Origin of the sequence: Microbacterium sp. JAI119 (assembly GCF_013410135.1) — a bacterium.
GTDB classification, from domain to species: Bacteria; Actinomycetota; Actinomycetes; order Actinomycetales; family Microbacteriaceae; genus Microbacterium; species Microbacterium oxydans.
Map to the genome: position 1 here is coordinate 1178551 of NZ_JACCCK010000001.1, position 55642 is coordinate 1234192.

Below are 55642 nucleotides of genomic sequence, written 5' to 3' on the forward strand. Positions count from 1 at the left end.
TCCCGGCTCACCGCTGCTTCCCAGCGCGGATTCATTGCGCTACGGTACCCTGCCGCTCATTGCGCTCACAGTCCCTGGTATCCTGATAGCGCTTGGCGTCACCGCTGCTGCCCGGCGCATCCGATCGGCGCGCATTTCCGTACGCCACACCCCCGACTCCGAGGAGTAGTTCTTCTGTGCCTCAGAACAGCACTGTGCCCAAGATCCTGATCGTCGGCGGAGGGTACGCGGGTTTCTACACCGCGTGGAAGCTCGAGAAGCACCTGCGCAAGGGCGAAGCCGACGTGACCATGGTCGACCCGCTGCCGTACATGACGTACCAGCCGTTCCTCCCCGAGGTCGCCGCGGGCTCCATCGAGGCCCGTCACTCGGTGGTCGCGCACCGCCGTCACCTCAAGCGCACCAACGTGCTCACCGCCAAGGCGACCAACATCAACCACGCCCAGAAGGTCGCGACCATCACGCCGCCGCTGGGAGAGCCGTACGAGTTCGCATACGACCAGATCGTCGTCACGGCGGGCGCCGTCTCGCGCACCTTCCCGATCCCCGGCATCGCCGACAACGCGATCGGACTGAAGACGATCGAAGAGGCCGTCGCGATCCGCGACAAGGTCATGTCGAACTTCGACAAGGCCGCCTCGCTCCCCGCCGGTCCCGAGCGCGACCGTCTGTTGACCGTCGTGGTCGTCGGTGGTGGCTTCGCCGGCATCGAGGTGTTCGCCGAACTCCGCTCGCTGGCGTCCGCGCTGGTCGGCAAGTACCCGCAGATCAGCTTCGAGGACACGCACTTCCACCTCATCGAGGCGATGGGCCGCATCATGCCCGAGGTCTCGCTGCAGACGAGCGAGTGGGTGCTCAAGGACCTCGCCAAGCGCGGCGCGAACGTGCACCTCGACACGCAGCTCACCAGTGCGGTCGACGGCAACGTCGAGCTCTCCACCGGCGAGGTCATCCCGACCGACGTCATCGTGTGGACAGCCGGCGTCATGGCCAACCCGACCGTCGTGCGCGGCGGAGATCTGCCGGTCGAGGAGCGCGGTCGCATCCAGACCCGCGCCGATCTGCGCGTCGGCACACCCGAGGCCTTCGTCGAGGGTGCATGGGCAGCCGGAGACGTCTCCGCTGTCCCCGATCTCTCGGGTGGTGGCGTCGGAGGCTTCTGCGTGCCGAACGCCCAGCACGCGGTCCGCCAGGCGAAGCTCCTCGCGAAGAACCTCGTGGCCGTGCTCCGGGGCGAGAAGCCCAAGGACTACTTCCACAAGAACCTCGGCGCTGTCGCAGGTCTCGGCCTGTACAACGGCGTCTTCCAGTCCGGCAAGATCGCGCTCAAGGGCTTCATCGCCTGGCTCGCGCACCGCGGTTACCACGGTCTCGCGATGCCGACGTGGGAGCGCAAGTGGCGCGTGCTGTGGGGCTGGTGGAACAACCTGTGGCTCGGCCGCGATCTCGTGAACCTCGAGACGGTGCAGAACCCGCGCTACGTCTTCGAGGAGTTCGCCGCGCGTCCGCGCCCGGCCGCTCCCGCTGCGCCCGTGGCTGATGCTCCGGCGAAGGCCGCCCCGGCGGAGAAGGCCGCTCCGGCGGAGAAGGCCGCTCCGGCGGAAAAGAAGCCCGCCGCGAAGAAGCCTGCTGCCAAGAAGCCGGCTGCGAAGAAGCCCGTCGCGGAGAAGACTCCCGAGACGGCGGAAGCAGCGGCGAAGTAACACCTTCTGCACGACGACGATCGGCCCCGAGCGCACTGCGCCGGGGCCGATCGTCGTCGTGGCGGGTCGTTCCGAGGCGACGCATAGGTGCGGTCGGTATCGTCTCGCGGGCAAGGGGAGTACTCCCAAATGCGGCGAAGTCGTCATTACGAGCTCGAGATCGTGCTCCGGCCCGCCGGCCCGTGAGGGTGGAGGAGACCTTGGCACCCGCATCGCGGGCTGCTGAGTGAACCCTGCCGTCGTCCCGACGTCGTGGATCCCCGGTGGTCCGCACCACGAAAGGGACCACTCATGGGAAAGCTCTCCCGATTGATCGGAATGGCCTCCGAAGCGCTGGAGAAGAATGCCTCCTCAGGGCGCAACGGCCACTCGGCCGGCGGATCGCGCTCGCGCGACGAATCCCGGTCGACGGATTGGAGCGGGATGCTGCGCGGCGCCGTCGACGCCGTGCGCGGGCAGGGGGATGCCGGACGGACTTCGCTGCCCGGTCCCGCAGCCGGTGCCCCGTACACGCCGCCGGCTGCCGGTGACCCGTACACGCCGCCCGCGGCTGGTGCCTCGCGCGCGTCGCAGTCCGTGACCGATGCCGATCGGGCGGCCATCGCCCGCTACGACTACCTTCTGCAGACGGCCGATCCGCAGCGTGTCGAGCAGATCCACCGCGAGGCGTTCGCGCGACTTTCGCCCGAGCAGCGTGCGCTCGTCGAGGCTCGAATGCGACAGGAACTTGCGCCAGGAGAGCGGCCGCGCTCCTCATCAGCCGACGACCTCGCCAGAGCGGCGGGTCGTGCAGAGGCGATGAACCCCGGACGGATGCGCGGACTGCTCTCGCGCGTGCGGGGCGCAGGCGTCGGTGGCGCTGCCGTCGCCGCAGGGGGCGCGACCGTCGGTCTTCTCGGCGTCGTGGCCGGAGGTGCGGTGGTCAGCACCGTGGCCGGGCCTCTGCTGGAGCAGGCGGCGAACATCGGCGTCGACTTCGGAGCGCTCGCAGAGGGCGTCGACATCGAGTCGCTCGCCGGCGGCGCAGGCGAGCTGATGGGGGCCGCCGGCGAGACGGTATCCGGGGTCGGAGAGGCAGCGAGTGGATGGGGCGAGCAGCTCGGCGATCTCGGCCTCCCCGGCATCGGCGACATCTTCGGGCGCTGACCCCGCATGGTTCCCACTGCTGCCGCCGAACACGGCTTCACCGGCCTCACCGGATTCGCCGCCGACGTCCTCACAGCCCTCGGAGACGTCGGCGTCGGCGTGCTCGTCTTTCTCGAGGTGCTCGTGCCGCCGATCCCGAGCGAGGTCATCCTGCCCTTTGCGGGATACCTGAGCCAGAGCGGCTCCCTGAATCTCGGGTGGCTGATCTTCTGGAGCACCTTGGCGTCGTGGCTGGGGGCGCTGCTGCTGTACTGGCTCGGTGCGGCGATCGGCATGGACCGGGCGGTGCGGATGCTCGCTGCCACGAAACTGGTGAGTCGCTCCGACCTCGAACGCGGATCCGAGTGGTTCGTGCGCAGTGGCGGCTGGACCGTCCTGGTCGGACGGATGGTTCCCGGTGTCCGCAGCCTCATCTCGATCCCCGCCGGCGCGTCGCGGATGAACCTCGTGACCTTCAGCGTCTACACGATCATCGGGAGCGGACTGTGGAACGCTCTTCTCCTCGGGGTCGGAGCGGCGTTGGGCACCCAGCACGAGCAGCTGGAGCAGTACCTCGGCTATCTCGACTACGCCGTCTACTCCGCCATCGCGATAGCTCTCGTCGTCCTGATCGTGCGCCGGATACGGGAGGCAGCGGGTGAGCGGAAGGCGGTCGCGCAGGGGGAGGACTGAGCGTCGGCGGTGCCCCCGCTGGGACTCGAACCCAGACTGAAGCGATTTTAAGTCGCCTGCCTCTGCCATTGGGCTACGGGGGCCTCCCGGTCAGCCTATCGCCGCGCTCGACTGCGACGCCGTGCCGTCAGGGGTGAACCGGAGTCCGCGAGGCCTTAGGGTGGGGGAGTGCTCGACCTCATCGATGAACTGAGCCCCGTCCACGGTGCCTCCGCGGTCGCCCCTGAGTGGGAGGACCCGGCCCGTTACTGGCCGCGCCTGTCCGCGGCGACAGGACACCTCCCGGCACCGGTGGCGGTGATCGACCGCGAGGCGCTCCGCTACAACGCGATGGACCTTCTGGTGCGGGCCGGTGGACTCCCGATCCGCGTCGCCTCGAAGTCCGTGCGGGTGCGCTCCGTGCTCGACGCCGTGCTGAAGCTGCCGGGGTTCCGCGGCATCCTCGCCTTCACGCTCGAAGAGGCGCTCTGGCTCGCCGAGACCCACGACGACATCATGCTGGGCTACCCGACCGTGGATCGCGCGGGACTGGCGCGGCTCTTCGCCGACGAGCAGGCCGCGCGGCGTATCACGCTGATGGTCGACGACCTCGTGCACCTCGATCTGATCGACAGCGTCGCGGGTCCCCGGTCGCGCCCCGAGCTCCGCGTCGCCATCGACGTGGATGCCTCCTGGCGGTCCTCGATCCTCGGCCACATCGGAGTGCGCCGCTCTGCTCTGTTCAGCGCGGGCGAGGTCGCCGCCTTCGCCCGAAAGGTGGTCGCCCGCCCCGGGTTCCGCCTCGTCGGATTGCAGATGTACGACGCGCAGATCGCCGGTCAGGGCGACGACGCCGGTCCCGATGCGCCGCTCATCCGCATGGTGCAGGCGCGCTCGCGCAACGAGCTGCGTGAGCGTCGAGCCGAGATCGTCGCCGCAGTCGGGTCCGTGGCAGCCCTGGAGATCCTCAACGGCGGGGGAACGGGATCGCTCGAGTTCACGGGCAGCGACGAGTCCCTCACCGAGGCGAGCGCGGGCAGCGGGCTGCTCGGCGGACACCTCTTCGACGGCTACCGGTCGTTCCGTCCCGCGCCCGCCTCCGCATTCGCGTTCGATGTGGTGCGCCGCCCCGCCGCCGACATCGCCACGGTGCTCGGAGGCGGGTGGATCGCCTCCGGCCCCGCTGTGGCTTCCCGGCAGCCGCGTGCTGTGTGGCCCGAGGGTCTCCACACCCTCTCCCGCGAAGCCGCCGGCGAGGTGCAGACGCCGCTGCAGGGGCCGGCGGCCGCGTCGCTCGGCGTGGGAGACCGTGTCTGGTTCCGCCATGCCAAGAGCGGTGAGCCGGCAGAGCGCATCGAGAGCTATCACCTGATCTCGGGCGACGAGATCGTCGACGAGCTGCCGACATACCGCGGCGAGGGAAAGGCCTTCCTGTGACGAGAATCGGCGGCACCTGGCAGAACTGGGGTCGCTCGGCGTCCGTGCGTCCGGTGCGCGTGGAGCGGCCGCGCAGCCCGGAGGGCGTGCAGCGCGCGGTGATCGCCGCGGTCAAGCACGGACTGCCCGTGAAGGCGGTGGGGGCCGGTCACAGCTTCACCGGCATCGCCATCGCTCCTGGTGTGCTGCTCGAGCTCGACGACCTGCAGGGCCTCGTCTCCGCCGACGCCGAGACCGGCCGGGTGACTCTGCTCGCCGGAACGCGGCTGCACCGCATCCCCGGGCTCCTGGCGCCGTACGGGCTCGCGATGGAGAACCTCGGCGACATCGATCGCCAGTCCATCGCCGGAGCGATCTCCACAGGCACCCACGGTACGGGAGCCGGATACGGCGGCCTCGCCACCCAGGTCGTCGGCGTCACGATGGTCACCGCCGCTGGCGAGTTCCTGCGGATCGACGAGGAGCACGAGAGCGAGCTCCTGCCTGCGGTGGCACTGGGACTCGGCGCCCTCGGCATCATCGTCGAGGTGACGCTGCAATGCGTGCCCGCGTTCGTGATGCACGCCATCGACGAGCCGGTCGCCCTGGACGAAGTGCTCGCCACCCTCGACGAGCGCGTCGCCTCATCCGACCACTTCGAGTTCTACTGGTTCCCGCACACCGACGTCGCCCTGACGAAGCGCCAGGCGCGTCTCCCGGAAGCGACGGTCCGCAAGCCGCTCCCTGTGGTCGGGCGATGGATCGACGAGACGGTGCTCTCGAACGGCGTCTACCGCGTCGTGTGCGCAGCCGGCCAGGTCGTCCCGGCGATCACGCCATCGTTCAGCCGGCTCGCGGTCAAGCTCACCGGCGATCGCGAGTACACCGAGCTGTCGCACCGCGTGCTCATCCAGAGCCGGACCGTGCGCTTCCGGGAGATGGAGTATGCGATCCCGGCCGAGAACGTCGTGGCGGCGTTCCAGGCAGTCAGGGCTCTCATCGACCGGCGCGGGTGGCGGATCGAGTTCCCGATCGAAGTGCGTTTCGCCGCAGCCGACGATCGCTGGCTCTCCACCGCTCACGGGCGCGACAGTGCGTACATCGCCGTGCATCGATACTGGCGAGCCGACCCCACGGAGTACTTCGGAGCGGTGGAGGAGATCATGCACGGGTTCGGCGGACGTCCGCACTGGGGCAAGCTCCACACGCTGACCGCGGAGACGCTCCGGGAGCGGTATCCGCGCTTCGACGACTTCATCGCACTGCGCGACCGGCTCGACCCGGAACGTCGGTTCGGCAACCGCTATCTCGAACGGGTGCTCGGCAGCTGAATCGACGGCGGCGGACGCCGCGTACGCCCAGTCCACGTGCAGGCTGCGCGTCTAGGATGAGAGAAACACGAGGAAGGGTGGGCCTCTGATGGAATGGCTCGTGCCGGTACTGATCGTTGTCGGAGTGATCCTGCTCGTCGGCATCTATCTGTGGGCCACGTACAACTCGCTGGTGCAGCTGAATGTGCGCGTCGACGAGGCGTGGAGCGGCATCACCGTGCAGCTCAAGCGACGAGCCGACCTCATCCCCAACCTCATCGAGACGGTGAAGGGCTACGCCTCGCACGAGAAGGCGGTCTTCGAGAACGTCACCCGTGCGCGTGCCGAGACGCTGTCGGCGGGAGGGCCCGGAGAAGCCGGTATCGCCGAGGGGCACCTGCAGCAGGCTCTGCGCAGCCTGTTCGCGGTCGCTGAGGCGTATCCGCAGCTGCAGGCGAGCACCAACTTCCTCCAGGTGCAGCAGGCCCTGGTCGACACCGAGGACAAGATCCAGGCGGCGCGCCGGTTCTACAACGGCGGCGTGCGCGAGCTCAACACCAAGATCAAGGTCTTCCCCAACAACCTGTTCGCCAAGGGGCTGGGGTTCACCGAGCGCGAGTTCTTCGAGGTCGCCGACAGCAGCGCCATCTCGGAGCCTCCGCGCGTGCAGTTCTGACGCGTGCACTTCTGACGCACGGTTCGGCGACGGCGTTCGTCACCACGGTGAGAGCACGAGGTCGTCGGCGGTGAAGGACACGTCGCCGCGAAGCGTCCAGGAGTCCGTGCGGTACGTCGTCGTCCGTCCGGCGCCGTCTGCGCCGGTCCCCGTCACGGTGACGACCAGCACCCCGCCGTCCGCGGTGAAGCCTGCCGGGGTGAGAGTGACGGCGGGAGCCTCCTCGACCCGGTAGCGGAACCCGTCGACATCACGGAACTCCGTTCCCCAGGGGATGCGCAGTCCGCAACCGTCCGGCGTGTCGGTCCCGGGGACGGTGCACGCTTCGACGATGTCGTCCACGTGGTCTTGGGCGACCGCCGTCGCCTCCGGGCGCAGCGTGGCATCGACCACGGTCGTGACCTCGACGGCAGGCATGACCGTCACAGCGCTCTCGCCTTCGAGCAGCGTCGCCGGCATCGCAGAGACCGTGTACAGCGCGGGGAGGAGAGCGACCGCTTCGCCCGTGGGGACAGCGGTGGTGCCGATCGCGACGGAAGCACCGATGGTCGAGTCGAGGGTCACCCTGCCGAGCCCCGAGGAGTCGACACGCCAGCGGCCGTCGACCATGTCGAGCGCGAGCACTGCGTCGTGGGCATCTCCATCGAGCTCGAACGACACCTCCGCCGCCGCCGCCGACGTGCTGCCGTTGCTGTGTCGCACGCGCGTGACCTCGGCGTCTCGCACCAGCGCGCTCGCGGCGTCGAAGGCGTCGAGTGCGGCCTCCGTGACCACGATCCCGGTGGCCCGCACGGTGTCGGCATCGCCGGACTCCAGGGCTTGCAGGTACTCGAGTGCCGCTTCCTCCGGGGTGGTCGACCGCGCGGAGGATTGCCAGATCCACACCCCCGCGGCGAGGAGGACGACGACGACCGCGGCGCCGCTGATCACCCAGCGCCGCCGCACTCTGCTCCTGCGGGACTCCTTGTTCATGCGGGACTCTCTCGGGGATGCAGATGGCGGCGCACGGCCGGACCTGTTCCCGTGCCCGCGGCCAGGGCGGTGTGAAGCGCCGCCGTGGCGTCACCCCAACCGGACACCGAGATGTGCTCCAGACCCTGCCAGGCGGCGGCGAGTGCGAGTTCCCGAGCGATCGGCTCCGCGTCGCCGGGACGCGCCTGCGGCTCCCACCACGCGGATTGCACCTGCAGAGTCGATGTGGTCCGATCGGCCTTGAGGTCCACCCGTGCGACGATGCGGTCGCCGACGAGCACAGGCAGGGAGTAGTAGCCGAATCGCCGCTTCTCGGCCGGCACGTAGATCTCGATGCGATAGTCGAGGTCGAATGCACGGAGGGCCCGGTCCCGGAACCACACCACAGGGTCGAACGGCGTCAGGATCGCCGCCGTATCCACTCTGCGCGGCAGCACCGCATCCTGATGCCGCCAGGCGGGGAGCGGGCGCCCGCCATGTTCCCAACCCCGCACCTTCACCGGGATCAGCTCACCCGAATCCACGAGCTGGGCGATCGAGCGGGCGACTGCGGCGCGGTCGCGAATGCGGTAGTAGTCGGCGAGATCCGACTGTGTGGCGACGCCACTCGATCGCGCCGCGCGCCGGCTCAGCTCGAGGATGGACTCGGCGCGGGACACCTCCCGTGAGCGGATGGTGTCGGGAATGACATGCTCCGCCAGCGCGTACGTGCGCTCGAATCCGCGACGCCCGCTGATCGCGACGTCACCGGTGCGCCACAGGTGCTCGAGCGCGAGTTTCACATCGTCCCAGTCCCACCAGGTGCCGCGCTCCCGCGGTGCGTCTTCGCGGAGGTCGGCCGGTCGCAGCGGACCGCGCGCACGCAGCTCGTCCGTCACCCACTGCACGGTGCGGGCGTTGCTGCTCATCCACGAGTCCTCGCCCGCCCAGCGTCGGCGGAAGTCGTCCATGCGGAAGCGCCACAACGGCCAGTCCTCGACAGGGATGAAAGTGGCCTCGTGGGCGAGGTACTCGACGTAGTGCGTCGTGCGGGAGAGGAAGATGCGGTCGAGCAGCGCGGGGTCGTACGCGCCGAGCCGTGAGAACAGCGGGAGGTAGTGCGATCGCGCGAACACGTTCACGGAGTCGATCTGCAGGACTCCGAGCCGGTCCATGACCCGGTGCACGTGCCGCCCCGCGACCGTCGCCGGTCGTGCTCGGGTGAATCCCTGAGCGGCCAGCGCGATGCGACGTGCCTGGGTCGAGCTGAGGGTGTCTGTCACCTCGCCAGGGTAGCGCCGCGCGCCGACATCGCTCCGCGCTCGGAAAGATGCGTTCGAGGGCATACGGCATGACCTTAGACTTGGGCGATGAGCGACGACCAGCGACCCCGGCTGCGTGATCTCTTCCGTCCGCGCCCGGTCTCCACCGACCGCACCGTGACGACCGAGGCCGACGAGACCGTGCCCCTGCCGTTGCGGATCACCGCGAGCTACGCCTGGCGGCTGCTGATCATCGCCGCTGCGATCGGCGTCTTCATCTGGCTCGTGATGCTGCTCAAGCTCCTGGTCATCCCCCTCATGGTCGGCATCCTCATCACGGCGCTGCTGTGGCCCGCGTTCTCGTGGATGCTGCGACGCGGCCTCCCGCGATGGCTGGCGATCGCCATCTCGCTCATCGGGACGGCCGCCATCGTCACCGGGCTGATGTGGCTCGTCGTCTGGCAGGTGCGCGCACAGCTTCCCGACGTGCAGGAGCGGTCGACCGAGGCGTTCGATCAGTTCCAGGTGTGGCTGCACGACGGGCCGCTGAATCTCTCGGACACCCAGATCGCCGACTACCTCCAGCAGGGTCTCGACCTCATCAGCGAGCAGGCACAGGTGCTCTGGACGGGCGCACTCGCGATCGGCACGACCGTCGGCCACGTCGCCACGGGCGCCCTGCTCGCACTCTTCATCCTCATCTGCCTGCTGGCCGATGGAGCCGGGATCTGGCGCTGGACCCTCAAGATCTTCCCGCGTCGCGCCCGTCCGGCCGTCGACGGCGCCGCCCGCAACGGTTGGACGACGATCGTCAACTACGCGCGCACGCAGCTTTTCGTGGCCACCATCGATGCGATCGGCATCGGCCTCGGCGCCTTCCTGCTGCAGGTTCCGCTCGCGCTCCCTGTGGCGGTTCTCGTGTTCCTGGGCTCCTTCATCCCGATCGTCGGTGCCGTGGTGACCGGCGCGGTCGCCGTCTTCCTCGCCCTCGTCTACAACGGGCCGTGGATCGCTCTGTGGATGCTCGTCGTGGTGCTGGCGGTCCAGCAGATCGAGGGACACATCCTGCAGCCGATCATGATGGGTTCCGCGGTCAAGGTGCACCCGCTCGCCGTCGTGCTCGTCGTGGCCGGAGGAGCGATGATCGCCGGAATCCCCGGCGCCCTGTTCGCGGTCCCGTTGGCGGCGTTCGTCAACGTCGCCGCCGTGACCATCAGCTCGGGTTCCTGGCGCACCGGCGTCGGACCGAGCGGAGATCTGATCTGGAGCACAGTTCCGCGCGAGCGGAGACGGAGGAATCGATGAGCGCAGTCCCCAGCCTGACCGAGTTCGAGCATGCCGCTCAGAGTCTGGCTGAGGTGATCTCGCACACTCCATCGCTGCCGTCGCGGGCCCTCTCCGACATCCTCGGGGCACCCGTCCTGCTCAAGATGGAGAATCTCCAGCGCACGGGCTCCTTCAAGATCCGCGGGGCGGCCTACCGGCTGTCCAAGCTGAGCGCCGAGGAGCGCGCCAGGGGAGTGGTCGCGGCCTCCGCCGGCAACCATGCCCAGGGGGTTGCCCTCGCCGCCCAAGCGCTCGGGATCCCCGCGACGATCTTCATGCCCCTGGGTGTGCCGGTGCCGAAGCTGCTCGCCACTCGCGGCTACGGAGCGGAAGTGGTGCTGGAGGGGGAGACGGTGGCGACATCGCTGCGTCTCGCCGCCGAGTTCTCCGAGCGCACCGGCGCGGTGCTGATCCACCCGTTCGATCACCGCGACGTCGTGATCGGGCAGGGCACGCTCGGGCTCGAGCTCCTGGAGGATGCGCCCGAGGTCGACACCGTCGTGCTCGGCATCGGCGGTGGAGGTCTCATCGCCGGGGTCGCCGCAGCTGTCAAGGCCCGTGCCGCCGAGCTCGGACGCTCGGTCAGGATCATCGGCGTGCAGGCGGAGAACGCCGCCGCCGTGCCGCCATCGCTCGAGGCGGGAGAGCCCGTCGACATCGTAACGAGGCCGACCATCGCCGACGGCATCCTGGTCGCGCGCCCCGGTGCGATCCCGTTCGACATCATCAAGGACCTCGTCGACGAGGTGGTCACGGTCTCCGACGATGATCTGGCGCGAGCCATCCTCATCCTCCTCGAGCAGGCGAAGGTCGTGGTCGAGCCCGCGGGCGCCGCGGGCGTCGCAGCCATCCTCGCCGGCAAGGTCACCGCGACGGGGACCACCATGGCCGTGCTGTCAGGTGGGAACATCGACCCGCTCCTGCTGCAGCGGGTCGTCTCGCACGGACTCGCCGCGTCCGGTCGATACCTCACGATCCGCATCCCGCTGCCCGACCGGCCCGGCCAGCTCGCCCGCGTGTCCGAGCTGATCGCGGAGGCCGGAGCGAACGTGATCGAGGCCATGCACACACGTCACGGACACGGGCTGCAGATCAGCGAGGTGATCCTCGAACTCAGCGTCGAGACCCGCGGTCCCGAGCACTCCGAGCACACGCTCGACACTCTGCGTCTGGCCGGCTTCGAGCCGATCCTCGTCCCGGATTGAGCACGACCGATCGCGCATACGGAAGCGCCCCCTCGTCCGAGCGGAGGAGGGGGCGCTTCCGTATGGCGTCTCAGCCGGTGTAGGTCTCGACGTTCACGATCTCGACGCTGATGTCGCGACCGTTGGGAGCCTCGTAGGACGACTTCTCGCCGACCTTGAGGCCGAGGATGGCCTGGCCGAGGGGGCTGGCCTCGCTGTACACGTCGAGGTCGCTGCCTGCGGCGATCTCGCGGCTGCCGAGGAGGAAGACCTCTTCGCCGCCGGCGACGAGGGCCGTGACGACGGTTCCGGGCTCGACGATCCCGCGGCTGGCGGGAGCCTCGCCCACCTTGGCGGTCTTGAGCAGACCCTCCAGAGTGCGGATGCGGGCCTCCTGCTTGCCCTGCTCGTCCTTCGCGGCGTGGTACCCGCCGTTCTCCTTGAGGTCGCCCTCTTCGCGGGCCGCCTCGATGCGCTTGGCGATCTCGTCGCGGCCGACAGTGGACAGGTGCTCCAGCTCGGCGACGAGCCGGTCGTACGCTTCCTGCGTGAGGAAGGGAACCTGAGCATCGGTGGACATGACGAAGCTCCTTCTTTCGGGATCCCTCCGGCATGCTGCGGGGGATATGCCAAGACGCCCCGGCACGGTGCCGGGGCGTCGTCTGTCTGGCACGAGTCTAGGCGACCCAGCAGGCGTTCACCAAACCTGTCGTGGCTTCCGCGACGGTCGGGATGGTGACCGAACGCGCCTGCGAGTGGCTATCTCCTGCTTCGATCTCGACGATCTTCCAGCCGACGACGCCGAACTCCTCGTCCAGCGCTTCGACGGCGCACACGACGTTCTTGCCCTGCACTCCGGTGACCTGGAAGGTGATGTTCACCGAGTGCTCGTCGACGAGTTCGAAGCCCAGATCGTCGGCGTCGACGGACGCCATCGACTGAGCGACGGTCATCCAGCCGAACGCGCCGAGCAGGATCACGGCGACCGCGCCGCCGACGATCCAGGGCGTGCGCCGCCGTCGGGTTCGGCCATAGCGTTCGTCGAGGTCTCGTGCGGTCGTCACAGGGGAGTCTTCCGGTCGTTAGGCTGGTGTTACCAGGTTATGCGACCTGCGTACGAAAGGCCGATTCATGTTCTCTCTGTCCGAGACCCCGATGCCGACGCCGAGCATGACCGTCGATCCGGTGTCGGTCACCCCGGGGTTCGTGGGCTTCGCCGCGATCGTCGTGGTCGTGATCGCGGTCATCCTCTTGATCTGGGACATGAACCGTCGTATCCGCCGTGTCCGCTACCGCGAAGAGGTGCGCGACGAGCTGGATGCCGAAGAGGCGGCGCGTCACACCGACGGCACGGCCGCCCCCGGAGCGGAGCCGTCGACCTCGGACCGGCCCGACGCTCCCGGAGACGACTCGCCCACGCGCTGACCGTGCGTCACGGCGCACCCAGCGAGGGAGAAAGCGGCGCCAGCGCGATCAGCAGGCACGCCGTCCAGTGGCACAGGAACGCGAGAACCGTGCACACGTGGAAGATCTCGTGGAACCCGAAATGGCCCGGCCAGGGGTTCGGCTTCTTGAGCGCGTAGACGATCGCGCCGCCCGTGTAGAGCAGACCGCCGACGATCACCAGCACCATCATCGCGGCGTTCGCGTTCATCAGATCGACGATGTACATCACGGCGGCCCAGCCCAGCAGCAGGTAGAGGGCCACGTAGAGCCAACGCGGCGCATTGATCCAGAAGACGCGGAAGAGGATGCCGACGAGGGTGCCGCCCCACACCAGGCAGAGCAGCAGGATGCCCTTCTGCGGTGGCAGCGCCAGCACGGCCAGAGGCGTATAGGTACCGGCGATGAGCAGCAGGATGTTGGCGTGGTCGATGCGCTTGAGCATCACCTTCACCTTCGGACTCCAGTCGATGCGGTGGTAGAGCGCGGAGTTGCCGAAGAGGAGCAGCGACGTGAGCATGAACACAGCGGAGGCCCACTTCGCCGCGGCTCCCTCGGCCACGACGATCAGGACGATTCCGGCGACCACGGCGACCGGGAAGGTGCCGGCGTGGATCCACCCTCGCCAGGTCGGTTTCACGTCGGTGGCCGCATCCGCGGCGGCTGCGTCCAGAAGGGGCAGCTGAGGGACGTCGGGACCGGAGTGCTCGGGAGTGCTCACGTGCTCACTCTAGGCGGCCCCGCATACCGCTCACGGCACATATATCCAGCGTTCCCACACGGTGCGGACGGCCGCGGCACGGTAGCGTAGGTGGGTGATTCCACGCGAGAGCCCGGTACGCGGGCCGCTGTACCGGCTCTACACGAGTCGGCTGCGTCGTCACCTCGATCCGGCTCGTGTGCCGCACCACGTCGCGATGATGATCGACGGCAATCGCCGTTGGGCCCGTCAGCTCGGGCTGGACACGCCCGCGGAGGGACACCGGGCGGGTGCGGCGAAGATGCGCGAGTTCCTGGAGTGGTGCGACGAGCTCGGTGTGCGGGTCGTCTCGCTCTACCTCCTCTCGAGCGACAATCTGAGGAAGCGGGATTCCGCGGAGCTCGCCGACCTCATCGAGATCATCGCGGAGCTGGCGGAGGCGCTGTCCCTGGAGGGGAACTGGCGGGTGAAGCACGTCGGCCGCTCCGACATCCTCCCCGCCGAGCTCGCGCGAGTGCTCTCCGACGCGGAGCAGCGCACGAAGGATCACACCGGGCTGCACGTGAACCTCGCGGTCGGGTACGGCGGGCGCAACGAGATCGTCGATGCGGTACGGAGCATCATCGCGAAGCACGAGGCGTCAGGCGGCACGCTCGAAGACCTCGCAGCCCACCTCACGCCCGAGATGATCGGCGAGCACCTGTACACCGGGGGACAGCCCGACCCCGATCTCGTGATCCGCACCAGTGGAGAGCAGCGGCTGAGCGATTTCCTCCTCTGGCAGAGTGCGCACAGCGAGTTCTACTTCGTCGAGGCGCTGGGGCCGGACCTCCGCCAGGTCGACTTCCTGCGTGCGATCCGGGACTATGCCGATCGGGACAGGCGCTTCGGGCGCTGACACGGCGGCGGGTCCGAGCGGAGCCGTGCCACAATGACGCAGTGAGCACTTTCCAGGACTATGTCGATTCCTTCGACAACGAGTCCGGCTACTTGAACTGGGCCGCCTTCGGGCCGCTGTCGCCGTCCGTCCGGGAAGAGGTCTTCGCCGATGCCGACCTGCTGGCAAGCGGACGGCCCTCCTCACTCGCTCTCGTCGGAGAGCGCATCGGCCAGGCACAGGAACTCGTCGCCGAGCTGCTGGACGCCGATGCGGCCGACGTCACGTTGCAGCCTTCTTCGACGCACGGGCTCATGCACGCGCTGTTCGGTCTCACCGGGGGAGTGATCGCGAGCACCGCCGAGTTCCCGAGCGTGAGCCTGACGGTGGAGCGCGCGTCGACGGCATCGCAGTGCGCCGTCACGCCGCGCTGGATCACGCCCGGTGACGGCCGCGTGACCCCTGATGCGGTGACCGATGTCCTCGACGACGATGTCGTCGCACTCGCTGTGAGCCACGTCGACTTCCGCACCGGCTTCCGCACCGATCTCGCCGCTCTCCGCGAGGCGATCGGTCCCGATCGGCTGCTCATCGTCGATGCCGTCCAGTCGTTCGGGGTGATCGACGTCGACTACTCTGCGGCGGATGTGGTGGTAGGGCACGGCTACAAGTGGTTGCGCGCCGGCCGCGGCAGTGCGTTCGGGTGGTTCTCCCCGCGCGCACGGGAGCGCATCGCCCCGGTGCTGTCCGGGATCACCGGTACGACGTCTCCCGGTCTGTTCGTCGACGAGCTGCCGGCACCCGCTCCGTCCGCGCGCGCCTTCACCGTCAGTCAGCCGGACACGCTCGCGGCAGGGCGACTCGCCATCGGGGTGCGGGACGTACGCGACGCCGGCGTCGCCGCCATCGAGGCACGGTTGGTCGAGAACGTCGACACCGTGATCGAGATCGCCGACCGTCACGGCATCGAGGTGAGCTCCCCGCGTGAGCGCCATCAGCGTGCCGGCATCGTGTCTCTCGCTCCGGCGGAACCCGGGCGCCTGGCCGCCGCGCTCGCGAACGCCGGGATCGTCGTGACGGCGCGGGGTGCGGCGGTGCGCATCGCTCCCCACGCAGGTACGGATGCCGCGAGCTTCGAGCTCCTCGACGACACCCTGCGTGCGTTCGGCAACGAGACGTTCATCAGCGCGTAACGAATCGCTGGCGTGTCGAGTTCGGGTTAATCGTCCGCACAGTCGTACGTTCTAGGCATCGGGCAAGGCGCCCGGTCGGGTCGGCCTCAGGTTGACGACTCGTGACCCCCTGGTCGACTCGTTCGAACTACCGGGATTCCCCGGGTCGGGAGTGGGTCGTGACCACACGTACAGCGCAGCAGGCCACCAGCACCGCGCAGCAGTCCACCCGTAAGACGACGAGACGAGCATCCTCCGCCGATCCGGATCAGGATCTGCGCACGTATGTCCTCGACACGTCCGTGCTGCTGAGCGATCCGCAGGCGTTCTTCCGGTTCGCCGAGCACTCGGTCGTCCTCCCCGTCGTCGTGATCACGGAGCTCGAGGGCAAACGCCACGATCCGGAGATCGGCTACTTCGCGCGACAGGCCCTTCGCCACCTCGACGATCTGCGCATCGAGCACGGGCGTCTCGACTTCCCCGTCGAGGTCGGCGAGGGCGGGACCCTCCGGGTCGAACTCGCGAACACCGACTCCTCGGTGCTTCCCGCGGGCATCCGCCTCAGCGACAACGACACCCGGATCCTCTCCGTCGCCATGCATCTCGCACAGGACGGCCAGGACGTCACGATCGTGTCGAAGGACCTGCCGATGCGCGTCAAGGCCGCCTCTCTCGGTCTGCGCGCCGAGGAGTACCTCGCCGAGCAGGCGGTGGACTCGGGGTGGACCGGGATCTCGACTCTCGACCTGTCCGGTGATGACATCAGCGACCTGTACGAGAGCGAGGTCGGCATCAGCGAGCAGGCTCGGGGGCTCCCGGTGAACACCGGCCTGATCATCCACTCCGAGCGCGGGTCGGCGCTCGGTCGCGTCACGGGAGACGGCGAGTACCGGCTCGTGCGCGGCGACCGCGACATCTTCGGCATGCACGGCCGCTCCGCGGAGCAGCGCATAGCGATCGATCTGCTCCTCGACCAGGAGGTGGGCATCGTCTCGCTCGGCGGGCGTGCGGGCACCGGCAAGTCGGCGCTCGCGCTGTGCGCAGGACTCGAAGCGGTGCTCGAGCGGCAGCAGCAGAAGAAGATCATCGTGTTCCGGCCCCTGTTCGCGGTCGGTGGGCAGGAGCTCGGCTACCTCCCGGGCGACCAGGGCGAGAAGATGGGGCCCTGGGGTCAGGCGGTGTTCGACACGCTGGGTTCGGTGGTGTCGGGCAACGTCATCGAGGAGGTCGTCGAGCGCGGACTGCTCGAGGTGCTCCCGCTCACCCACATTCGCGGAAGGTCCCTGCACGACGCGTTCGTGATCGTCGACGAGGCCCAGTCGCTCGAGAGGAACGTGCTCCTGACGGTGCTGAGCCGCATGGGACAGAACTCGCGCGTCATCCTCACCCATGACGTCGGTCAGCGTGACAACCTCCGCGTGGGTCGTCATGACGGCATCGCCAGCGTGATCGAGACCCTGAAGGGACATGATCTCTTCGGACACGTGACCCTGACGCGGTCGGAGCGTTCGGCCATCGCAGCCCTCGTCACCGAGCTCCTGGAGGGTGGAGAGCTCAGCTGACGACGGAAACAGCGGATGCCGCGAGGGCTCGGTCCTCGCGGCATCCGCTTCTTGGTCTCGGTGCAGCCCCCGATCGCATGGATACCGTCCGCTTGCATGATGATTCGCCGTTCCTAGTCATGCGATCGTCGGATGGTCATGCGCGTGAGAGGGGGGAGCAGGTCAGTCGGACTGCACAGCGGCCTGTTCTGCGCTCGTGTTCACCGATGGCGTGAAGGTGGGCCGGCCGAGCGGGCGTGGGCCCCCAGAATCGAACGATGATCGACGTCAATATGCTCCTCGGACGCTTGGGAGGGGTCGCACGCGGCACCCGGCTTCAGGGCTTCGGATGCTCACGCTCACGGCTGGGAGCGGAGTGCAGGGCCGGTCGTATCGTCCGAGTGCGTTCTGGTGTGTTCGCATCTCGAGGAGCCGCGACCGAAGTGGTCACAGCAGCGGCCCACGGGGGAGCCCTCACTTGCGGGAGCGCCTTGAGGATTCGAGAGGTGTGGACGCTGGAGGTTCCCGCTGAGGTGCATGTCTGGATGGGGCTCGGCGGGCGACGGCATCATCCGAAGCAGTGCGGCTGCGTCGCTCACTTCACCCGCGGACGCATGGATGTCGGCATCGCGCCGATAGAGGTCGCGCTGACACACGCATACGCCTGTTACGGGGAGGAGTTCTTCTTCGCCGCGTACGAGTCGGCCTGGAACAAGCGGATGCTGACTGCTGCGGCGCGTGCGCACGTCCGCTCCGCCCTTCCTGCGACGGCGCGCTGGCTCGTCGACCTCGCACGTCCGGACGCGGAGAGCGGCTTGGAATCCCTGGTGCGGCTGCGGCTCCATCTGATCGGAGTGGCTGTGCGCACCCAGGTGACCGTCGGCGGGGTCGGGCGGGTCGACTTCGTGATCGAGGGCCGCGTCATCCTCGAGGCCGACGGTCGCGACAACCACGAGGATGCTGCGAAACGGCATCGCGATCTCATGCGAGACGCAGTCGCATCCGACCTCGGCTTCGAGACGCTCCGTTTCGACTACTCGATGATCGTGTACTCGTGGGACGTGGTCGCAGCAGCGATTCTGGCTGCGCTCGCTCGGGCTCGTGCGTGAACTGGTGCACCTGCATGAGGCGATGCCGGATGCAGGTGCCGTCCCGCCGAACGCTCATGCAATCGTCGGCTGGTCATGCGTCTGTGCTGGGAACCCGAGACGCGGCGCCCGGAGACAGAGGATGCCGCGAGGATCGAGTCCTCGCGGCATCCGCTTCGACGTGGGCGGGTCAGCCCGCGTGCGTCATCGACAGCAGGTCGAGCTTCTCGTCCAGCTGCTCGAGGGTGAGCTCGCCGCGCTCGACGTAGCCGAGGTCGATCACGGCGTCGCGCACCGTGATGCCCTTGGCGACCGAGTGCTTGGCGATCTTCGCCGCCGCCTCGTAGCCGATCAGCTTGTTCAGCGGCGTCACGATCGACGGGCTCATGCCCGCGAAGGCCGCCGCCCGCTCGACGTTCGCCTGCAGACCGTCGATCGTCTTGTCGGCGAGCACGCGCGAGGCGTTCGACAGCAGACGGATCGACTCGAGCACCGCGGTGCCCATGACCGGGATGGCGACGTTCAGCTCGAAGGAACCGGATGCGCCGGCCCACGCGACGGTGGCGTCGTTGCCGATCACGCGCGCGCACACCATGAGCACGGCCTCGGGCACGACGGGGTTGACCTTGCCCGGCATGATCGAGGATCCGGGCTGCAGGTCGGGGATGTGCAACTCGCCGAGGCCCGTGTTGGGGCCCGACCCCATCCAGCGCAGGTCGTTGTTGATCTTGGTCAGCGACACCGCGATGGTGCGGAGAGCACCGGAGGCCTCGACCAGACCGTCGCGGTTCGCCTGCGCCTCGAAGTGGTCCTTGGCTTCGGTGATGGGCAGCTCGGTCTCGGCCGCGAGCAGCGCGATGACCTTCTGCGGGAAGCCCAGCGGCGTGTTGATGCCCGTGCCGACGGCGGTGCCGCCCAGGGGGACCTCGGCCACGCGGGGGAGAGCCGACTGCACGCGCTCGATGCCCAGACGGATCTGACGCGCGTAGCCGCCGAACTCCTGTCCAAGGGTGACGGGCGTCGCGTCCATGAGGTGCGTGCGGCCGGACTTGACCGCGTCCTTCCACAGCTCCGCCTTCGCCTCGAGAGCGACGGCGAGGTGGTCGAGTGCGGGGATGAGCGTGTCGATGAGTGCCTGGGTGACCGCGATGTGCACCGAGGTCGGGAACACGTCGTTCGACGACTGCGAGGCGTTGACGTGGTCGTTGGGGTGCACCGTCGAACCGAGGATGCGCGTGGCGAGCGTTGCCAGCACCTCGTTCATGTTCATGTTCGACGAGGTGCCGGAGCCGGTCTGGTAGGTGTCGACCGGGAACTCACCGTCGTGCGCGCCGGAAGCGACCTGGTCGGCGGCCTGGGCGATGGCGTCGGCGATGGCGCCGTCGAGGGTGCCGAGCTCCTTGTTGGCGAGTGCGGCGGCCTTCTTGATGCGAGCGAGGGCGGCGATCTGCGTCGACTCCAGCCCCTTGCCCGAGATCGGGAAGTTCTCCACGGCGCGCTGCGTCTGAGCGCCGTAGAGCGCATTCACGGGCACCCGCACCTCGCCCATGGTGTCGTGCTCGATGCGGTAGTCCTGCTCGGTCATTCCGAACCCTCCTCGGTTGCGGGGTCGATCCCCTGGATGTCGTCGTCGGTGTCGATGCCGACCGTGATCACGGGCACGGCGGTGCCCTCGGCCAGACGGTAGTTGGCGCCGACGATGCCGAGGCGACCAGCCGCGACGGCATCGCTGATGATCTCGGACGACTGCAGCAGATCGTTCACCGTGTTGCGCAGGTGCTCGATGCCGACCAGTTCCGAGTCGATCTCGGCGACGGTGGTGCCCCCGCTCTCCGCCAGCACCTTGCGCGCGGCCGGCACGATCGGGGCGATCAGCTTCCAGATGTGCGGCGGCAGGGGAGCGGCATCGATCGCCGTGCCGTCGATGGCGGCGCGCACCGCACCGCACGAGTCGTGCGCCAGCACCACGATCAGAGGAACCTCGAGAACGGCGACGGCGTATTCCAGGCTCGCGACGATCGATTCTCCGATGACCTGCCCGGCGTTGCGCACCACGAACAGGTCGCCGAGTCCGAGGTCGAAGATGATCTCGGCGGCCAGGCGGGAGTCGGAGCATCCGAAGAGCGTGGCGACCGGGTGCTGCGCCGCGGTCAGGTCCTTGCGGCGAGCGACGTCCTGATTCGGGTGGCGAGGCTCGTCCTGCACGAAACGGCGGTTGCCGTCCTGCATCTGCGTCCAGGCGGCGGCGGGGGTGAGGGGGTGGGTCATGGGGTCTCCGAGATGGTGCGGATCTGCGGGATGAGGCTCTCGGCGAGTTCGGCCGTGGAATCGGCCGACCGTGAGCCGTAGAGCAGGATGTAGTCGGCGCCGGCCTGCGTGCCGATGGCGTAGGTGACGTTGGCGTTCGACTCCGCGCTACCCGGCTTGTAGACGTCCCAGTCGAGCCCGCCGATGCGCACCGTGTCGGTCGGCGCGACGCCGTTCAAGCGCTGCGGAGCCCAGGACGAATCCGCGTCGAAGGCCTGGTCCACCTTGATGAACCCGCGCTCCTTGTCCGACTTGGGGGCGAGCGTGACCTCCCAGACGACGGTCGCGCCACCCTGCATCTCGGCCCCGTTCGCGCGCCAGAAGTCGCCGAGTTCCGGGATGAGGACGGGGCGGTCCATCGAGGACTCCACCCCCTCGGCCACCGCGGCGACGTCGAGGGGCTTCTGCTCGACGGGTGCGCCGCGGGGAACCGCGAAGATGATGACGGCGACCACGGCGAGTGTCACGAGAAGCGCTGCGACCAGGTTCCGCACCGTCTGGCTCGATCGGTACGCCTTGCTCGACGCCGCCTTCCTGGCGGCGGTCTCGTCGGGTGTCTCCGGACGGCCGAGCTCGGCGATGATGGGGGGCTGCTTGCTCATGACTCTCCGGCGTCGTCGGCATCGGAAGCCGCGGCACGAGCAGCGTCAAGACGCCGCTTCGCTCCCAGCAGCCACTCCTCGCAGCGTGCGGCCAGCGCCTCTCCGCGCTCCCACAGCGCGAGCGAATGCTCGAGTGTGGGGGAGCCCTGCTCGAGCTCTGCGACCACCTTGACGAGTTCGTCACGGGCCGCCTCGAACGACAGCGTGTCCACGGGGGTGTCGTTCAGGGCGCTCACTCCTCCATCTTACGTCGATCGACGCCGACGCTCTGCTCAGTCCCCTTCGGGGATCTCGCCCTCGGAGCGGGCTGCCAGCGATCCACGATCCAGCGTGATCGTGAGGCTGCTCCCGGCGGGAGCGTCGGTGGCATCGCGGAGGATCACACCACCGTCGAGGTGGGCGATCGCGTAGCCGCGAGCCAGGGTCGCCGCGGGGGAGAGGGCTCGCAGGGATGCGCGGAGTTCTCCCGTGCGGCGCCCGGCGTCGTCGAGCTGTCGGTTCACGGCGTCCCGTCCACGCCCGAGCAGCAGCCACGTCTCCTGGGCGCGGGCATCGATGATCGGTGCGGGCGAGCGCAGCACCGGTCGCGAGCGCAGCTGCTCCAGCTGGGCGATGTCGTGCGTGAGGCGCTGGGTGAGCCGTGAGGTCGCTCGCGACCGCAGCTGCGCGATGAGGGCTCGCTGCTCTCCCACGTCGGGCACGACGCGCTTCGCGGCATCGGTCGGCGTCGAGGCGCGGAGATCGGCGACGTCATCGAGAAGCGGGTGGTCGTTCTCGTGCCCGATCGCGCTCACCACAGGCGTCGATGCCGCGGCGACCGCTCGCACGAGTCTCTCGTCGCTGAAGCCCAACAGCGTCTGCGGGTCGCCGCCGCCGCGGGCGATGATGATCACGTCGACCTCGGGATCAGCGTCGAGCCGAGCGAGCGCGGCGAGGGTGTCCGGGACACAGCGGTCCCCCTGCACGGCGGCGTACTCGGTGCGGAAGCGCACCTGCGGCCAGCGCAGCTCGGCGTTGCGATGCACATCCTTCTCGGCGTCCGAGCGCTCGCCCGTGATGAGGCCGATCACGTGCGGGAGGAAGGGGAGGCGCTTCTTGCGCGAAGGATCGAAGAGCCCCTCCTGCCGCAGCTGCACGCGGAGCTTCTCGAGGCGTTCCAGCTGATCGCCGAGCCCGACGTGCTTCATCGCGGAGACGGCGAAGCTGAAGTCGCCCGCCTTGACGAAGTAGTCGGCCTTGACCGCGGCGACCACATGGTCGCCGACGCCGATGTCGGACGGGATGCGCGCACGCACGCTCGACCACACGCGGATGGAGATCTGCGCGTCGGACCTGGTGTCCTTCAGGCGCGCGAACACGTTGCCGGCTCGCACGTTCCACGAGGTGATCTCGCCTTCGACCCAGACCGTGTTCCACCGCGCGATGAAGTCGCGGATCGTCGCGTTGAGGCGGGTGACGGAGGTGGGGGCGTCTGCGGTGGAATCGCGGGGTGCGACCGAGTCGGCCGGCGGCGTCTCGCCCTGGCCCGTCGTCGCTTCGAAGACTGTCATCCGCTCCCGTTCCCTGCCCTCGAACCTCCCCGGCCGTGCACAGCTGCGCGACGGTAGAATTCAAGGGTGACTTCGACTGCCGTTCATCTCCCCGTGCCCCGCCTCCCACGAGTGCGTGCGGCGGCCGGGCGGCTTCAGGATAACCCGGTGGCCGGACACAAGCGTGTTCTGCTCGCCGCCCCGCGCGGTTACTGTGCGGGTGTCGACCGCGCGGTCGTCGCGGTGGAGAAGGCTCTCGAACGCTACGGCGCCCCCGTCTACGTGCGCAAGCAGATCGTGCACAACATCCACGTCGTCACCGAGCTCGAGGAGAAGGGTGCGATCTTCGTCGAAGAGGTCGACGAGGTCCCCGAGGGTGCGCACATCGTCTTCAGCGCCCATGGCGTCTCACCCGCGGTCGTGAACGCGGCCTCCGATCGGGGACTCCACGCGATCGATGCCACCTGTCCTCTGGTCACCAAGGTGCACCGCGAGGCCGTGCGCTTCGCGCGCGACGACTTCGAGATCCTGCTCATCGGTCACGACGGGCACGAAGAGGTGGAGGGCACGGCTGGAGAGGCGCCGGACCACGTGACCGTCGTGAACTCTCCCGAAGAAGCCGACACCGTCGTGGTGAAGGATCCGAACAAGGTCGTCTGGCTGTCGCAGACCACGCTGTCGGTGGACGAGACGATGGAGACGGTCAACCGGTTGCGCACGCGATTCCCCGAACTGCAGAATCCGCCGTCGGACGACATCTGCTACGCAACGCAGAACCGTCAGGTCGCGATCAAGAAGGTCGCCGCCGGGGCAGACCTCGTGATCGTGGTCGGCTCGTCGAACTCGTCCAACAGCGTGCGTCTGGTCGAGGTCGCCCTCGAGTACGGAGCGAAGGCCGCTTACCGCGTCGACTATGCCGAGGAAATCCAGCAGGAGTGGCTCGACGGCGTCGAGACGGTCGGTGTGACCAGCGGCGCATCCGTGCCCGAGGTTCTGGTCCGCGAGGTGCTCGATGCGATCGGCGACGCCGGCTACCGCGATGTCGAAGAGGTGAAGACCGCTGAGGAGGATCTGATGTTCTCCCTGCCCAAGGAACTGCGTCAGGACGCTGCCGGTCAGCGGGACGCCCGGGCTCTCGGCGGTCGTGCATCCGGAGGAGGCGCGTAGCGTTGAGCGCCGCGGAGGCGGAGCCCACCCTCATCGGGTCGGTGCAACGCGCTCTGCGACTGGTCGACATCGTCGCGAACTCCCCGCGCCCGCTTCCGCCGAAGATGCTCGCGGCGATCACCGGACTGACGCCGGGGACGACCTACAACCTGGTGCGCACGCTCGTGCATGAGGGGTATCTGTCGTCGGAGCCGGACGGCGTGGTGCTCGGCAGTCGGTTTCCGTCGTTCCAGCAGCAGATCGGCTCCAGGGGCGTGTTCCTCGCTCGAGTGCGCGCGGCGCTGCGCGAGGTGACCGAGGAGGTGGGAGCCACGGCCTACCTGTCGCGCTTCGACGACGGGGAGATGCATCTGGTCGACATCGTCGACGCGGTCCGGAACCCTCGGATCGAGCTCTGGGTGGGGCTGCAGTCCAGCGCCCACGCGACTGCGCTGGGCAAGCAGATCCTCGCCGACCTCTCGGAGGAGGATCGCCTCGACTACCTGTCCCGCCATCGGCTGCCCGAGCTCACCCCGCGCACGATCAACGATCGCAGGACATTGCTCACACAGCTGGAGCGCTCGCCGGGGTGGGCTGTCGACCACGAGGAGTACGCCATCGGTGCGACCTGCCTCGCTGTGCCCGTCATCGCCCCTGGCGTCACCGCGTCGCTCGCGATCTCGCTGAACGCCGAGCGCGATGTGGTCGACAGGGAGCTGGTGTCGAAGCTGCAGGTCGCCGCGAGGCGCCTCTCGCTGCAACTCGGCGCGGATGCTCTGGACAGCGGGTCATCCGACGAGGATTTCACTATCTGAAGTCAGACCCCTGGCGCGGCGGCATGCGTTTTCCTACTATGAAGGGAGTAGCGGCATACAAGAGCGCTACCGACCGCCTCGAGCGTCCCCAGCGCTGGCGGTCGACCTGGATGAGAAGCGTCCCCAGCGCTTCACGTCCGCGGCCCCGAGAAGTCCCCACTTCTCCGGGGCCGCTATCGTTTTCGGCACGCAGTTGCTGGGAGGCGGCATGAGGCTATGCCGTTAGCATGGCGAGATGAGCGATCAGCGGCCCCAGTACGGAGAACTCGCGACCCCGGAGGAGCAGCGACGGGCCGCGGGTCTGCCTCCGATCGATGAGCCTGTGATCGCTCCAGCCGCTGCAGCGTCACCACCGCCGGCCGTGCCGGGAGCGGTCGCGGCGTCGAGCCCCTCGGGCGGTTCCCCCGCGAAGCGGGCGCACCCGCTCGATCGTTTCGCCACGATCGCCATGCTGGCGTACGGACTGATCAATGTCGTCGTCACCGGGCTGTCGTACCTGGACCTGCCGAGCGTCATGAACCAGACGATGAAGATCATCGGCATCGAAGGCGAGTTCACGAACTTCGCGTCCGCGAGGACCTGGGGCACGATCGCCGCGATCCTGCTCGCCGTCGGGTGGTCGGTCACCGCCGCGCTCTCGATCCGTCGCCTCCGCCGTGGACGTGTGACGTGGTGGGTTCCGATCGTCGGGGCCATCGTGACCATGGGTGTGGTGTCGGTTTGCATCGCCGTGCCGATGATGGGCGATCCGGCGTTCATCGCGCACCTCGAGCAGATGACGCGTCCCTGAGGACGTTCCGTGAGGTCTGCGCGGGCGCAGCTCCCACGGAGAACGAGAAGGGGCCCGGCAGGATGCCGGGCCCCTTCTGTGTCTCGCGACCGATCAGCTCTTGGACTGGCCGTACGAGCCGAGCTGGCGGGTCGACTCGACCACCCGGGCGGCCATGGCCGACTCGGCGATCTTGCCCCAGGCACGCGGGTCGTACTGCTTCTTGTTGCCGACCTCGCCGTCGACCTTCAGCACGCCGTCGTAGTTCTTGAACATGTAGTCGGCGATGGCACGCGTGTAGGCGTACTGGGTGTCGGTGTCGATGTTCATCTTGATGACGCCGTTGGCGACCGCGAGGGCGATCTCCTCATCGGTCGAGCCCGAGCCACCGTGGAACACGAGGTCGAGCGGCTTGGGGCCGGTGTTGTACTTCGCGGCGACCTCCGCCTGGATCTCGCCGAGCAGCTCGGGACGCAGCTTCACTCCACCGGGCTTGTAGACACCGTGGACGTTGCCGAAGGTGAGGGCCGCGATGTAACGCCCCTGCTCACCGAGACCCAGCGCCTGCACGGCCTGGTCGACGTCGGCGAAGGTCGTGTAGAGAGCTTCGTTCGACCCCTCATGCTGTACGCCGTCCTCCTCGCCGCCGACGACGCCGATCTCGACCTCGAGGATGGCGTTGATGGCCTTCATGCGGGGGAGCAGATCCTTCGCGATCTCGATGTTCTCCGCGAGGGGAACAGCGGAGCCGTCCCACATGTGGGACTGGAAGATCGGGTTGCGACCGGCCTTGACCTCTTCCTCCGAAGCGGCGATCAGCGGCTCGACGAAGCCCGCGAGTGCGTCCTTGGGGCAGTGGTCGGTGTGCAGGGCGACGGTGATCGGGTAGTTCTTGGCGACCTCGGTGGCGAAGCGCGCGAATGCGAGAGCGCCCGTGGCGCGAGCCTTCACCGTGTGGCCGGCGAAGTAGTCGGCGCCACCGGTGGTGACCTGGATGATGCCGTCGGAGCCGGCCTCGGTCAGGCCCTGAAGGACGGAGTTGATCGTCTGCGAGCTGGAGACGTTGAATGCGGGGTACGCGAAGCCGCCGGCCTTCGCGCGGTCGAGCATTTCGGCGTACTGATCCGGGGTGGCGACGGGCATGAGAACTCCTGCGATAGGGGAAGCCGGGACAGCTGCCACTCTATCGGGGCGCACGCGCCGATACCGCAGTCGCGGCCGGGGGCGAGCACGTCCGCTTCTGCGTAGCTGTTAAGAACAGCGATTCCTTCGGGGGATCGTGCCCGAAAAGCGGCGGATTCGGAGCGCACGATGGCTAGGCTGACCGCATGGTGAGTCTTACTGCTGATCTGAGCCCGCTTCGTCCCGACCGCAACCTGGCGATGGAGTTGGTGCGATCGACGGAGGCTGCGGCCATCCGCGCTGTGCCGTTCATCGGTCGCGGCGCGAAGGAAGCTGCGGACGGCGCGGCTGTCGACGCCATGCGGGCCTTCCTCGGCACGGTCGACTTCCAGGGACGGGTCGTCATCGGTGAGGGCGAGAAGGACAACGCCCCGATGCTCTTCAACGGCGAGATCGTCGGAACCGGCCGAGGGCCGCTGTGCGACATCGCCGTCGACCCCATCGACGGGACCTCACTGACCGCTGCCGGTCGACAGAACGCCCTGTCGGTGATCGCCGTCTCGGACCGCGGCACCATGCTCGACGCCTCGAGCGTCTTCTATATGGACAAGCTCGTGACGGGGCCCGCCGGCGTCGGTGTCGTCGACATCCGTCTGCCCATCGGGGAGAACATCCGCAAGCTCGCCGGCGCTCTCGACAAGCCCGTCGACGAGATCGTCGTCTCGGTGCTGAACCGTCCGCGTCATGAGCAGCTCATCCAGGAGATCCGCGATGCCGGCGCCGGCACCCGTCTGATGAGTGACGGAGACGTCGCCGGCGGCATCAATGCGGCACGCCACGACGCCCGCACCGACATGTGCGTCGGCATCGGAGGCAGCCCCGAGGGCATAGTCACGGCTTGTGCGATCAAGGCGCTCGGCGGCCACATCCAGGGTCGGCTCTGGCCGCGTGACGACGACGAGCGCCAGCGCGGCATCGACGCGGGGCTCGACATGGACAAGGTGTACGAGGCCGACGATCTGGTGCAGGGCAACAACACGATCTTCGTCGCGACCGGTGTCACCGATGGCCAGCTCGTCGCGGGTGTCCGGCGCGAGCGCGGTTATGTGTACACCGAGAGCGTCGTGCTCAGAGGCGCCTCGGGGACGCTCCGTCGCATCGCGTCCGAGCACCTCGTCTCGAAGTGGCTCTGACGCTTCTCGTGTTCGCCGTCGTGTGATCGTCGGCGCTGAGGCCGTCGGCATCGTTATCGAGCCGGTATCGCCTCACACCCCGACGATCCACGGTTCGCCGGGCCCCCGTGTCACAATTGTCACTGGGTTTGTCGCCGTCGACGGAGCCGCCAGGCACCGCAGGCACAGGAGGGCGAACAGATGACAACGCAGCACACGAGCGGCTCGAAAGCCGCCGCGACCAGGATCGTCACGACGAACACAGGGCGCATCCTCCGGGTGAGCGCGGACGCGGAATCCGCTCCGAAGCCCCCGACCGTGGCCCCCGTCGCACCGGCAGTAGACCCGGCCCGACGTGCGGATGTTCTCTTCCGCGTCCGGCGCGATGAGGGGCACGAGCTCAGCGCATGGTGGATGATCGGCGCGTTCCTGGCAACCAGCGGTCTGGTGATCCTGCTGCTCAGCGGCGTTCCCGGTATCGCCTGATCACGGCGCCCTCTTGCTCGGTGAGCGCTGGATCAGCGTTCTTCGTCGAGTCTGATCCGCACGTCGCCCACGTCTGCGCGGAGTGCCGACTCGTCGCGCGCCGCGTCAGCCACCGCGTCGCCTGACTCCGGTTCGTGGGTGCTCTCCTCAGAGGCGATCAGCTCCGGTGCCGTGAATCGTCTGGCCGCCCCTGTCGTCACCGCGGGGGCTGTCGAGAGCGCCGACGCGTCGACCCCGGGGAATTGGCGAGCGGTCACGAGCACGCGTGTCTCGAGCGAACCGGCGAACCGGTTGTAGCTGTCGACGGTGCGCTCCAGGGCGCGGCGCAGATCGTCGGCGTGTCCGGCCAGGGTTCCCAGCCGGTCGTACAACTGTGTGCCGAGCGCGAGCAATGTGCGAGCCTCGGTCGAGACCTCCTGCTGTGTCCAGGTGAACGCCACGGTCTTGAGCACGGCCCAGAGGTTGACGGGGGAGGCGAGCGCGACTCGTCGGCCGAATGCGTAGTCGAGCAGCGTCGGGTCTTCGTCGATCGCGGCGGCCAGCAGCGATTCGCTCGGCAGGAAGCAGATCACGAACTCGGGGCTCGCATCGAGCCCCGCCCAATAGGCTTTCTTCGCCAGGGCGTCGATGTGCGCTCGGACTGCTTTCACGTGCTTCTGCATCAATGCTCGACGCTGAGGCTCCTGGGCGTCGCCGCCCGGAAGCGCAGATGCCTCGAGGTACGCGTCGAGCGGCACTTTGGCGTCGACCGCGATCGAGCTGCCACCCGCGAGCCGGATCACCATGTCGGGACGGCCCTGGCCCCGGTCGCTGGAGATCGTCGCCTGCAGGTCGAAGTCGATGTGTCGGGTGAGGCCCGCGGCTTCGACGACACGGCGGAGCTGCGTCTCGCCCCACACGCCTCTCGTGGCGCTGGAGCGCAGAGCTCCCGCGAGGGACTCGGTGGTCGCCCGGAGCGCTTCATCGGACTCCTGCGCTCGGCGCAGCTGCTCCTCGAGCGTGCCGAATTGAGCGTGCCTCTCCCGCTCGATCGCGGTGACCTTGGTCTGCATCTGCTGCAGACTCTCACGCACGGGGGCGAGCGCGGTGAGCACCGCATTCTGCTGCTGCACCCGCTGCGCCTCGGCGCGCTGCTCGTTTCGCGCGTGCTCGACGGCATCGCGGTACAGGTCGTATTGACGGTCTCGGTCGTCGCGCGCAGCGGCCAGCTCGGCCTGAGCGCGCGCGAGATCGGCGGCGCCTCGGCCGGCGCGCAGGAACCAGCCGACGGCGATGCCCGCAGCGAGTGCGACGAGCAGGAGAACGACAGCCAGAGCATCCATGTGTTCATGATGGGGCCGGCCTCCGACATTCGGAGGTCGCCGCGCACGGAGCGGTCGAGGTGCGGGTCAGGCGACCGCGCGCTCCAGTGCGGGTGCGACAGGAGCAACCGGAGCGGTGACCCGCAGACTCAGCGCGTCGGCGAGAGCGAAGACGTCGCCCGCACCGGCTCTGTAGGCGGCGTCGATCACGATCTGGGCACACGCACGGGCATCGGCCAGGGCATCGTGGTGCGAGAACTCCTCGAACCCCGCGGCAGCAGCGGCGACCGGCAGCCGGTACGAGTCGAGCGTGTAGGTCTTGCGGGCGACCTGCAGGCTGCACAGCGACCGGTAGGGCGGGCACAGCTGGCCCGTGGCCTCAGACGCGCGGCGCAGCACATTGAGGTCGAAGCCGGCGTTGTGCGCGACCAGCACATCGGCACCCGCGAAGGCGCACAGGCGGTCGAACTGGTCGACCCAGGTCGCGGCCGACAGCACGTCCTCCGGCTGGATGCCATGGATGCGCACGTTCCACTCCTGGAACTCGTCATGGCCAGGCGGCGGCTGGATCAGCCAACCGGTGGTGGCGACGACCTGGCCGTCGCGGACGCGGACCAGTCCGACCGAGCACGCAGAGGCCGGGCTGGAGTTCGCGGTCTCGAAGTCGATCGCAGTGAAGTCCAGTGGCACATCCCCACCTTCCCCCGGTCCCTCGAAGACGTCTCGGAGACTCGCCGTATGCTGGCGACATGGCTGAGGACATGGCGACGTCGTTCGGAGCGCAGGCGGGAGACTACGAGGTCGGTCGACCTGATTATCCTTTCGAGGCCGTGGCATGGATGCTGGAGCGCATGCCGCACGGCTCACGTCGGATCGCCGATGTCGGTGCCGGCACAGGAAAGCTCACCAGGGTTCTCACGGAGGCGCCGGACGCCGAGGTCGTCGCCGTCGATCCCGACCCCGTGATGCTCGCGACGCTCCGCGGTGCGGTGCCCGGCGTGCCGACGTTCCAGGGATCGGCCGAGCAGCTGCCGCTTCCGGACGCGAGTGTCGATGCCGTCGTGCTGGGGCAGGCATGGCACTGGGTCGATCCGGTGGCCGGCTCAGCCGAGATCGGGCGCGCCGTGCGCGGCGGGGGAGTGCTCGGCCTCATCTGGAACATCCGCGACGACCGTGTCGACTGGGTGCGCAGGCTCACCGAGATCATGCACGGCAGCCACGCCGAGAACATGCTCGCCGAGGGGGACCCGAGTGTCTCCGCGCCGTTCAGCGGACTCGAGCAGGAGCGCTGGGAATGGGCCCGCCCCGTGACGCGCGACGTGCTGCACCGGATGGCGGCGTCACGCAGCTACATCATCACCGCTTCGGACGAGGAGAAGGCCCGCATCGCGCGCGAGCTCGACGCGCTCTTCGACGAGCTCGACCTGCACGGGGACGCCACGATCGACCTTCCGTACGTCACGCGGGCGTATCGAGCCGTTCGCGACTGAGGTCCGTTGCGCGGCTCTGCGGCTCGGGCCGCTGCGCCGCGTCAGGCGTTCGCGCCGGATCAGGCCGAACGGCCCGGCGTCTGCCTGATCTCGCGCGTTCGCCTGATCTCGCGCATCGCTCGCACAGCATCCCGCAGGATCGTGCGTCTTCAGCGAGGTAGACTCGTGCCCCGTGGCTCTCACTATCGGTATCGTCGGCCTGCCCAACGTCGGCAAGTCCACCCTCTTCAACGCACTCACCAAGAACGACGTGCTCGCGGCGAACTACCCGTTCGCGACGATCGAGCCGAACGTCGGCGTGGTGAACCTGCCCGATCCTCGCCTCGACAAGCTCGCGGAGATCTTCGGCAGCGAGCGCATCCTGCCCGCAGCAGTGTCGTTCGTCGACATCGCCGGCATCGTGCGTGGGGCGAGCGAGGGTGAGGGTCTGGGCAACAAGTTCCTCGCGAACATCCGTGAGGCCGACGCCATCGCTCAGGTCGTGCGCGGTTTCGCCGACGACGATGTCGTCCACGTCGACGGCACGGTTAACCCTGCATCCGACATGGAGACCATCAACGCGGAACTCATGCTCGCCGACCTCGAGACCGTCGACAAGGCGATCGCGCGGTACGAGAAGGAAGTGCGCGGCAAGAAGATCGAGCCCATCGTGCTCGAGACCGCGAAGGCGGCGAAGGATGCTCTCGAGCGCGGTGTGCTGCTGTCGGTCGCCGGCATCGACCTGACGCCGATCCGCGAGCTGGGTCTGCTCACCGCGAAGCCCGTCATCTTCGTCTTCAACGTCGACGAGTCCGTGCTGACCGACGACGCGCGCAAGGCGGAGCTCGCCGCCCTCGTCGCCCCGGCGAAGGCCATCTTCCTCGACGCGAAGATCGAGTCCGAGCTCATCGACCTCGACCCGGAAGACGCAGCCGAGCTCCTCGCCTCGACCGGCCAGGACGAGTCCGGTCTCGACCAGCTCGCCCGCATCGGCTTCGACACGCTCGGCCTGCAGACGTACCTGACCGCCGGTCCGAAGGAAGCCCGCGCCTGGACCATCCCCAAGGGATCGAAGGCGCCACAGGCTGCGGGCGTCATCCACACCGACTTCGAGAAGGGCTTCATCAAGGCCGAGATCGTCTCGTTCGACGATCTGGTCGAGACGGGCTCCGTCGTCGAGGCCCGCGCCAAGGGCAAGGCCCGCCTCGAGGGCAAGGACTACGTCATGCAGGACGGCGACGTCGTGGAGTTCCGCTTCAACAACTGAGTTCGGCGGGGAAGCTCCGGACACCTGTCACTGCGCACGCGAATCCGTGCTCGTCCGCACCGTCACGATAGCGTCGTGGACGAGGACGAGAGGACGACAGATGCCCACGTACCAGTACTTTCCCGCCCGATACGAGGGCCCCATCAGGACTCTCCTCCTGGATGCGAACGTGACGGCGCACCTGGATACCATCGCGCGTAAGGGCACGGAGTACGCCGACGGAGTGGTGAATCGACGCATGGCGGATCTTGTCCGCCGTCTCGATGCTGACGCACGGGTCCTGCCCGGCCTCGGTGCAGGCGAGGGGGTCGTGCGGCGGGCGGGACTGCAAGACGTGTCGAACTACCGGCGCCGGAGCGAGAACGCGCAGGAGCTGCTCGCCGGTGACCGCTCGCGGATCACAGCGTGGCTCGAAGGTGAGGCTCTACCCGACCCTCGTGTTCCCGGGGACGCTGAGCATCCGAGCGAGATAGGCACAGTGGAGTTCGAGATCGTTCGAGAGAACCTCCTCATTCCGTCCTACGCCGTGATGCTGAAGGCATATCAGTTGTACTTGCAGGGGAGGAGTCCCGAGTCCGGGTTCCGTGTCCTCGCCGGGTTCGCCGAGGAGCTGTTCGCTCGTGGCTCACGCGAGGTGTTGCTGGGTGCGCTGCTGCTGGCAGGCAATCACACGGGGCGTGAGATGGCGTTGAACATCATGAAGCTGCGCGAGCAGAAGGACCTCGCCTCAACGCTCGACGCACTGTGGAACACGAGCTTTGACCTGACGCATTCGCGAGTCGCGACGATGCCCTCTCTCCCCGAGTTCCGCGGCGCGTTCGAGGTTCCATGCGTCTTCGTCACTGATGACCGGCACCTGGGAAGGTTCCTGCAGATCCTCCAGCCGGCGGGGGCGGTGTCCATGAAACGTGGCGGTGGCATCACCGGCGATCACGCCTATCTCAAGCGTGTCCTGCAGGACGGCATGCTTGCGAAGGTCGTCGAGATCGTCGAAGCAGGCAACGATCGGGCGTTGAACGAGACGACCGACGTCGAGGACATGGCGCGCATTCGCCGCTACCGAGCGCGCGCGTATGCCGATCAGTTGGAGGGATGGCTCGCCGAGCGTCTCGACGGCTGAGGCGTCCGTGCACCACCCGCACGGGTGACAGGATTGACGGATGACCGCAACTCTCGTGGCACAAGGGCTGGCCGGCGGCTACGGCCACCGCACCCTCTTCGACTCGCTCGATCTGACCGTCGCGGCAGGCGACGTGGTCGGCCTCGTCGGGGTCAACGGGGCAGGGAAATCGACCCTCCTGAAGCTGCTGGCCGGTGTCGATGAACCGCAGGCCGGTGCGATCCGTCTCTCACCTTCAGATGCCTTCGTCGGCTGGCTTCCGCAGGAGCACGAGCGCGTCCCCGGCGAGAGTGTCGCCGAGTACATCGGCCGCCGCACGGGATGCGCAGCAGCGACCAGGGACATGGATGCCGCCGCCGCTGCTCTGGGCGACCCGAGCCTCGCACCTCCGGGCACGGATCCCGCGGACACCTACTCGGTCGCGCTGGATCGCTGGCTGGCGAGCGGTGCCGCCGACCTCGACGAGCGGCTTCCGGCGGTGCTCGCCGAGCTCGGACTCGACCTCGGCGATGATCCCGCCGACACGATGATGACGTCGCTGTCGGGTGGGCAGGCTGCGCGGGTCGGACTCGCCGCCCTGCTGCTCTCGCGCTTCGACATCGCGCTGTTGGACGAGCCGACGAACGACCTCGACCTCGACGGCATCGAGCGACTCGAAGCGTTCGTGCAGGGGCTCCGTGGCGGTGCCGTGGTGGTCAGCCATGACCGCGAGTTCCTGGCGCGGTGTGTGACCCGTGTGCTGGAACTCGACCTGGCGCAGGGCAGCAACAGGGTGTTCGGGGGCGGGTACGACTCGTACCTGGAGGAGCGGGCCACGCTCCGTCGACACGCGCGCGAGAAGTACGACGAGTTCGCCGACAAGAAGGCCGACCTCGTCTCCCGTGCGCGAACTCAGCGCGAGTGGTCGAGCCAAGGTGTGCGCAATGCGATGAAGAAGGCGCCAGACAACGACAAGATCAAGCGCAAGGCCTCGGCCGAGTCGAGCGAGAAGCAGGCGCAGAAGGTGCGCCAGATGGAGAGCCGGATCGCCAGGCTCGAAGAAGTCGACGAGCCGCGCAAGGAGTGGCAGCTCGAGTTCACGATCGGCTCGGCGCCGCGCTCCAGCTCCGTCGTCTCGACGCTGAGTTCCGCAGTGTTCCGACAGGGGACGTTCCAACTCGGCCCGGTGTCGCTGCAGGTCAACGCGGGGGAGCGGATCGGCATCACCGGCCCCAACGGTGCGGGCAAGTCGACGCTCCTTCGCGGGCTGCTCGGACGTCAGCTTCCCGACGAGGGGACGGCGAGCCTCGGCGCGAGCGTGCAGATCGGTGAGATCGACCAAGCCCGCGCGCAACTGACCGGCTCGCAACCGCTCGCGACGGCCTTCGAGGCTCTGGTCCCCGAGATGGCTTCGGGCGAGATCCGCACCCTCCTTGCGAAGTTCGGGCTCAAGGCCGACCACGTCACCCGTGCGGTCGACGAACTCTCGCCCGGAGAGCGCACCCGCGCAGGACTCGCGCTGCTCCAGGCCCGTGGCATCAACCTCCTCGTCCTGGATGAGCCGACGAACCACCTCGACCTGCCCGCGATCGAGCAGCTCGAACAGGCCCTCGAGTCGTATGAAGGAACCCTGCTGCTCGTGACCCACGACCGGCGGATGCTCGCGACCGTGAAGACCGACCGCCACTGGAGAGTGGAGGCGGGGCAGGTGGTCGAGGCGTGACGACCTTCGTCATCGAGACCGTCCCCCATGAGCGTCTGACCGAGGATGACGTGGCGCGGCTGCGGGAACTGTTCGACGTGGAGTATCTCGCGCAGTTCGGCGAGTGGGACCCCGATCAGCCCTACGGCTACGCGCCCCATGACCTGCATGTCATCGCTCGACTCGGGCACGACGTGGTGGGCCACGTCGGCTGGGCGCGGCGGACGATCGGCGTCGGCACCGCAGAGGTCGTGATCGCGGGTGTCGGCGGAGTCCTCATCTCTCCGCGTGCGCGGGGCGAAGGAGCGGGTGCGAGACTCATGGCGGCCGCGACCGCGTCGATGATCGAGGCCGGTGGTATCGAGTTCGGCTACCTGGGGTGCCGTGAGGAGGTCGTCCCCTTCTACGCGTCGTGCGGGTGGCAGCGGGTCACGGCAGCCGAGAAATCGGTCGATCGCGCCGGGTGCCCGGTCACGCAGCCGCCGGGTCCGCCGATTCTGCTGCTCCCGGTCGAGGCTCCGCTGGATTCGTGGCCGGCAGGTGCCATCGATCTCCGCGGGCGCGCCTGGTGATCATCTGACCGAGTGCGCTCGAAGGTGTCGTCGTCTCGCTGACCGCCAGGTCGGGATACGCTGGAGCACGGCGGCTCCGGTCGCGGTCCGGTCGCTGGTGTCCGCCGTGGGCGTTCCGCCTGAGTTCCTGACCCTGACGGCACGAGGAGATTGACGCCGATGACCGAGACCCAGATCTTCGAGCCCGACGGCCGCGCCATCCCCTTCGTCGACGAGGGAGACGGACCCGTCAAGCTGGTCCTGATCCAGGAGCGCGACGTGGCGGCGGATGTGCTCGGCGTCGTGGCGCACTACCTTGCGGAGGAAGCGGGCTTCCATGTGCTGCGGATCGGCCACCGTGCCGAGGGTAAGCACGACGAGGCGACGCTGGCTGCGCGGGTTGACGACGCGCTCGCCGTGATCGACCACGTGGGGCTCGGCGACACCTGGATCGGCGGACACGGCTTCGGCGGTACGGTGGCGCGTGCTTTCGCCGTCGCCCACGCCGACCGCGTGAACGGCCTGGCCCTGTTGGCCGTCGAAGACGACGCGACGCCGCTCGCGCCGGTGATGCCCGTTCTCATCATCCAGGGCAGCAAGGACATCGAGACGCCTCCGGCGAACGGCGAGCAGCTGCAGTCCACGGCGCCCGAGCGCGCGAGCGTGAAGACCATCGAAGGTGGCGACCACATGTTCCCGATGACCTTCCCCATCGAGACGGCCGTCGTGATCGAGGAGTACCTCGACTGGGACTGAGCGACCCGTTCGCCTACCGGCCCTGCCGCTTCTTGTAGGGCTTCGGCTGGCCCTTCACCGCGGGAGCACGCCCCTTGCCCTTCGACGCCTTGGCCTTGCCTCCGGCAGGGGCAGGGGCGCTGCGAACCGGCTCCGGCGCAGCCGCGACCTCGGCACGCGCCTCCACGAGCAGCAGCTCACCGACGGAAGTGAGCCGCGTCGGACCTTCGCGGTGCACGATGGGGTGGCCCACCTCGGCTTCGAGCTTGTCGATCGAGGTGTAGAGCGAAGCCAGCGGAATCCCGAGTTTGTCCGCCGCGCGCGGAAAATGGAGTTCATCCGCCAGGACGACGAAGCGGCGGAGCAGGGAGATCTTCACGGGAGCCTTTCGATGATCCGCACGGGCTTGCGGACTGCTTCCAGGGTACGTGGTGTCGTTCAGAGGTCGCTGTAGTCGTTCGCGGGGACCTGGATCTGCTTCACCGTGTCGCCGTCGAACCAGAAGAGCGTGTAGATCATGCCGGTGGAGCCAGGGTGGCTGAGCGACTCTGTCCCTGGCGCTTCGCGTCCTCCCAGGCCGAGGAACTCGGCGGTGGCGGGGTCCTCGGCATCGTCGAGCGCCCAGGCGCCCGCATCGAGGAGCTCGGCACGCGTGGATCCGACGGAGAGACCGTCTGCGGCGGTGATCGGAACACCGTCGAGCGACGCTCCGGTGATCGCCACAGAGGCCGGACCTTCGTGCTCGGTGTCGGTGAACACCCGCAAGCCGTCCCATATGTAGTTCACGAACGAGAAGTCGTAACCCGGGAAGGTCTCCACTTTCTCCGGCTCCGGGAGCTCTCCCGTCGTCTCTTCCAACAGGTCGAGCACCGCCTCGGTGTCGTCGAGCGCGGCGTCGCGGGTGCCCGTCTCGTCGGTGACGGCGATGCCGTCGAGGGACACGACGATCCGTGGCTCCACCGTGGGGGTCGGACTAGGGGTCGGCGACGAGGGTGCAGAACTGGGCACGGTGGTGGGCTCGGCTGCGGGGCGAGCTGAGGTGCAGCCGGCGAGAAGGAGAGCCGCGCCGGCGAGAGCCAGCGCAGGCAGAAGTGAACGTCGCATGGTCTCACGGTATCGATAGGGGGCGACGACGCAGCAACGGGCAGGCCGACGGGGTCGGATCGTGATATTCCGGACAGACGGATGCCGCGACCGATTCGGCCGCGGCATCCGGAATCCTTCGGTCAGGCGACCTGTGGGGTGACGGCGAAGGACACGGAGCCTTCGTCGTCCACGCCGGCATCGAGGATCTTGTCGTCGAGAGCGGCGACTGCCGACTCATCGAGGAAGAGCCGGGTGCCGGCCACTTCCACGACCTGGTCCTGCGGCTCCGGGTCGGCGGCGACGAGCACGGCGAGGCGCGCACCTCCCTCGGCGTTCTGAGGCTCTGTCGAGTGGATGCGGAGCCCGGCATCCGGGGCGTCGGTCTGACGGCTCACCAGAGTCGTCACGATGGCGGAGGCGTTGTCGGTGAGGGTGAGCACGAGACTCTCCTTCCGGTTGGGGCATGTCACGGTCGCGACATGTCCGGGCTACGATGCCGAACCTCGGTGAGTGTCTCAACCCCCTTGCGGGGATTCGGAGGAGGCTCTTACCCTGCTCGCAGGTTCTTGCGCAGAAACACCTGCGCGGTGCCGTCGCCGTCAGGTACACGCTCGTGCTCCTCATACCCGCACGACTCGTAGAGGCGGATGTTCGCTTCGCTCAGACTGCCCGTGAACAGCTCGGCCACATCCGCGTTCGACGCCTTCTCGGCGCTCTCGAGCAGGAGGCGGCCGATTCCCTCGCCCTGCATGTCCGGTGCGATCGCGATCCTGCCGATCAGCAACAGCCCGTCCTGCTCCACGTACCGGATCGCGCCGACGAGCCGCCCGTCGATGCGTGCTGTCAGCCCGGATTCGGAGCGGAGTTCCGCTTCCAGCTCGGTGAGCGTCTGCGTCAGCGGTGGCATGTCGACGCTCCCGTAGATCGCCGCTTCCGACACGAAGGCCGCCCTCTGCACGGTCAGCACCTCGCCGGCGTCGCGGTCGCTGATGGGAGATATGACCACCTCACCCGGTGCGGCGTGCTGGTCGGGGCGGTGCTCTTCGTTCACGATGTCTGCGTCACTCACCCGAGTCACATTCCGGGGTGGGCGCCCGCGGTGTCAACCCCCTCGCCGTGGAGGATCGCCAAGGCTAGCGTCGCGATCAGGAGGTCACACCATGGCTGAAACCACAACCACCAAGAAGACCGGCGGCTCGACGAAGGGCGCGGTCAAGACGACCAGGCAGCAGAACGCGGAGAAAGGCTTCACCGCCTCGACCACGCTCGCGAAGAACCTGCAGGCGGTGCTGGTCGACCTGCTCGATCTCGCGATCCAGGGCAAGCAGGCCCACTGGAACGTCGTGGGACGCAACTTCCGCGATACGCACCGGCAGCTCGACGAGATCATCGACGACGCTCGCACCTTCAGCGACACGATCGCCGAGCGCATGCGTGCCCTGCACGCTGTGCCGGACGGGCGCAGTGCCACCATCGCGAAGACCTCTTCGCTTCCCGAGTTCCCGGCGGGAGAGGTGTCCACCACCGAGACGATCGACCTGGTCACCGAGCGCCTGGAGGCGGCCGTGGCCACCGCTCGCGACGTGCACGATGCCGTCGACGAGGAGGATCCGACCTCGGCGGACCTGCTGCACGCGATCATCGAGCGGCTCGAACAGTTCGCCTGGATGGTCAGCGCGGAGAACCGCAGCCCCGCGGGACGCTGAGCGTCCTCTCACCCGCGGACCACGCCCTCTTCATTCGGGTCCTGCTCCGCGGGTGAGAGGCCTTCCGCGCATGACTCGGGGCAGAGCGAGCCATAGGGCTCCGATCAGGACGAGCGCCGCGAAGAGAGCGATGACACCCGCCGTCCGATTCACCGTGAAGTCGACGATCAGCGTGGTCACCCCGACGGTCAACGCACCGATCACGACCAGATCGATACGCACGATCCGGGCGGCGATGCGGACGAGATCGGGCTTGCGACGACGTCCGAACAGCGCCCTGTGCATTCCGACCGGCGCGAGGGCCAAGATGGTCGCCACGGCTGCGAGAGCGACGAGGACGACGTACAGGTCACGCTGGAGCTCGTCCATGTCGGTGAACCGCGGCTGGAAGGCGACAGCCAAAAGGAAGCCGGTGAGGATCTGGGTGCCGGTCTGCATGACCCGCAACTCCTGCAGCAACTCGTCCCAGTTGCGATCCGCCCGCTCGTTGGCGGTCTCGTCGCGTCCGTCGACACGGTCGTCGCGCTCGTGTTCTCCACGCGATGGGTCTGATGTCATGGTCTCAGTGTGGATTTCCCGACCTGGCGCTGTCCAGCTGCTTGCGTCCCCCGAACGAAGGAGTGCAAGATGACGCTCCCACCGATCCGCGACTGGTGGCCTGAGCTCTCGCAGGACGGGCGCCGCGCCGTGCTGAACAGCGACACCTCTCATCTGGACGATGCCGTGCGCGAGGAGATCCGGGTGATCACCGGCGCCGTGGTCGGGATGGTGGAGTCCCTCAGCGACTCAGACCTCGCCTACGCGCGAAAGCACAGCGAGGCCGAGGACTGAGGTCACGGCGCCGGCGCGTCCTGAGGAGACTCGGGTTCGGTGGTCGTGGGGAGTTCCTCGCGCAGCCGCGGCTCGGTACGTCGGTCGGGCCGCACGCCCGCCTTGTCGGCGTAGAACGCGCGGATCCGGTCCATGTCGGCTGCGACGTCTCCGGTGAGATCGATCGTCGGTCCGAGGCCGGTGGTCATGGTCGTCCGATCCACGAAACCGAGAGTGACCGGCATGCCCGTCTCTCGTGCGATCCGGTAGAAACCCGACTTCCAGTACTCGTTGCCCCCGCGTGTTCCGTCGGGGGTGACCACCAGTCCGAAGACGGTGCCGTCGTGCACCTGGCCCACGACATCCTTCACCACGCGCGCCGGGTCGGTGCGGTCGACGGGGATACCGCCGAGACGCCGCATGATCGGACCCCGCCAACCGCGGAAGAGGCTCTTCTTCCCGAGCCAGTGCACGCTGATGTCGAGCTTCCACGCGATGGCGAGCATCAGCACGAAGTCCCAGTTCGAGGTGTGGGGTGCTCCCACGAGCACCGTCGGACGCGTCGGCGCCGACTCGCTCACGAGCTTCCATCTGCCGAACGCCCAGAACACGCGGGCGAGGAGTCGTTTGAGCATGGCTCAACCGTAGGGGAGAACGGCTGTCGATCTGCTGTCGACGTGCTACGGGCGCCTTCGGTGCCACTCCCTCCAGGCAGGCGTACGATCGAGGGATGAAGAAAACGCAGCAGGACTCCGTGCAGCAGGACGCGCCCGTCGGGCTGCAGCCGCTCCTGGATTCTCTGAACCTGCTCGAGGGGGAATCGGCCGGCTATTGCAGCAATGGCGTCTGCCACTTCCCCGCCCCGAAGAGCGAGTAAGCAGCAGACGCCATCTCAGGCCGTCCCGGCGCGGTCAGTGCCCGCCGTGGAACCCTTCGCCCGCATCGTCTGCAGGCTTGCGGACGAACGGGCTGAGCGCCACAGTCGCCAGCGAGATGATCGCCGCGATCAGGAATGCCATGCGTGCGCCGGGAGCGCCGGCGACCGCAGTCGTCAGGCCCTCCTGCTCGCCCGCGTGCAGGATCGACGAGTAGGTCACGAGGAGCAGTGCGACACCTGCCGCGCCACCGACCTGCTGCAGTGTGTTCAGCACGGCCGAACCGTGCGAGTACAGCGACCGCGGGAGCGAACCCAGCGATGCCGAGAACAGCGGTGTGAACGACATCGCGAGACCGACGGACATGACAGCCTGCACGATGATGAGCGCCCACCACACGGTGTGCTCACCGACGGTCGAGTAGAAGAACAGCGACGCCGACACCATGATCGTGCCGGGGATGAGCAGCGGGCGGGTGCCGCGCGCATCGTAGATACGGCCCATGATCGGTCCGAGCAGGCCCATCAGCAGCGAACCGGGGAGCAGGATCAGGCCGGACTGGAGCGGGTTGAGCCCCGCCACGTTCTGCAGGTACTGCGGGAGCAGGGTCAGCGTGCCGAACATCGACAGCGCCAGGATGGACATGATGATCACGGACAGCGTGAAGTTGCTCGAGCGGAACACGCGCAGGTCGAGCAGCGCGTCGTCGATGCGCTGCAGCACGAGCTGACGCCACACGAAGAGCCCCAGTGAGACGGCACCGACCACGAGGGAGATGATCCCTGCGGTCTCGCCGGATCCGCCCTCGCCGCCGAACTGGCTGAGACCGAACACGATCCCGCCGAACCCGAGAGCCGCGAGCGGGATCGAGAGCACGTCGAGCGGCACGGACCGCGTCTCACCCAGGTTCGTCATCCACTTCACACCCATGAAGAGGGCGATGAGCGAGATGGGGAGGATGATGCCGAAGAGCGCGCGCCAGCTGGCGAGCTCGAGCACGGCTCCGGCGAGGGTCGGGCCGATCGCGGGAGCGAGCGAGATGACGAGACCGACGCGACCCATCATGCGACCGCGGGACTGCGGCGGCACGACGTTCATGATCGTGGTCATCAGCAGCGGCATCATGATGCCGGTACCTGCGGCCTGGATGACACGGCCGACGAGCAGCACGGCGAAGCCGGGGGCGACGAGAGCGACGAGCGTGCCGAGGGAGAACGCGATCATCGCGGCGATGAAGACCTGGCGCGTCGTGAACCGCTGCAGGATGAACCCGGTCGTGGGGATGACCACGGCCATGGTGAGCATGAAGGCGCTCGTGAGCCACTGGCCGAGCTCGGGCGGGATGCCGAGGTCGGTGTTCAGATGGGGGATCGCGATCCCCATCGTGGTCTCGTTGAGGATGGCGACGAAGGCGGCGACGAGCAGCAGCCAGATCACCCGCATGTCCTTGCGGGGGATCTCGCCCCCTGCCGCGGCGGGAGTCGTCGAGATGGAGCCGGTATCGACGGCAGACATGGGCGGCCTCCAGGGCGAAGAAGAAATGGATATCGCGAGAGTTCGCAAGAGTCATTCAGCGTAACGGCAGCCGCGGACATTTCATTCCGTATTCACAGATATCCGCTGAAGGCGGATACACGCGGCCCGATGTCCGCGCGCGTGGGTACGCTGGCGCAATGAGCATGGGCGGCGGCATGGGCGGTGGCCCGCGGGGAGGTGGCTTCCGCGGAGTCGATGAAGACGCGCAGCGGAAGTTGAACGCCGAGGCGCCGCGGATCAACGGTCTCGGGGCGCGGGTGGTCTCCCTGTTCCGCCCCTATCGCTGGCGCATCCTCTTCACGGGCATCCTGGTCGTGCTGGGCGCCGCGATCGCGGTCATCCCGCCGCTGATCGTGCAGCGCATCTTCGACGACGCGCTGTTCCCGGTGGACGGCGGAAGCCCGCACCTCGAACTGCTGGCCTGGCTCGTCGTGGCGATGGTCGCCCTGTTCCTGGTCTCCGCGGGGCTGGGGGTGGCGCAGACCTGGCTCACCTCGACCGTCGGCAACAGCGTCACCGGCGATCTGCGCGTGAAGCTCTTCGAGCATCTGCAGGCGATGGAGCTCGGATTCTTCACGCGCACCAAGACGGGCGTCATCCAGTCGAGGCTGCAGAACGACGTGGGTGGCGTGTCCGGCGTGCTGACCAACACCGTCACCAGCATCCTCGGCAACGTCGTGACCGTGATCGCCTCGCTCGTCGCGATGATCCTGATCGACTGGCGGCTGACGCTCATCGCCGTCGTCATGATGCCGTTCCTGATCGTCGTGCAGCGCAAGGTGGGGCAGGTGCGCGCCAGGATCGCGGGGGAGACGCAGGAGTCGCTGTCCGAGCTCACCTCGATCACCCAGGAGACCCTGAGCGTGTCGGGCATGCTGCTGTCGAAGGCGTTCAACCGGCAGCGCACCGAGTCGGAGCGGTACCAGGCGGAGAACCGCAACCAGGTCGTGCTCCAGGTGCGGCGTGCGATGAGCGGCCAGGGGTTCTTCGCCGTCGTGCAGGTGATCATGGCGAGTGTGCCCGCCGTGATCTATCTCGTCTCCGGCTATCTGATCGCCGGCGGGACCGGAGCCATCACCGCGGGAACCGTCGTCGCCTTCACCACCGTGCAGGCGCGGCTGCTCATGCCGTTGATGGGCCTCATGAGGGTCTCGCTCGATCTGCAGACCTCGTCCGCGCTGTTCGCGCGCATCTTCGAGTACCTCGACCTCGTGCCGGAGATCCAGGACGCCCCCGACGCGATCACCGTCGATCAGGCTCCTGGACCCCGCGGGCGCATCGAGTTCGACGAGGTCGTGTTCCGCTACCCCGATGCCTCGGCTGACGCCAGGCCGACTCTCGACGGTGTGTCGTTCACGGCGGAACCGGGTCAGCACGTCGCGTTCGTCGGCCCGTCGGGCGCGGGCAAGACCACGATCCTGTACCTGGCGCCGCGGTTGTACGAGGCGAAGGGAGGGGCCGTGATGTTCGCGGGCGCCGACGTGCGCACCCTCACGCAGGAGTCGATCATCGACAACGTGGGCATCGTGTCCCAGGAGACCTACCTGTTCCACGCGACCATCCGTGACAACCTCCGCTATGCGAAGCCCGATGCCACCGAGGAAGAGCTGATCGCGGCGTGCACGGGCGCCAACATCCACCACATCATCGCCGGCTTCGAGCAGGGGTACGACACCGTGGTGGGCGAGCGCGGGTATCGGCTCTCCGGCGGGGAGAAGCAGCGCATCGCGATCGCCCGCGTGCTGTTGAAGGACCCGCCGGTGCTACTCCTCGACGAGGCGACCTCGGCGCTCGACACGGTGTCGGAGCGCGTGGTGCAGGAAGCGCTCGACGAGGCCGCGAAGGGGCGCACGACGCTCTCCATCGCCCACCGGCTCTCGACCGTGATGGGCGCGGACGTGATCCACGTGCTCGAAGCGGGGCGCATCATCGAGTCCGGCACTCACTCCGAGCTGCTGGCGCTCGGTGGACTCTATGCCGAACTCGCGGCTGAGCAGGTGGCGGCGTCGCGGGTGCTCGACACCGAGGCAGCGGTCGAGGAGGCGGTGACGGGCGGCGCTTCGGCTCCTCTCGCTGAGCGCCGCGCCGACAGAGCACCTGCCGATTCCGCTGGCGAAGACGCCGTCGCGACCATCACCGCCGCTGTGCCGCTGCTGGCCGAGCCGAGACCCGACGAGCGGGTCTACCCGCCGGGGCCCTGAGCAGTCTCAGGTCAGTGCAGTCTCAGGTCAGTGCACCGACAGCCCGCCGTCGACGAACAGCGAGTGACCGGTGACGTAGCCCGATCCTGCCCCGGCCAGGAACACCGCCGCACCCGCGAAGTCGCTCGGCAGACCGTTGCGTCCGATCATCGTGCGGGCCGCGAGCTCGGCGACCTTCTCCGGGTCCTGTTGCAGGCGGGCGTTCAACGGCGTGAGCACGAACCCCGGCACCAGCGTGTTGCTCGTGACGCCCGTCCCGCCCCAGGCCTCGGCCTCCGAGCGCATGAGCGACTCCACGGCACCCTTCGACGCACCGTACACACCGCTGCCCACGAAGGCCCGGTGCGCCTGCTGGGAGCTGATGTGGATGAGGCGGCCGTATCCGCGTGCGGCCATGCCCTTCGCGAACTGCTGGCCGAGCAGGAACGGTGCGAGCGCGTTGACCGTCATCGTGGCGTCCCAGTCTTCTTCGGTGATGTCGGGGAAGGGCGGCCGGATGTTGATGCCTGCCGAGTTGACGAGGATGTCCGGTTCCCCGAAGGGCTCGACAGCCGCTGCGGCGACGGCGTGGATTCCGTGCCTCGTGCTGAGATCGCCGACGACACCGGTCGCCCGGCAGCCGAGCGCACGCAGCTCATCGACGGTCTCGCGGATGCGTTCCTCACCGCGGGCGACCACGACCGTGGCCGCGCCGGCACGAGCGAGCGCGGTGGCGATCCCTCGACCGATGCCGGAGCTGCCGCCCGTCACGACAGCGGTGCGTCCCTCGAGGGAGAACAGCGAAGAGAGGTAGTCGTTCATGTGTCCGCCGATCGGTGGTCCGCCCTCACCAGGCGAGAGCCGCGGCGAGGGAGGGGTCTGGAGTGGCATCGGCGAACTCGGGGAGTGCCCGGAGCTCGGCGATGAAGGCGTCGACCTCGGCGGCGTATGCCGGGTCGGTGTGCTGCTCCGCGATGTCGAGGAGTGAGGGGATGTCCATGGCGAGGATCAGCTCGATCCGCGCTACGACCGAGGCACGTGCGCCGGCGTCGTGCAGCACGCGGATGCCGCCGCGCAGAGCTGCCAGGTAGTCGCGCACTACGGGGAGCCGACCTTTGCCCTGGGTGATCGAGGTGCCGTCGGCGCGGAGACGCCAGTGCACGACCACATCCGGGATGACGTCGAACGCCCGTGCGCGGGTGTACATCTGCTGGGCGACGATCTGGTCCTCGTAGGCGACGCCCTCCGGGAAGCGGAGATCCTGCCAGAAAGGAGTGCGACTCAGCTTCGACCAGGCGACGATGTTCGACACCGCCCGGGGATGTGCGGTGAGCGTGGTGCCCAGCCTCTCCGGGGAGGTGGCCGCGGATACCCAGGGCTGCACGCGACCGGCGAGGTACGCATCTCCCTGAGGGCGTGCGCGCACGTAGGCTCCGGCGACGAAATCGCTTCCGGTCCGTTCGAGTGTGTGCGTCATCCGGGCGAGGGCGTCCGGCCGCAGTTCGTCGTCGCCGTCGAGGAAGCCGAGGTAGGGGGTGTCCACCAGGGCGAGACCGGCATTGCGGGCGGCGCCGAGGCCACGGGAGGCGTCATTGCGGATCGTCGTGAAACGTCGGTCAGCGGAGGCCGCGTCATCGAAGATCGCGCCCGTCTCGTCGGTCGAACCGTCGTCGATCAGGATCGCCCGCCAGCGGGGTTCGGTCTGTGCGCGGAGCGAGTCGAGCGCAGCGGGGGCGAAGGCGGCGATGTCGCGTCCGGGGACGATCAGCGTCACGATCGGGGCGGAGGCAGTCACGTGCCGAGTCTATGGCCGGGCATCAGCCCCGGGCCGCGCGCACGGATTCCGCGACGAGCGCCGCCAGGCGCTCGGGAGCGTCCGTGGCCAGCTCCTCGCGACCGAACGTGAAGCGCACCGACGTCTGTGCGACCTCGGGTGCGATTCCGCAGGCGAGCAGCACGTGCGAGGGGTCGTCGCTGCCCGCCGCGCACGCCGATCCGCTCGAGGAGATCACTCCGCGGCGCTCGAGCTCGAGCAGCACGGCCTCCCCGCTGGTGCCGGCGAACGTGAAGCTCGCGGTGCCGGGCAGACGATGCACCGGGTCGCCGGTGAGTGCTGCTGCAGGCACGGCGGCGAGTACCAGGGCGGCGAAGCGTAGGCTCGTGGCGGCGACCCGCGCCGCCACGAGTTCTCGCTCCCGCTCGGCGAGTTCCAGGGCCGTCGCCAACGCCACCGCTCCCGCGACGTTCTCGGTGCCGGATCGTCGACCGCGTTCCTGACCGCCGCCGTGCAGCAGGGGCTCCACGGGAACGCGTCCGCGGACCGCGAGCGCACCGATGCCCTTGGGGGCACCCAGCTTGTGACCAGCGATCGACAACGCATCGGCACCGAGATCCCGCAGGGGAAGCCACCCGGCCGACTGCACGGCATCGAGGTGCAGAGGGACCCTCACCGCGCTCGTGACGGCTGCCAGGGCTGTGACGTCCTGCACCGTCCCGATCTCGTTGTTCGCGTGACCGAACGACACCAGCGACGTGTCTTCCCTGATGGCCGCGGTCAGCGCATCCGGGGCGATACGCCCTCGGGAGTCCACCGGGATCATCGTCACCTCGACGCCGTGGAAGCGTCGGAGATACCCGGCGGACTCGAGGATCGACTCGTGCTCGATGGGGGAGATGACCAGGTGGCGCCGTCCCGCCTCCAGAGCGGCGAGCGCGATGCCCTTGACCGCGAGGTTGTTCGCCTCTGTTCCTCCTGCGGTGAACACGACGTCGTTCGTCCGCATCCCCAGCACGCGGGCCACCCGTGCCCTGGCGCCGTCGAGGGCGCCCGCCGCGGCCTCGCCCGCCGTATGGTGACTCGACGGATTGCCGAACACCCCGGTGAGGAAGGGACGCATCGCTTCGAGCACTTCCGGACGCACCGGTGAGGTCGCCGCGTGATCGAGGTAGAGCATGACCGTCAGTCGATCCGCAGATCCAGGCCGAGATCGAGGGCGCGGGCGGAATGCGTCAGAGCTCCGACCGAGATCACGTCGACGCCGGTGCGTGCGATCTCGCCGACCGTGTCGAGGGTGACACCGCCCGAGGCTTCGACGATGGCTCGACCGCCGATGAGGGCCACGCCCCGCTCCAGGTCGTCCAGCGAGAAGTTGTCGAGCAGCACGGTGTCCGCTCCACCGTCCAGGACGGCGTCGATCTGGTCGAGACGGTCGACCTCGACGACGACGTGGGTCGTATGGGGGAGCCGGGACAGGGCCGCGCGCAGGGCGGCCGCGAGGTCGAGGCCCGAGCGTTTCAGCACCGCGAGGTGGTTGTCCTTCGCCATCACCGCGTCGGACAGGGAGTGCCGGTGATTGCGGCCGCCGCCCGACTCGACGGCGTGACGCTCGAAGGCGCGCAGACCGGGAGTGGTCTTGCGGGTGTCGGCGATCCGCGTGTCGGTGCCGTCGACGGCCGCCACGTAGGCGGCGGTGAGCGTGGCGATGCCGCTCATCCGCTGCGTGAAGTTCAAGGCGACGCGCTCCGTGGTCAGTACGTTGCGCGCCGCACCGGATACCGAGGCGAGGACGTCTCCTGCAACGAACTCGTCACCGTCGCCGACGTGCAGATCCACCTGGACGGACGGATCGGTGAGACGGAAGGCGGCGGCGAAGACCTCGCCTCCGCTGAAGACCCCGGCTTCTCGTGCGACGAGATCGGCCGTGGCCGTGGCTTCGGCGGGCAGCAGCGTGGTGCTCGTGAGGTCGCCCCACGGAGCGTCTTCCTCCAGTGCGGCGCCGACGACGCGGTGCAGAGTGGCGGGGGTCAGCATCAGACGGTCTCCAGGATCGATGAGGGTGTGGGGGATGAAGAAGGGGCACCTGTCGCATCCGTGTCGACACGATGATGTGCTCCGACGGAAACGGTGCGCTTCAGAGCCGCCGCCGCCGTCGCCTGCGCGAGGAGCAGCAGGTTCGCATCCTCGTGCTCCGTCACGGTCGTGGGCGTGGTGGGGGCGCCGGCCCACCCCTGCAGCACGCCGAGCGCCCGGGTGAGGCCCTCGCCCGTGCGCAGCAGGCCCACTTCGTCCCACATCAGCCGCTGCAGTGCGGAGCGGGTGAACCCCGGTTCGGGGTCAGCGAGGTTCGCGTCGAGGCTCACCTCGGGAGGGGTGTGCTCCTGTTCCGGAAGAGGCCAGGGCACCGTGAGCGCTGCCGCCGCGCGAGCCCCGAAGACCGCGCCCTCGAGCAGGGAGTTCGATGCCAGCCGGTTGGCCCCGTGCACGCCAGTGCGGGCGACCTCTCCTACGGCGAAGAGCCCTGGCACCGTGGTGCGTCCGTCGAGGTCGGTGACCACGCCGCCCATCAGGTAATGCGCCGCCGGGGTCACGGGTAGGGGGCTCTTCGCCCAGTCGAAGCCACGCTCTCTCGTGACACGGTCGATGGTCGGGAAGCGGAGCGCGAGCGTGCGGGCTCCGAGCATCGTGGCGTCGAGCCTGACGGGCGCAGCCTGAGCCGCGGCACGCCGTGCGATCGCTCGCGACACCACGTCCCGCGGCGCGAGCTCACCGTCGGGGTGGCTGTCGAACACGAACCGGCGGCCACGGTCGTCCACCAGAACCGCGCCCTCACCGCGCACCGCCTCGGAGATCAGGAACGCCGGGCCGGAGGCGAGGACGGTGGGATGGAACTGGACGAATTCCAGATCGGCGACCGCTGCACCTGCGCGAAGCGCGGCGGCGATGCCGTCACCCGTCGTGCCCCCGGGGTTGGTGGTGTGGGCGTAGAGCTGGCCGGCACCGCCGGTGGCGAGGATCACGGCGTCGGCCTGGAGGGTCGAGAGCACACCGTCGCGACGGATTCGGATACCCCGAACGACACCGTCGCGCTTCACGAGGTCGACAAGGAAAGCGCCGGTGAGAACGGGGATGCGCGCGCGACGTGCGCATTCGACGAGGGCCGCGGAGATCGCCGCCCCGGTGGCATCGCCGCCCGCATGCGCGATGCGGGCGTGGCTGTGCGCCGCCTCGCGTCCGAGTCGCAGTGAACCGTCGTCGTCGCGGTCGAAGCCGACACCCCGTGCGATCAGCTCGGCGATCCGCTCCGCGCCGTCGGCGACCAGCACACTCACCGCGTCCGGATCGGACAGCCCGGCGCCGGCGATCTGCGTGTCGGCGGCATGCGACGACGGGGAGTCGCCCGGGCCGTACGCTCCGGCGACACCCCCCTGAGCGAACCCGGTGCAGCCGTCGCCGAGGTCACCCTTGGTGACGATCGTCACGTCGTGACCCGACTCGTGCGCGTGCAGCGCCGCGGTGAGCCCCGCGATGCCCGACCCGACGATGATGACCTTCATCGTGTGCCCGCGACCGCCGGGGGCTTCGCCGCGAGCATCCGTTCCAGCGCCACCCGAGCGGGGACGGCGACGTCGTCGGACACGGTGATGCGGTTCGGCGTGCGACCGGCCACCAGCTCCTCCAGCACCCACGCGAGGTAGCCGGGGTGGATGCGGTACATCGTCGAGCACGGGCACACCACGGGGTCGAGGCAGAAGATCTCGTGCTGCGGATACTGCGCAGCGAGTCGACGGACGAGGTTGATCTCGGTGCCGATCGCGAAGGTGGTCGGTTCGGTCGCCGTGTCGATCGCCCGGCGGATGTACTCGGTCGACCCTGCTTCGTCGGCGGCGTCGACGACCTCCATCGGACATTCGGGGTGCACGATCACGCGGACACCGGGGTGATCGGTGCGCGCTTGGTCGATCTGGTCGACCGTGAAGCGTCGGTGCACGGAGCAGAACCCGTGCCACAGGATGACACGCGAGTCGAGCAACTGCTCGGCGGACGAGCCGCCCAGCGCTCGCCGCGGGTTCCACATGGGCATCTGATCGAGCGGCACTCCCATGGCCTTGGCGGTGTTGCGGCCCAGGTGCTGGTCGGGGAAGAACAGGACCCGCCGCCCCCGCTCGAATGCCCACTCCAGCACGGTCCGCGCATTCGACGACGTGCACACGATCCCGCCGTGTCGCCCGACGAAGCCTTTGATCGCCGCCGAGGAGTTCATGTACGTCACGGGGATCACGGGCACGCGGCCGTCGGCGTCTGCGGCCGCGAGGTCCCCGAAGACGTCCTCGAGCTGCTCCCAGCACTCCTCGACCTGGTCGATGTCGGCCATGTCGGCCATCGAGCACCCCGCGGCGAGATTGGGGAGGATCACCGCCTGATCGGGTTGCGAGAGCAGATCGGCGGTCTCGGCCATGAAGTGCACGCCGCAGAACACGATCGCCTCGGCATCGGCTCTGCCCTTCGCCGCCGTCGCCAGCTGGAACGAGTCCCCGACGTAGTCCGCGTGCTGCACGACCTCTTCGCGCTGATAGAAGTGTCCGAGGATGAGCACCCGGTCGCCGAGCGTGGCCTTGGCCGCCCGGATCCTCCCGTCGAGTTCCTCTTCCGAAGCCTCGCGGTACTCGGAAGGCAGCTCGCCTTGTCGCGGGGCACCGGTCGGGATCACGTCTCCCATCGATGAGCCCGGTCCGTATCCGGGCCGCGCGTCGAAGTCCCACGGTCCTGCGGCGAGATCCGTCGCGCACGTGGCGTCCGTGGACGCGCCGGTGACGATCGCCTGGATCGCATGGTCGACGGAGGGGTCCAGCGGTGGTACGGCGGGAGCGGGGACGAAGGTGATGCTCATCGGATGCTCGTTTCCTCGGGTCGGAGCGGGCCGCGATCGGCGAGCTCGATGTCGGTGTTGTCGCGATACAGACGTGCGGGCCGGTGGCTTCCGGTGCGGAACCGGTCGGTCGGGAGCAGATTGCCCGCCGCCTCCACCTGGCGACGGAAGTTGGCGGGGTCGAGGGCGCGTCCGAGGATCGATTCATAGGCTTCGCGCAACTCGGCGAGCGTGAACTCGGCGGGGAGGAACCCCTGTGCGACCCGGCTGTACCCCACCTTGTTGCGCAGTCGCCACAGCGCGTACTCGACGATCCGGTCATGGTCGAACGCGAGGTCCGGCAGCTCCTCGACGTCGAACCAGCGGACGTTCTCGGGATAGTGCCCGGCTGCGCGATGTGCGGCGCTCTGCGCGGTCACGTCGTCCTGCCGCAACAGGGCCCAGTACACGATGGAGACGACCCGCGTGGGGGAGCGGTCGACCGCTCCGAAGGCATACAGCTGCTCGAGGTAGCTGGGGGCGAGTCCCGTTGTCTCGGCGAGGCTGCGGGCCGCGGCATCGACGGGAGACTCCGTCGAGGTGAGCCAACCTCCGGGGAGTGCCCACTGGCCGGCGAAGGGCTCGCGGGTGCGCAGCACGAGGGGCAGGGAGAGCACCGCCCGTCCGTCGTCGGTCCTCCGCAGCGTCAGGATCACCGTCGAGACGGCGACTCGGATGTCACCGCTTTGAGTCATTCGCACCTTAACCTCCGATGTCGATCTTAGTGTCATCGAGACTCTTAGTGGTCCTCTGTGACGAGGATCCGGGCTGAGTCCGAAACGTTATCTGGGGAGCGCGAGGAGGCTTGTCCACGAGGACGGGGTTTGTTAGGTTACTGTCCTAACAAACCCCTTCGGGAGTGGCCGCCGGTCGTCTCCCCGGGCCCGAGAACCCCACCTCCGGGGTTCTGCTCCATCCGGAGCGATCCCTCCTGCAGTGCAGCACCGAGAGGAAACAAGAGAAATGATCCGTAACGGAAGGCGCAAGATCGCGCTCACCGCGATTGCCGGTGCATCCGTCCTCGCCCTGGGCCTCACCGCCTGTGGCGGCGGCAGCGACAGTGGCAACGCCGATGGCGACAAGGCCCTGCGTGTCTGGGCCGGCAGCCAGACCCCCATCGCCGCGAACTACAACCCGTTCGCTCCGACCGTGCTCCACGGCGCGCTCGGGCCGATCTACGAGCCGCTGTTCTTCTACAACAAGACCGCGGACTCCGAGCCGGTCGGCCTGATCGGCGACTCGTTCGAGTACAACGAGGACGGCACGGTGATCACGGTCACCATCAAGCCCGACCTCAAGTGGAGCGACGGTGAGCCCCTGACCGCCAAGGACGTCGCGTTCTCGTTCAATTACGAGGCCAACAACCCCGAGGGCAACGGTCTGATCTCCGCCGAGGCCACGGACGACACCACCGCCGTGCTGACGTACTCGTCTGCCCAGTACACGACCGAGTTCCAGCGGATGGGGTCGAGCTACATCCTCCCCGAGCACGTCTGGAAGGACGTCAAAGACTTCGCCAACTTCACGAACGAAGAGCCCGTCGGATCCGGCCCCTACGTGGTCGACAAGACCACGAGCGAGTCCTACACCCTCGTCGCGAACAAGAACTACCGCGATGCCGACAAGCTCGGCGTCAAGAAGGTCCAGTACATCGCGGTCGACAACAACCAGACGGCACAGGACCTGCTCGCCGCCGGCAAGCTCGACTGGACCGGCATGTTCATCCCCAACCCGGATGACGTGACCGGCAACGGCAAGATCGACTGGATCAACACCCCGCAGGACCCGACGGTGCTCTACACCTGCTCGAACGCCGAGCTCGGCTGCACCGGCCCGCAGACGGACGTCGCGGTGCGTCAGGCACTCAACGTGGCGATCGACCGCGGCATCATCAAGGACAAGGCATTCGTCGGCCTCACGGGCGACATCTCGCCGGCTTTCACGCTGCTGCCGCGCGACGAGAAGTGGCTCGCCGACCCGGCCAACGAGGTCAGCCCGCAGGAGGCCAACGCCGCCGAGGCCGGTTCGATCCTCGAGGCCGCCGGTTACACCAAGGGTTCGAGCGGCATCTACGAGAAGGGCGGGGTTCCGCTCGAGCTCACGCTCACCTCGGTCGACGGCTGGACCGACTACAACGACGCCGCGAAGCTGATCGCCGAGCAGGCCGAGGCCGCAGGCATCAAGATCACGGCATCGACGGTGCAGTGGCAGGAGTTCTCCGATTCCCGTCAGGGTGGCGAGTTCCAGCTCATCATGGGTGGTGTGATCGGCACGTCCGTCGCCGACCCGTTCCAGATCTACCGCGACTGGTTCGGCGGCACGGCCGTCGAGTCGACGACCCCGGTCGGCACCGAGATCCCCGCAGGACGCTGGAACTTCAGCCGCTACAGCAACCCGGTCGTCGACACGGCGATCCAGTCGGCGATCAGCACGAACGACGAGGCGACGAAGAAGGAGCTGTACGCCACGATCCAGACCGAGATCGTGCGTGACCTGCCCTACATCCCGCTCGTCATCAACGCGACGCAGACCTTCTACAACACGAAGGACTACACGGGCTGGCCGACGGAGGAAGACCTCTACGCCTTCCCGCCGTCCTGGGGTGCGATCGCGGCAGGCTACGTCCTGACGCAGCTGCAGCCGGTCAAGTAACACGAGAGGAGTCGGGGAAGAAGGAAGTCAGGAAACAGTGACATGAAGTTCTATGCACGAAGAATCGGGTTCTACGCGTTCACGCTCTGGGCCGCGATATCCATCAACTTCTTTCTTCCCCGGCTCATGCCGGGAAACCCCGCCGACATCATGATCGCCAAGATGCAGCGGGCGGGCGGCGACGTCTCAGAGACGACCATCCGCAATATCAGGCTCCTGCTCGGCGGCGACGACTCGTCGCTGTGGGATCAGTACCTCGCGTACTGGGGGCGGATGTTCCAGGGCGACCTCGGCGTCTCGGTGACGAAGTTCCCCACCCCGGTGACGGAGCTCATCGCCGGTGCTCTTCCCTGGACGCTCATCCTCGTCGGCACCGCGACGGTCATCTCCTTCGTCCTCGGCGTCGTGCTCGGGGCCTGGGCCGGCTGGAAGCGCGGCACCTGGGTCGACCACCTGATCCCGGCAACGACCGTGCTGCAGTCGATCCCGTACTTCTGGATGGCGCTGATCCTGGTGGCGGTGTTCGCGGTCGGCCTCGGCTGGTTCCCCATCTTCGGCGGCTACGACGTGTTCGACTTCCCCGACGGCCCCGAGCCGACGTGGGCCTTCTTCAGCGACGCCGTCGCCCACGCCATCCTTCCCGCCGTCACCATCGTGATCAGCTCGGTCGGCGGCTGGATGTTCGGCATGCGCAACATGATGGTCTCGACGCTCGCCGAGGACTATGTGCTCACGGCCGAGGCCAAGGGCCTGCGCCCGCGCCGGGTGCTCACCACCTACGCTGCCCGCAACGCCGCGATCCCCTCGATCGCCGGCTTCTCGATCACGCTCGGTTTCGTCGTGGCCGGCTCCATCGTCATGGAGCAGGTGTTCACCTACCCCGGCATCGGCAAGCTGATGTTCCAGGCCGTGACCAACAACGACTACGCGCTGATGCAGGGGCTGTTCCTCGTCATCACGCTAACGGTGCTCGCCGCCAACTTCATCATGGACCTCGTCTATGGCTTCATCGACCCGAGGGCTCGCCAGAATGTCTGACACGAAGAACCCGCTCCTCACGGAGGAGCCACCCACCGTCGCCCCTGAGGGCACCGTCGCTCTCGCCACACAGCGTCAGGAACGAAAGCGTCGCCGCATCCTGCCCAGCACCTCGCCGAAGTTCATCGTGGGCGTGTGCATCGTGCTGGCGATCGTGCTGTTCGCGATCATCGCGCCGATCTTCTCCCAGAACCCGCGGAGCACGGCCAACCCAGCGCTTCAGCCGCCGTCGGCCGAGCACTGGCTCGGCACGACCAAGCTCGGCAACGACATGTTCGCCCAGCTCGCGACCGGTGCCCAGGGCTCGCTGCTCATCGGCGTGACGGCCGGCAGCATCGCGATCGTCCTCTCCCTCCTGTTCGGTGTGCTCGCCGGCTACCTGGGTGGGTGGCGTGAAGACGGCCTCGCCCTGCTCACGAACGTCATGATCGTGATCCCCGGACTGCCGCTGGTGATGGTCATCGCCTCGTTCGTCCCGCAGCGCAGCTGGCAGCTCGTCGCCTTCGTGCTCGGCATCACCTCCTGGGCCGGGGCGGCGTACGTGCTCCGGCTGCA

59 protein-coding genes and 1 tRNA gene (2 of these 60 running past the window's edge) are annotated in these 55642 nt (G+C 68.3%); 32 read left to right on the forward strand and 28 right to left on the reverse strand.

The features are described from left to right. The 4 genes from HDC31_RS05735 to HDC31_RS05750 form a co-directional block, all read left to right on the forward strand. Positions 1-169 carry the 3' portion of a S8 family serine peptidase gene (locus HDC31_RS05735; RefSeq protein ID WP_046749637.1) on the forward strand. Its footprint begins 1139 nt before the window's first position, so only the last 169 of its 1308 coding nucleotides appear in the window; its start codon lies off the left edge, out of view; it ends in the stop codon at positions 167-169. Positions 170-194: 25 nt separating this feature from the next. Beyond that, on the forward strand, positions 195-1703 hold the full coding sequence (locus tag HDC31_RS05740; protein ID WP_113681480.1) for an NAD(P)/FAD-dependent oxidoreductase: 1509 nt from the start codon (positions 195-197) through the stop codon (positions 1701-1703). Between the two features lie 291 nt (positions 1704-1994). Next, a complete protein-coding gene (locus HDC31_RS05745; RefSeq protein ID WP_179515900.1) occupies positions 1995-2849 on the forward strand; it encodes a cation-transporting ATPase in 855 nt (284 codons plus the stop codon). 6 nt (positions 2850-2855) lie between these two features. Beyond that, positions 2856-3521 carry a DedA family protein gene (locus tag HDC31_RS05750; RefSeq protein WP_046749635.1) on the forward strand — a complete coding sequence of 222 codons (666 nt, stop codon included), beginning with the start codon at positions 2856-2858 and terminating at the stop codon, positions 3519-3521. 10 nt (positions 3522-3531) lie between these two features. On the opposite strand, the gene HDC31_RS05755 is transcribed toward HDC31_RS05750, so the two are convergent. Further along, a tRNA-Leu gene (locus HDC31_RS05755) sits at positions 3532-3604 on the reverse strand. 85 nt (positions 3605-3689) lie between these two features. On the opposite strand from HDC31_RS05755, the gene HDC31_RS05760 reads away from it, so the two are divergent. The 3 genes from HDC31_RS05760 (at position 3690) to HDC31_RS05770 (ending at position 6902) form a co-directional block, all read left to right on the forward strand. Next, a complete protein-coding gene (locus HDC31_RS05760; protein WP_113681656.1) occupies positions 3690-4937 on the forward strand; it encodes an alanine racemase in 1248 nt (415 codons plus the stop codon). Continuing rightward, positions 4934-6247 (forward strand): D-arabinono-1,4-lactone oxidase, encoded by a 1314-nt coding sequence (locus HDC31_RS05765; RefSeq protein WP_179515901.1) that lies wholly within the window; start codon positions 4934-4936, stop codon positions 6245-6247. Before HDC31_RS05760 ends, HDC31_RS05765 begins: the two co-directional genes overlap by 4 nt. Positions 6248-6335: 88 nt before the next feature. Further along, positions 6336-6902: a LemA family protein gene (locus tag HDC31_RS05770; RefSeq protein WP_046749632.1), complete on the forward strand. Its 567-nt coding sequence runs from the start codon at positions 6336-6338 to the stop codon at positions 6900-6902. A gap of 39 nt (positions 6903-6941) precedes the next feature. Here HDC31_RS05770 and HDC31_RS05775 read toward each other — a convergent pair whose 3' ends face one another. Further along, complete coding sequence (locus HDC31_RS05775) at positions 6942-7874, reverse strand: hypothetical protein (RefSeq protein WP_147251349.1); 933 nt, start codon at positions 7872-7874, stop codon at positions 6942-6944. Beyond that, positions 7871-9136 (reverse strand): winged helix-turn-helix domain-containing protein, encoded by a 1266-nt coding sequence (locus HDC31_RS05780; RefSeq protein WP_179515902.1) that lies wholly within the window; start codon positions 9134-9136, stop codon positions 7871-7873. Before HDC31_RS05780 ends, HDC31_RS05775 begins: the two co-directional genes overlap by 4 nt. A gap of 87 nt (positions 9137-9223) precedes the next feature. On the opposite strand from HDC31_RS05780, the gene HDC31_RS05785 reads away from it, so the two are divergent. Both HDC31_RS05785 and ilvA read left to right on the forward strand, forming a co-directional pair. Continuing rightward, the gene (locus HDC31_RS05785; protein WP_046749629.1) at positions 9224-10420 is read left to right on the forward strand and encodes an AI-2E family transporter; all 1197 of its coding nucleotides are present in this window, start codon (positions 9224-9226) and stop codon (positions 10418-10420) included. Next, a complete protein-coding gene (gene ilvA / locus HDC31_RS05790; protein ID WP_046749628.1) occupies positions 10417-11646 on the forward strand; it encodes a threonine ammonia-lyase in 1230 nt (409 codons plus the stop codon). Before HDC31_RS05785 ends, ilvA begins: the two co-directional genes overlap by 4 nt. A gap of 70 nt (positions 11647-11716) precedes the next feature. On the opposite strand, the gene greA is transcribed toward ilvA, so the two are convergent. Together greA and HDC31_RS05800 are read right to left on the reverse strand one after the other, a co-directional pair. Further along, positions 11717-12205 carry a transcription elongation factor GreA gene (gene greA / locus HDC31_RS05795; RefSeq protein ID WP_045262727.1) on the reverse strand — a complete coding sequence of 163 codons (489 nt, stop codon included), beginning with the start codon at positions 12203-12205 and terminating at the stop codon, positions 11717-11719. A gap of 97 nt (positions 12206-12302) precedes the next feature. Continuing rightward, on the reverse strand, positions 12303-12689 hold the full coding sequence (locus HDC31_RS05800) for a DUF4307 domain-containing protein (protein ID WP_046749627.1): 387 nt from the start codon (positions 12687-12689) through the stop codon (positions 12303-12305). 67 nt (positions 12690-12756) lie between these two features. Between HDC31_RS05800 and HDC31_RS05805 the strand changes: the two genes are divergently transcribed. After that, complete coding sequence (locus HDC31_RS05805; RefSeq protein ID WP_113681658.1) at positions 12757-13050, forward strand: hypothetical protein; 294 nt, start codon at positions 12757-12759, stop codon at positions 13048-13050. Positions 13051-13057: 7 nt separating this feature from the next. Here HDC31_RS05805 and HDC31_RS05810 read toward each other — a convergent pair whose 3' ends face one another. Continuing rightward, on the reverse strand, positions 13058-13789 hold the full coding sequence (locus HDC31_RS05810) for a hemolysin III family protein (RefSeq protein WP_113681659.1): 732 nt from the start codon (positions 13787-13789) through the stop codon (positions 13058-13060). A gap of 97 nt (positions 13790-13886) precedes the next feature. Here HDC31_RS05810 and HDC31_RS05815 point away from each other — a divergent pair, with 97 nt between their 5' ends. The 4 genes from HDC31_RS05815 (at position 13887) to HDC31_RS05830 (ending at position 18467) form a co-directional block, all read left to right on the forward strand. Beyond that, a complete protein-coding gene (locus HDC31_RS05815) occupies positions 13887-14666 on the forward strand; it encodes an isoprenyl transferase (RefSeq protein WP_046749846.1) in 780 nt (259 codons plus the stop codon). A gap of 41 nt (positions 14667-14707) precedes the next feature. Next, complete coding sequence (locus HDC31_RS05820; RefSeq protein WP_113681660.1) at positions 14708-15838, forward strand: aminotransferase class V-fold PLP-dependent enzyme; 1131 nt, start codon at positions 14708-14710, stop codon at positions 15836-15838. Between the two features lie 158 nt (positions 15839-15996). Then, positions 15997-17379 carry a PhoH family protein gene (locus tag HDC31_RS05825; protein ID WP_046749845.1) on the forward strand — a complete coding sequence of 461 codons (1383 nt, stop codon included), beginning with the start codon at positions 15997-15999 and terminating at the stop codon, positions 17377-17379. A gap of 485 nt (positions 17380-17864) precedes the next feature. Next, positions 17865-18467 (forward strand): endonuclease domain-containing protein, encoded by a 603-nt coding sequence (locus HDC31_RS05830; protein ID WP_052748833.1) that lies wholly within the window; start codon positions 17865-17867, stop codon positions 18465-18467. Positions 18468-18636: 169 nt separating this feature from the next. Here the strand turns inward: HDC31_RS05830 and HDC31_RS05835 are convergent, their stop codons facing one another. Genes HDC31_RS05835 through xseA form a run of 5 tightly spaced genes read right to left on the reverse strand, consistent with a single transcriptional unit; the run spans position 18637 to position 22905 of the window. Then, positions 18637-20031 carry an aspartate ammonia-lyase gene (locus HDC31_RS05835; protein WP_046749623.1) on the reverse strand — a complete coding sequence of 465 codons (1395 nt, stop codon included), beginning with the start codon at positions 20029-20031 and terminating at the stop codon, positions 18637-18639. Further along, positions 20028-20714: a carbonic anhydrase gene (locus tag HDC31_RS05840; RefSeq protein WP_113681661.1), complete on the reverse strand. Its 687-nt coding sequence runs from the start codon at positions 20712-20714 to the stop codon at positions 20028-20030. Before HDC31_RS05840 ends, HDC31_RS05835 begins: the two co-directional genes overlap by 4 nt. After that, positions 20711-21355, reverse strand: coding sequence for a DUF4245 family protein (locus HDC31_RS05845; RefSeq protein ID WP_113681662.1), 645 nt, complete (start codon positions 21353-21355; stop codon positions 20711-20713). The genes HDC31_RS05840 and HDC31_RS05845 overlap by 4 nt, the downstream gene beginning before the upstream one ends. Further along, complete coding sequence (locus HDC31_RS05850) at positions 21352-21591, reverse strand: exodeoxyribonuclease VII small subunit (protein WP_046749620.1); 240 nt, start codon at positions 21589-21591, stop codon at positions 21352-21354. The genes HDC31_RS05845 and HDC31_RS05850 overlap by 4 nt, the downstream gene beginning before the upstream one ends. A 36-nt stretch (positions 21592-21627) precedes the next feature. Continuing rightward, positions 21628-22905: an exodeoxyribonuclease VII large subunit gene (gene xseA, locus HDC31_RS05855; RefSeq protein WP_058631887.1), complete on the reverse strand. Its 1278-nt coding sequence runs from the start codon at positions 22903-22905 to the stop codon at positions 21628-21630. Positions 22906-22998: 93 nt separating this feature from the next. On the opposite strand from xseA, the gene HDC31_RS05860 reads away from it, so the two are divergent. The 3 genes from HDC31_RS05860 to HDC31_RS05870 all read left to right on the forward strand — a co-directional run bounded on the left by HDC31_RS05860 (position 22999) and on the right by HDC31_RS05870 (position 25635). After that, on the forward strand, positions 22999-24051 hold the full coding sequence (locus tag HDC31_RS05860) for a 4-hydroxy-3-methylbut-2-enyl diphosphate reductase (RefSeq protein ID WP_374168981.1): 1053 nt from the start codon (positions 22999-23001) through the stop codon (positions 24049-24051). A 2-nt stretch (positions 24052-24053) separates the two neighbouring features. Continuing rightward, entirely contained in the window at positions 24054-24845 is a 792-nt protein-coding gene (locus HDC31_RS05865; protein WP_113681663.1) for an IclR family transcriptional regulator, read from the forward strand. A gap of 235 nt (positions 24846-25080) precedes the next feature. Then, a complete protein-coding gene (locus tag HDC31_RS05870) occupies positions 25081-25635 on the forward strand; it encodes a DUF6264 family protein (protein ID WP_061015435.1) in 555 nt (184 codons plus the stop codon). Between the two features lie 93 nt (positions 25636-25728). On the opposite strand, the gene fbaA is transcribed toward HDC31_RS05870, so the two are convergent. After that, complete coding sequence (gene fbaA, locus HDC31_RS05875; RefSeq protein WP_046749615.1) at positions 25729-26757, reverse strand: class II fructose-bisphosphate aldolase; 1029 nt, start codon at positions 26755-26757, stop codon at positions 25729-25731. A 185-nt stretch (positions 26758-26942) separates the two neighbouring features. On the opposite strand from fbaA, the gene glpX reads away from it, so the two are divergent. Both glpX and HDC31_RS05885 read left to right on the forward strand, forming a co-directional pair. After that, entirely contained in the window at positions 26943-27929 is a 987-nt protein-coding gene (gene glpX / locus HDC31_RS05880) for a class II fructose-bisphosphatase (protein WP_045262743.1), read from the forward strand. 180 nt (positions 27930-28109) lie between these two features. Continuing rightward, the gene (locus HDC31_RS05885; RefSeq protein WP_046749613.1) at positions 28110-28394 is read left to right on the forward strand and encodes a hypothetical protein; all 285 of its coding nucleotides are present in this window, start codon (positions 28110-28112) and stop codon (positions 28392-28394) included. Between the two features lie 32 nt (positions 28395-28426). Here HDC31_RS05885 and HDC31_RS05890 read toward each other — a convergent pair whose 3' ends face one another. Continuing rightward, positions 28427-29716: a DNA recombination protein RmuC gene (locus HDC31_RS05890; RefSeq protein WP_113681664.1), complete on the reverse strand. Its 1290-nt coding sequence runs from the start codon at positions 29714-29716 to the stop codon at positions 28427-28429. A gap of 66 nt (positions 29717-29782) precedes the next feature. Next, a complete protein-coding gene (locus HDC31_RS05895; RefSeq protein WP_046749611.1) occupies positions 29783-30385 on the reverse strand; it encodes a 3'-5' exonuclease in 603 nt (200 codons plus the stop codon). Positions 30386-30444: 59 nt separating this feature from the next. On the opposite strand from HDC31_RS05895, the gene HDC31_RS05900 reads away from it, so the two are divergent. From HDC31_RS05900 to HDC31_RS05925, 6 genes are all read left to right on the forward strand, one after another. Next, positions 30445-31185: a class I SAM-dependent methyltransferase gene (locus HDC31_RS05900; RefSeq protein WP_113681665.1), complete on the forward strand. Its 741-nt coding sequence runs from the start codon at positions 30445-30447 to the stop codon at positions 31183-31185. Between the two features lie 172 nt (positions 31186-31357). Beyond that, on the forward strand, positions 31358-32431 hold the full coding sequence (gene ychF, locus HDC31_RS05905) for a redox-regulated ATPase YchF (protein ID WP_113681666.1): 1074 nt from the start codon (positions 31358-31360) through the stop codon (positions 32429-32431). Positions 32432-32531: 100 nt separating this feature from the next. Beyond that, on the forward strand, positions 32532-33551 hold the full coding sequence (locus HDC31_RS05910) for a hypothetical protein (protein WP_113681667.1): 1020 nt from the start codon (positions 32532-32534) through the stop codon (positions 33549-33551). Positions 33552-33591: 40 nt separating this feature from the next. After that, a complete protein-coding gene (locus HDC31_RS05915) occupies positions 33592-35253 on the forward strand; it encodes an ABC-F family ATP-binding cassette domain-containing protein (RefSeq protein ID WP_113681668.1) in 1662 nt (553 codons plus the stop codon). Next, positions 35250-35804, forward strand: coding sequence for a GNAT family N-acetyltransferase (locus HDC31_RS05920; RefSeq protein WP_113681669.1), 555 nt, complete (start codon positions 35250-35252; stop codon positions 35802-35804). Before HDC31_RS05915 ends, HDC31_RS05920 begins: the two co-directional genes overlap by 4 nt. A 159-nt stretch (positions 35805-35963) precedes the next feature. Next, the gene (locus tag HDC31_RS05925) at positions 35964-36539 is read left to right on the forward strand and encodes an alpha/beta fold hydrolase (protein ID WP_046749604.1); all 576 of its coding nucleotides are present in this window, start codon (positions 35964-35966) and stop codon (positions 36537-36539) included. A 13-nt stretch (positions 36540-36552) separates the two neighbouring features. Here HDC31_RS05925 and HDC31_RS05930 read toward each other — a convergent pair whose 3' ends face one another. From HDC31_RS05930 to HDC31_RS05945, 4 genes are all read right to left on the reverse strand, one after another. Beyond that, complete coding sequence (locus HDC31_RS05930; RefSeq protein ID WP_046749603.1) at positions 36553-36897, reverse strand: LysR family transcriptional regulator; 345 nt, start codon at positions 36895-36897, stop codon at positions 36553-36555. 59 nt (positions 36898-36956) lie between these two features. Beyond that, positions 36957-37622, reverse strand: coding sequence for a hypothetical protein (locus HDC31_RS05935; RefSeq protein WP_147251351.1), 666 nt, complete (start codon positions 37620-37622; stop codon positions 36957-36959). A 122-nt stretch (positions 37623-37744) separates the two neighbouring features. Continuing rightward, positions 37745-38044 carry a Fe-S cluster assembly protein HesB gene (locus HDC31_RS05940; protein ID WP_045262755.1) on the reverse strand — a complete coding sequence of 100 codons (300 nt, stop codon included), beginning with the start codon at positions 38042-38044 and terminating at the stop codon, positions 37745-37747. A gap of 107 nt (positions 38045-38151) precedes the next feature. Continuing rightward, on the reverse strand, positions 38152-38610 hold the full coding sequence (locus tag HDC31_RS05945; protein ID WP_061015145.1) for a GNAT family N-acetyltransferase: 459 nt from the start codon (positions 38608-38610) through the stop codon (positions 38152-38154). A 154-nt stretch (positions 38611-38764) separates the two neighbouring features. On the opposite strand from HDC31_RS05945, the gene HDC31_RS05950 reads away from it, so the two are divergent. Then, the gene (locus tag HDC31_RS05950) at positions 38765-39310 is read left to right on the forward strand and encodes a Dps family protein (protein ID WP_046749600.1); all 546 of its coding nucleotides are present in this window, start codon (positions 38765-38767) and stop codon (positions 39308-39310) included. 30 nt (positions 39311-39340) lie between these two features. Here the strand turns inward: HDC31_RS05950 and HDC31_RS05955 are convergent, their stop codons facing one another. Next, on the reverse strand, positions 39341-39868 hold the full coding sequence (locus HDC31_RS05955) for a DUF6328 family protein (protein WP_046749599.1): 528 nt from the start codon (positions 39866-39868) through the stop codon (positions 39341-39343). A gap of 69 nt (positions 39869-39937) precedes the next feature. Between HDC31_RS05955 and HDC31_RS05960 the strand changes: the two genes are divergently transcribed. After that, a complete protein-coding gene (locus tag HDC31_RS05960) occupies positions 39938-40141 on the forward strand; it encodes a hypothetical protein (protein WP_046749598.1) in 204 nt (67 codons plus the stop codon). Between the two features lie 2 nt (positions 40142-40143). Here HDC31_RS05960 and HDC31_RS05965 read toward each other — a convergent pair whose 3' ends face one another. After that, positions 40144-40755, reverse strand: a complete 612-nt coding sequence (locus tag HDC31_RS05965) for a 1-acyl-sn-glycerol-3-phosphate acyltransferase (RefSeq protein ID WP_113681671.1) — start codon at positions 40753-40755, stop codon at positions 40144-40146. Between the two features lie 95 nt (positions 40756-40850). Here HDC31_RS05965 and HDC31_RS05970 point away from each other — a divergent pair, with 95 nt between their 5' ends. After that, positions 40851-40997, forward strand: a complete 147-nt coding sequence (locus HDC31_RS05970) for a hypothetical protein (protein ID WP_179515903.1) — start codon at positions 40851-40853, stop codon at positions 40995-40997. Positions 40998-41031: 34 nt separating this feature from the next. Here HDC31_RS05970 and HDC31_RS05975 read toward each other — a convergent pair whose 3' ends face one another. Continuing rightward, positions 41032-42510, reverse strand: coding sequence for a DHA2 family efflux MFS transporter permease subunit (locus tag HDC31_RS05975; RefSeq protein WP_113681672.1), 1479 nt, complete (start codon positions 42508-42510; stop codon positions 41032-41034). A 164-nt stretch (positions 42511-42674) separates the two neighbouring features. Between HDC31_RS05975 and HDC31_RS05980 the strand changes: the two genes are divergently transcribed. Next, positions 42675-44732 (forward strand): ABC transporter ATP-binding protein, encoded by a 2058-nt coding sequence (locus tag HDC31_RS05980; RefSeq protein WP_179516090.1) that lies wholly within the window; start codon positions 42675-42677, stop codon positions 44730-44732. A 27-nt stretch (positions 44733-44759) separates the two neighbouring features. Here the strand turns inward: HDC31_RS05980 and HDC31_RS05985 are convergent, their stop codons facing one another. From HDC31_RS05985 to HDC31_RS06015, 7 genes are read right to left on the reverse strand one after another with little or no spacing between them, the layout of a single operon-like run. Further along, entirely contained in the window at positions 44760-45533 is a 774-nt protein-coding gene (locus HDC31_RS05985) for an SDR family NAD(P)-dependent oxidoreductase (RefSeq protein WP_179515904.1), read from the reverse strand. A 25-nt stretch (positions 45534-45558) separates the two neighbouring features. Then, a complete protein-coding gene (locus tag HDC31_RS05990; RefSeq protein WP_113681674.1) occupies positions 45559-46506 on the reverse strand; it encodes a glycosyltransferase family 2 protein in 948 nt (315 codons plus the stop codon). A 22-nt stretch (positions 46507-46528) separates the two neighbouring features. Further along, positions 46529-47665, reverse strand: coding sequence for a cysteine desulfurase family protein (locus HDC31_RS05995; RefSeq protein ID WP_179515905.1), 1137 nt, complete (start codon positions 47663-47665; stop codon positions 46529-46531). A gap of 5 nt (positions 47666-47670) precedes the next feature. Further along, a complete protein-coding gene (gene nadC / locus HDC31_RS06000) occupies positions 47671-48522 on the reverse strand; it encodes a carboxylating nicotinate-nucleotide diphosphorylase (RefSeq protein WP_179515906.1) in 852 nt (283 codons plus the stop codon). Continuing rightward, on the reverse strand, positions 48522-50045 hold the full coding sequence (nadB, locus tag HDC31_RS06005; RefSeq protein ID WP_179515907.1) for an L-aspartate oxidase: 1524 nt from the start codon (positions 50043-50045) through the stop codon (positions 48522-48524). The genes nadC and nadB overlap by 1 nt, the downstream gene beginning before the upstream one ends. Further along, on the reverse strand, positions 50042-51379 hold the full coding sequence (nadA, locus tag HDC31_RS06010; protein WP_113681676.1) for a quinolinate synthase NadA: 1338 nt from the start codon (positions 51377-51379) through the stop codon (positions 50042-50044). Before nadA ends, nadB begins: the two co-directional genes overlap by 4 nt. After that, positions 51376-52092 (reverse strand): NUDIX domain-containing protein, encoded by a 717-nt coding sequence (locus tag HDC31_RS06015; RefSeq protein WP_113681677.1) that lies wholly within the window; start codon positions 52090-52092, stop codon positions 51376-51378. The genes nadA and HDC31_RS06015 overlap by 4 nt, the downstream gene beginning before the upstream one ends. A gap of 268 nt (positions 52093-52360) precedes the next feature. On the opposite strand from HDC31_RS06015, the gene HDC31_RS06020 reads away from it, so the two are divergent. The 3 genes in view from HDC31_RS06020 to HDC31_RS06030 are tightly spaced (at most 42 nt apart) and all read left to right on the forward strand, a layout consistent with a single transcriptional unit that may run on beyond the window. Continuing rightward, complete coding sequence (locus HDC31_RS06020) at positions 52361-54049, forward strand: ABC transporter substrate-binding protein (RefSeq protein ID WP_046749589.1); 1689 nt, start codon at positions 52361-52363, stop codon at positions 54047-54049. Positions 54050-54091: 42 nt separating this feature from the next. Beyond that, positions 54092-55087 (forward strand): ABC transporter permease, encoded by a 996-nt coding sequence (locus HDC31_RS06025; protein WP_058631908.1) that lies wholly within the window; start codon positions 54092-54094, stop codon positions 55085-55087. Further along, positions 55080-55642, forward strand: partial view of an ABC transporter permease gene (locus HDC31_RS06030; RefSeq protein WP_058631909.1) — the 5' portion only. Its footprint extends 418 nt past the window's final position; 563 of the gene's 981 nt are visible here — the first part of the coding sequence; its start codon is at positions 55080-55082; its stop codon lies off the right edge, out of view. The genes HDC31_RS06025 and HDC31_RS06030 overlap by 8 nt, the downstream gene beginning before the upstream one ends.

Coding starts and splice junctions, on each gene's coding strand:
- HDC31_RS05900 (WP_113681665.1), top strand. CDS start 30,445: ATGGCTGAGGACATGGCGACGTCGTTCGGAGCGCAGGCGGGAGACTAC.
- HDC31_RS05770 (WP_046749632.1), top strand. CDS start 6,336: ATGGAATGGCTCGTGCCGGTACTGATCGTTGTCGGAGTGATCCTGCTC.
- HDC31_RS05845 (WP_113681662.1), bottom strand. CDS start 21,355: ATGAGCAAGCAGCCCCCCATCATCGCCGAGCTCGGCCGTCCGGAGACA.
- HDC31_RS05985 (WP_179515904.1), bottom strand. CDS start 45,533: ATGAACGACTACCTCTCTTCGCTGTTCTCCCTCGAGGGACGCACCGCT.
- HDC31_RS05995 (WP_179515905.1), bottom strand. CDS start 47,665: ATGCTCTACCTCGATCACGCGGCGACCTCACCGGTGCGTCCGGAAGTG.
- HDC31_RS05750 (WP_046749635.1), top strand. CDS start 2,856: ATGGTTCCCACTGCTGCCGCCGAACACGGCTTCACCGGCCTCACCGGA.
- HDC31_RS05870 (WP_061015435.1), top strand. CDS start 25,081: ATGAGCGATCAGCGGCCCCAGTACGGAGAACTCGCGACCCCGGAGGAG.
- nadB (WP_179515907.1), bottom strand. CDS start 50,045: ATGAAGGTCATCATCGTCGGGTCGGGCATCGCGGGGCTCACCGCGGCG.
- HDC31_RS05960 (WP_046749598.1), top strand. CDS start 39,938: ATGACGCTCCCACCGATCCGCGACTGGTGGCCTGAGCTCTCGCAGGAC.
- HDC31_RS05835 (WP_046749623.1), bottom strand. CDS start 20,031: ATGACCGAGCAGGACTACCGCATCGAGCACGACACCATGGGCGAGGTG.
- HDC31_RS06015 (WP_113681677.1), bottom strand. CDS start 52,092: ATGACTCAAAGCGGTGACATCCGAGTCGCCGTCTCGACGGTGATCCTG.
- HDC31_RS05910 (WP_113681667.1), top strand. CDS start 32,532: ATGCCCACGTACCAGTACTTTCCCGCCCGATACGAGGGCCCCATCAGG.
- glpX (WP_045262743.1), top strand. CDS start 26,943: ATGGTGAGTCTTACTGCTGATCTGAGCCCGCTTCGTCCCGACCGCAAC.
- HDC31_RS05975 (WP_113681672.1), bottom strand. CDS start 42,510: ATGTCTGCCGTCGATACCGGCTCCATCTCGACGACTCCCGCCGCGGCA.
- greA (WP_045262727.1), bottom strand. CDS start 12,205: ATGTCCACCGATGCTCAGGTTCCCTTCCTCACGCAGGAAGCGTACGAC.
- HDC31_RS05745 (WP_179515900.1), top strand. CDS start 1,995: ATGGGAAAGCTCTCCCGATTGATCGGAATGGCCTCCGAAGCGCTGGAG.
- xseA (WP_058631887.1), bottom strand. CDS start 22,905: ATGACAGTCTTCGAAGCGACGACGGGCCAGGGCGAGACGCCGCCGGCC.
- HDC31_RS05890 (WP_113681664.1), bottom strand. CDS start 29,716: ATGGATGCTCTGGCTGTCGTTCTCCTGCTCGTCGCACTCGCTGCGGGC.
- nadC (WP_179515906.1), bottom strand. CDS start 48,522: ATGCTGACCCCCGCCACTCTGCACCGCGTCGTCGGCGCCGCACTGGAG.
- HDC31_RS05950 (WP_046749600.1), top strand. CDS start 38,765: ATGGCTGAAACCACAACCACCAAGAAGACCGGCGGCTCGACGAAGGGC.
- ilvA (WP_046749628.1), top strand. CDS start 10,417: ATGAGCGCAGTCCCCAGCCTGACCGAGTTCGAGCATGCCGCTCAGAGT.
- HDC31_RS06025 (WP_058631908.1), top strand. CDS start 54,092: ATGAAGTTCTATGCACGAAGAATCGGGTTCTACGCGTTCACGCTCTGG.
- HDC31_RS05805 (WP_113681658.1), top strand. CDS start 12,757: ATGTTCTCTCTGTCCGAGACCCCGATGCCGACGCCGAGCATGACCGTC.
- HDC31_RS05785 (WP_046749629.1), top strand. CDS start 9,224: ATGAGCGACGACCAGCGACCCCGGCTGCGTGATCTCTTCCGTCCGCGC.
- nadA (WP_113681676.1), bottom strand. CDS start 51,379: ATGAGCATCACCTTCGTCCCCGCTCCCGCCGTACCACCGCTGGACCCC.
- HDC31_RS05935 (WP_147251351.1), bottom strand. CDS start 37,622: ATGCGACGTTCACTTCTGCCTGCGCTGGCTCTCGCCGGCGCGGCTCTC.
- fbaA (WP_046749615.1), bottom strand. CDS start 26,757: ATGCCCGTCGCCACCCCGGATCAGTACGCCGAAATGCTCGACCGCGCG.
- HDC31_RS05955 (WP_046749599.1), bottom strand. CDS start 39,868: ATGACATCAGACCCATCGCGTGGAGAACACGAGCGCGACGACCGTGTC.
- HDC31_RS05775 (WP_147251349.1), bottom strand. CDS start 7,874: ATGAACAAGGAGTCCCGCAGGAGCAGAGTGCGGCGGCGCTGGGTGATC.
- HDC31_RS06020 (WP_046749589.1), top strand. CDS start 52,361: ATGATCCGTAACGGAAGGCGCAAGATCGCGCTCACCGCGATTGCCGGT.
- HDC31_RS05915 (WP_113681668.1), top strand. CDS start 33,592: ATGACCGCAACTCTCGTGGCACAAGGGCTGGCCGGCGGCTACGGCCAC.
- HDC31_RS05885 (WP_046749613.1), top strand. CDS start 28,110: ATGACAACGCAGCACACGAGCGGCTCGAAAGCCGCCGCGACCAGGATC.
- HDC31_RS05980 (WP_179516090.1), top strand. CDS start 42,675: ATGGGCGGCGGCATGGGCGGTGGCCCGCGGGGAGGTGGCTTCCGCGGA.
- HDC31_RS05970 (WP_179515903.1), top strand. CDS start 40,851: ATGAAGAAAACGCAGCAGGACTCCGTGCAGCAGGACGCGCCCGTCGGG.
- HDC31_RS05965 (WP_113681671.1), bottom strand. CDS start 40,755: ATGCTCAAACGACTCCTCGCCCGCGTGTTCTGGGCGTTCGGCAGATGG.
- HDC31_RS05840 (WP_113681661.1), bottom strand. CDS start 20,714: ATGACCCACCCCCTCACCCCCGCCGCCGCCTGGACGCAGATGCAGGAC.
- HDC31_RS05925 (WP_046749604.1), top strand. CDS start 35,964: ATGACCGAGACCCAGATCTTCGAGCCCGACGGCCGCGCCATCCCCTTC.